Genomic DNA, 56485 nt, shown 5'->3' on the forward strand with positions numbered 1-56485 from the left:
CGAAGACGCGGCTGTGAAGCGGCTGGCTGCGGCGACAGAACTTTCGGCCGATGACCGCAAAGCCGTCTCGGCCCGTGCCGCGGATCTGGTGCGCGCGGTGCGCGGCTCGTCCGACCCGCGGCTGATGGAGGTTTTTCTCTCGGCCTACGGCCTCTCCACCAAGGAAGGAGTGGCGCTCATGTGCCTGGCCGAGGCACTGCTGCGCGTGCCTGACACCGAGACCATGGACGACCTGATCGCCGACAAGATCGCACCGCATGACTGGTCGGCGCATTCGGGCGGTTCGAGCTCGATCTTCGTCAACGCCTCGACCTGGGCGCTGATGCTGACCGGCCGTGTGCTCGACGAAGGCGAGGGCGGCATTGAAGGCACGCTGCGCTCGATGGTTCGCCGGCTGGGCGAACCGGTGATCCGCAAGGCGGTCGCCGCCGCCATGCGCGAAATGGGCGAGCAGTTCGTGCTCGGCCGCACCATTGCGGAAGCCGTCAAGCGCGGCAAGTCGATGATCCAGAAAGGTTATCTCTATTCCTTCGACATGCTGGGCGAGGCCGCCCGCACCGAGGCCGATGCGCTGCGCTACCTCAAGGCCTATGCCGACGCGATCTCCTCGCTGGATTCAGGCTCCAACGGTCCCGATATCCGCCAGAACCACGGCATCTCGGTCAAACTGTCGGCGCTGCATCCGCGCTATGAAGAGGCACAGAAGGAAAAGATGCTGCCGGTGATGGCCGAGCGGCTGCTGTCGCTGGCGCTGGCCGCACGCCATTCGCGCATGGGCCTCAACATCGACGCCGAGGAGGCCGACCGGCTCGACCTGTCGCTCGATGTCATCGAGCGCGTGCTGGCTGAGCCGGAGCTTGCCGGCTGGAACGGCTTTGGCGTCGTCGTCCAGGCCTACGGCCCGCGCGCGGCCTTCACAATCGACTGGCTCTATGCGCTGGCGAAAAAGTACGACCGCAACATCATGGTGCGGCTGGTCAAGGGCGCCTATTGGGACACCGAGATCAAGCGGGCGCAGACGCTGGGGCTTTCCGGCTACCCCGTCTTCACCCGCAAGGCCAACACCGATGTTTCCTATATGGCCTGCGCTAGGAAGCTGCTTGGCATGACCGACCGTATCTATCCGCAATTCGCCACGCACAATGCCCATACCGTCGCCGCCATCCTGTCGATGGCTGACAACCGTGACGCTTTCGAATTCCAGCGCCTGCACGGCATGGGCGAAGCGCTGCATGAGACGGTGCGCCGGGCCGAAGGCACGCGCTGCCGCATCTATGCGCCGGTCGGCGCGCACTCCGACCTCTTGGCCTATCTGGTTCGCCGCCTGCTGGAGAATGGCGCCAACTCCTCCTTCGTCCATCAGCTCACCGACGAGGACGTCGAGCCGGAGGATATTGCGCGCGATCCGCTCGAGACGGTCGAGAGCCAGGGCCCCGCCGCCAATCCGGCAATCGCTCGTCCTGCGACGATCTTCGGCGCTGGTCGGCGCAACTCGAAGGGGTTCGACATCACCGATCCGGTGACGCTGGCGGCGATCGACAAGGCCAAGGCGGCCTTTGCCGGGCCCGAGCGCTGGCATGCCAAGCCGATGACGCGCGCCGCCGGCTACGGCAAGCAGCGCCCGGTGGTCAATCCGGCAAAGCCTGCCGAGATCGTCGGCACGGTCGCCGAAGCCGCTGCCAAGCAGGTCGCGACCGCGGTGCGCTTTGCTGTGGAAGCGCAGCCGTCCTGGGCGAAGCGTCCCGTTGCCGAGCGCGCCGCCATCCTCAACCGCGCCGCCGACCTCTATGAGGCCAATGCGGTCGAGTTTTTCGCGCTGGCTACAAGGGAAGCCGGCAAGTCGCTGGCCGACGGCGTGGCTGAAGTGCGCGAAGCCGTCGACTTCCTGCGCTACTACGCTGCCGAAGCGGCCAACAACGAAGCGGGCACCGAGGCGCGCGGCGCGATCGTGTGCATTTCGCCGTGGAATTTCCCGCTCGCCATCTTCACCGGCCAGATCGCGGCAGCGCTCGTCACCGGCAATTCGGTCATCGCCAAGCCAGCCGAACAGACCCCGCTGATCGCCTTCCGCGCCGTCGAGCTGCTGCGCGAGGCCGGCGTGCCGGAAGATGTCATCCAGCTTCTGCCGGGCGACGGTCCGTCGGTCGGCGGACCGCTAACTGCGGATCCGCGCATTGCCGGCGTATGCTTCACCGGCTCGACCGAGGTTGCAAAGCTGATCGAGAAGCAACTGGCCGAGACAGCCGCGCCCGACGCCATGCTGATCGCGGAGACCGGCGGTCTCAATGCCATGATCGTCGATTCCACAGCACTGCCCGAACAGGCGGTGCGCGACATTCTGGCATCCGCCTTCCAGAGTGCGGGTCAGCGCTGTTCGGCGCTGCGCGTGCTCTACGTGCAGAAGGATGTCGAGAAGAAGATGCTGGAGATGCTGAAGGGCGCCATGGAAGCGCTCACCATCGGCGATCCCTGGCAGATTTCGACCGATGTCGGGCCGGTCATCGATGACGAGGCGCAGGAATCGATCCGCGAGTATTGCACCAAGATGGGGCTGCAGGGCCGGTTGATTGCCAAACTCGAAGCACCGAAGGACGGCCGCTTCGTTGCGCCGCATGTGTTCCGGGTCAAAGGCATCGAGGAGATGGAGCGCGAAGTGTTCGGCCCGGTGCTGCATGTCGCCAGCTTCGACGCCGACGGGATCGACGCCGTCATCGCCGCCATCAACCGCAAGGGCTATGGCCTGACCTTCGGCCTGCACACCCGCATAGAAGGCCGCGCCCAGCATTTCGTCGACGGCATCCATGCCGGCAACATCTATGTCAACCGCAACCAGATCGGCGCCGTCGTCGGTTCGCAGCCCTTTGGCGGCGAGGGGCTTTCGGGCACCGGGCCGAAGGCCGGCGGGCCGCATTATCTCCGGCGGTTCCGCAAAGGGCCGGAGGCGGGCACGGAGATTGCCGAGGGCCACAAGGTGACTGCGACCGAACTCGCCGACAATCTGCCCGATCCGACGCTTGGCGGCTGGTCGACGCGGCCGGATCGCATCGCCATCTTGAGAAAGCATTTGCGTGGCAAGGGCGCTGCAGCCATCGGCGCTGCAGCCGCCATCGATTTCGGCCAGGTCGACCTGCCCGGACCGACCGGCGAGGCCAACACGCTGTCGCTGTCGCCGCGCGGCCGGGTGCTGTGCCTCGGTCCGGACGCCGAAACGCTGCTTGCCCAGACGATCCAGGCGCTGGCCGCCGGCAATGCGGTGCTGGCCGTGGCGCCGGGCGCGCCGGCAGCACTGTCGGCGCTGACCGGCAAGGGGTTGCCGCTGGCGGCCATAGACGGTCGGCCAGACCCAGTCGAAGCGCGTTCGCTGCGCGTCGATGTCGTCGCCTTCTCGGGCAGGCCCGAGGCGGCGCGGATCGTGCGCAAGGTCATTGCCGACCGCAGCGGGCCGATCGTGCCGCTGGTCAGCGAGGTGCTCAACCCGGCGGCCTATGCGCATGAACGCGCTGTCTGCGTCGACACCACGGCTGCCGGCGGCAATGCCAGCCTGCTCGCGGCGGCCTAGGGGGCTTTTCGCGGCTCGCTTGCCTGCGTCGGGTTGCAAGGGTATGCGCAAGGGACAGAGAGCAACTCGAGCGGGGCAGCCGAACAGATGGAAGACACGTCCCGACCGTTTGAGCTGCCGCGCGTGGCGGTGGTCATCACTTGCTTCAACTATCGGCCGTACGTCGAACAGGCGATCCGCTCGGTGCTTGCGCAGACCTACCGGAATTGGGAATGCGTCATCGTCGACGATGCCTCGACGGACGGCTCGGCCGACCATGTCCGACAGCTTCTAAGGGATATAGACGATCCGCGCCTGCGCCTGTTGGCGCGCACGGAGAATGGCGGCCAGACCGCGGGATTCCGCGGCGGCTTTGCCGCAACCGACGCGCCCTTCGTCGCGTTTCTCGACGCCGATGACGTGTGGCTGCCAGATTTTCTCCTCGCGCATCTGTCCGCCCATCTCAACACGACGCATTCGGCCGCTCTCTCGAGTTCCGATGTGTTCCTTGTCGATGGCGACGGCACGTTGCTGGGCGGCACCTTCCTTGCCTTGCGCAAACCGCGCTCCGGAGCGGATCGCAGCGGCGTCGCCATCGCGCCCGGTGGCTGGCTTGCCGGCATGGCGCCTGGGATCGCCTACGCATCGGAGCATCCGGTAACCTATTTCGCACCTGCGGTGACGGGCTGGCTGTGGTCGCAATGCTCGGCGATCATGTACCGGCGTGGCGCGCTGGAACCGGTATTGTCCTTCCCGTTCAAGGCCAAGGTCGGGACGGATTATCTGACGGCGACACTCGCGCACCAGGCCGGCGGCAGCCTCATCCTGTCAGAAGGTCTCGGGCTCTATCGCCTGCATGGCTCCAACCTGTCCACCGGAACTGCCTTTGCTGGCGGCAATGTGCGGCAAACGCCTGCATACAGGAGCTACAGGAGCGTGTTGGCGGCGGATGCCGCAGACTATTTGCTGGCGAATTCTGCCTGGCTCAGCGATCTCAACGGGCGCAATTTCATACCTGCATTCCTGACGCAGCATGTGAGCCAGTTCCCGGAGTTGGCCGGTGATCCGCGGTTGGCGCGCTACCTGACACGCGGACAGCCCTGGCGGCGGCTGCGCCTGCACATTGCCCAGTGGCTTCGGCGACTGGGCGGCCGGAATTCAACCGGAACCTGACGGCATCTGCCCGTCGTCAGATCTCGTCGACGGGTGAAATCTCAATCAGGCCCCTTCGACGACCGAAAAGCCTTCGAACTGCGGATGGCCGAGATAATGCACCTTCGAGGTGCCGGTGTTGCGATGGGCGGCGCGAAAATTCTCGGATTTGGTCCAGGCGACGAAATCCTCATGGCTTGCCCACACCGTGTGCGAGGCAAACAGCGTGTAACCCTCGGCCTCGTTGACCGGGCCGCGCAGCAAGTGGAATTCCCTGAAGCCTTTCATCTCCGAGAGGCTCGAATCGCGGTTCTTCCAGACATCCTCGAAGGCGGTCTCCGAGCCATTCTGGACCTTGAAGCGGTTCATGGCGATGTACATTGGCTTCCTCTCGAATTGGTGGACGATGCCATTTGGCGAAGGTCTACAAGCTGTTTAAAACGGACCGATCCGCGCCCTGAACACCCAACTTGATAATCCGGTCTCGGGTGGAATGGGCGGGAACGGGGCTTGCTGGCGCACCAGTTTCAAAGCGAATTGGTCTAGCTCGGCAGACCCTGAACTTTCGACAAGCTGCAAGTCGCTGACGCTGCCGTCGGCCATGACGACGAAATAGACCCTGGCATTGTTGCGAGCCTTGGCTTGAACCGCCTTCGAAACGTGGCGGTTGGCGCGGACAAGCTTGTTCTGAACTTCAACGCTGTAGCCGGATTCCATCGAATTGCCCGCCGCGCTCTGTTTTCCGCCTTTGCTGGCAACCGCCGTTGCCTCGCGCTCCTCGCCATCTGCCGTGCCGCCAGTCTCTCCCGATATTGGTGCGCCCGATATTGATGTACTTGGCCTCGGGCTTGGGACTGGTGGCCTCGCGGCAGGCAATTCAACGGCAGGCTGATTGGCGGGAGATGCCTCCGAACTCTGCGTTTGAACCGGTGACGGTGCAGGCGTCTCAGCCTCTGGGGCGACACTTTGATCATCCGGGATGGCGGCCGTTGGTGCATCGGGAGCGACGGTTGCCTGGTTGGCAGATTCCGGCGCAGATTTGGGCGCCGCCGGCTCCTCTACGGCTTGAGGCGCCTCGGTTTGCGGCGTGGGTTGGACGGGCTTGGCCGGCTGCGGATCGGTTACCAGGGTAACATCCACCGCGTCGGGTACCGGGTTTTGCAAAGCGGTGCCGAGGACGTCTGCGCCTGATCGATCGGCGCCTTCGGCCTGTATTGCCTTCCCGGTATCAAATGTCCCGGCGGGTGCGACCATGAACGCCGCTGCGGCAGCGGCATGGAGCAGGCAGGACGCGACGATCGCCACAGTCCATTTGCGGTCCGCGGCCGCCGGCTGTACGAGCTCGTCCATTGTTATCGCCGGTTCGTTGCCGGCGTCGGGGAGGGGGGTGATGTCCTGCATGGTTCGCGGCGAGACCTGCCGCGAGCGCGGCGGGATTGTCAAATCAAGATCGGTTGCCGGCCATAACGGCGGAGCTGCGACGGGTCGTGTCGCATTGTCGTGCAGGAAGGCGGGATGCAGACCCACCTCAAACGCCGAATGCGATACCGGTCTTGGTCTGCGTCTTCAGGCCGCGCATGCAGGCGCCCGGTTCGACGCCGGCGCATTCGGTGGCGCTGTTGATCAGCACGCGGCTGAGTTTGGTGCAGTCGGTGCCGGCGAGGTCGAAGCGGATCACCTTGGTCTTGCCGGCCGGCAGGTCCTTGAAGTCGAGCACGCTCAGGCGGTCGACAATGCCGGCCTCGTTGAACAGCGCGATCTCGAATGCCGCCTTGGAAAGATCGGCGCCGAGCGCATTGTTGACGACGAAGGTCAGGCGGCAACCCTTTTCGGAGGGCTGCGCGGCATTGAGCTCGAGGCTGAGTTGCGGAGCCGGCGCGGACTGAGCCCACGCCGGCATCAAGCCAAGCGACATCGCCAGCGTCGAGGTCAGGAGCCGAAGCGATGCCGTCAAACTTGTCATGGGTGTCAGCCTCCAAAGCGCATGGTTGCGGCCAGCTTCAGCGTGATGCCGGGTTCATAGATGACGGCGGTGGTGCCGCCGTTCAGCGGGTTGGTGTATTTGACGTCGAACAAATTGTCGGCGCGGAAGTCCACCTTCAGATTGTCGGTGGCCTGGTAACTGGCGAAGGCGTTGACCAGAGTATAATCCTTGGCCACGGGGTTGCCCTTCGGCTTGCCGTTGTACTGCACCTCGCCGCCGACGGTCAGCTTGTCCTGAAGGAAGCGGAAGCCGAGCTGCCCGGTGACCTGCGAGGACGGGATGGTGGCAAGGTCGGCGCGCTCACCTTCATCGGAGATGGTGTGGCCGTTGGTGATCGAGGCGGAGAGCCCGGCATAACCCCAGGCGGCATCGTAGACGCTTTCCAGTTCGAAGCCGTTTATCTTGGCCTGGGCGACGTTCTGGTACTGGAAGCAGATCGGAATGCCGGGGCCGAACGGGCAGCCGCTGGTCGGGTCGAATGCCGACAGCGTGACGCCTTCGATGTAGTCGTCGACATCGTTGTGGAAGTAGGCGGCCTTGAGCCGGAACGCGTCGCCGGCCTCGATAAGGTCGTCCAGCTTGTAGTTGACGCCGAACTCGGTGGTCTTGCCGGTTTCAGGCCGCAGGTTTGGGTTGGGCAGGAACGGGAAGGTGACGCCTGCCGGATGGTTGCCGCTGATCAGCGTTTCGGTCAGCGACGGCGAGCGGTAGCCTTCCGCGTAGGTGCCATAGAACTGCAGGCCCGCCAGGCTGGCGCTTTCGAAGGGCGTGACACCAACGGTGATGCGCGGCGACAGCCTGGCGCCTGAGGTTTCGTTGTCCGAATCCTTCAGGCTGTAATTGTCGTAACGCAGACCGGTGATGACCTCGAGCCAGTCCCAGCTCAGCCTGTCCTGGATATAGGCGCCCGAAACGTTGCGCTTGCCCGACGGCGTATAAAAACTGTCGCCGCCCGACGTGCCGCCGGTCTCGACATCGTCGCCGACCCAGTCGCCGCCATAAGTCAGCTCATGCGAGATGCCGGCGGTCTCGAAGCGCGACGTGTTCCAGATGTCGATGCCGGTCGTGCCGACACCGAAGGTCGACGTTGAGCCTGCCGGAAGCACGACGGGAAGACCGGTTACCGGATCGAAGCGGTTTTGCGAAACAAGCGTGGTGAGGTCGAGATTGGTCTTGTTGTAGGAGGCGTTGATGTGGAGATCGAGCCAGCTCCTGGCGTCGTCAGTGATGTTGTAGCGGGCGGTGAAGGTGTTCGACTTCAGGTCGACGTCGTTGGCCGGCACGCCGCCGCTGGTTTCCGTCCAGCCGTCGCTCGAGCCGACCCAGCCGAGCTTCAATTCGCTGTTCTCGCTCGGGCGGATTGTGGTCTTGAGCAGGCCGCTCAGCAGGTCGAAGCCGGTGCCGTCGACGGTGTCGCCGCTGCCATTCTTGTAGTCGCCGTAGTCGCGGTAGACGATGTTGCCCAGCACATCCAAATCGTCGTTGAATTTGTAGGCGCCGCTGGCACTGGCGGTCCAGCCCTTGCCGTTGCTTTCATAGCGCCCGGTGACGGAGCCGGCCCAGGTTTCGCCCGGTCTGAGGAAATCCACCGCATCCTTGGTGTCGAAGAAGACGACGCCGCCAATGGCGCCGGAGCCGTAGGTGTTGGCGGTCGGTCCGCGAATGACGTCAACGGATTTGATGAGCTCGGGATCGACATAGAAGGTCGACTGCGTGCCGTGGTCTGAGCGCTGGAAATTCTGCCTGGCACCGTCGATGATGACGGCGACGCGACCGAAATCCTGCAGGCCGCGGATGTTGATGCTGGAGCTGACGCGTCGCGCATCGGCCTGCACGGCGACACCAGGCACACCGAGCAGCATTTCGTTCGGCGTCGTCGCCATGCGGCGGTCGAGCTGTTCCTGGTCGACATGGCTGGCTGAGGCCAGCGATTCGATTGCCGTCTTGCCGGTGCGGCTGATGACGAGGATCTTGTCCAGCAGGGTCGCGCCGGCGGGCGCCGGCTTGGTGTCCTCGGTTTTCCTGGTCTGGTCGGCCTGGTCAGCGGCCGGCTGAGCGCTGGCCGGCGATGTCAGCAGCGCGATCGTCGCTGCCCCCGCAAGCAAGGCTGCCATTGCCTTTGCCATAGGCCGATGCACCGGATCGGCGTTCGCCAGACCCAGTCGTCCACAATTTCCCAAGCCCATGCCCCAACTCCAAAATTCCAGGTTCGATGCTGGCTGGCTTGGTGCTCGCTGGCATTTTTCATTCTGTCCGGCGTCTTAAATGTTGACACATTTGGTCCGGTATTGCACTGACTAATAAACATGATGATTAAAGTCAAGAAATGAATCGGCATTTGCAACGCCTAGCCAGTTGCCCGGCACAGGAAAGGGATCGAAAGAGATGAACACCCACAATCCCAACGACTTCCGTTACCGCGTCCGCCGTTCCGAGGAGACGCCGACCCGCTTCGACCGGGTGCCGCTGGCGGTGCGGACGCTGTCCTCCAACACGCTGTTCCAGGGCGAGCACGAGATTGGCATCGAGCACCATGGCGCGCTCTATCGGCTGAAGATCACCCGCCAGGGCAAGCTCATCCTCAACAAGTGATGAAACAGCCAGGCAGGCCAAAACGCCAGGCAGGACAGGTAAGCAGGACATGGACCAGCGCGTAAAACCCGCACCGCATGAAATCCGGCGAGCGCGGGCAGACAATCCGAAAGCGCGCGAGCGCGATCTTGCCGCCGAGCTCGGTATTTCCGAAGCCGAACTGGTCGCCGCGCATTGCGGCGACGGTGTCGTGCGCGTCGAGCCCAGGGTCAACGATCTGCTGACCGGCCTCGATGCCGTTGGCGAAGTGATGGCACTGACCCGCAACGAAAGCGCGGTGCACGAGAAGATCGGGGTCTACGACAAGGTTGTCACAGGTGCGCACAATGCCATGGTACTGGGCGAAAACATCGACCTGCGTATCTTTCCAAAGGTCTGGGCGCATGGCTTTGCCGTCGAGAAGCGCGACGGCGGCGACATCCGCCGCAGCCTGCAATTCTTCGACGCGGCCGGCGATGCGGTGCACAAGGTGCATCTGCGGCCGGCGTCCAATCTCTATGCCTACCAGAAGCTCGTGGCCGCACTCGAATCGCCGAACCAGGAGGCGACTGTGTCTATCGCAGGCCTGGCCGACGACGACGCGGAGACGTCGGGCGTTGCCGCAGACACCGACGATCTGCGTGACCGCTGGAGCCGGCTGACCGACGTCCACCAGTTCTTTGGCATGTTGAAAACGCTGAAGCTCACCCGCCACCAGGCCGTGCGCATGGTCGGCCAGGACTATGCCTGGCTGCTCGACAATAACGCCATCGGCGCCATGTTCCACCATGCCGCCGCCGACGGCATGCCGATCATGTGTTTTGTCGGAAACCGAGGCTGCATCCAGATCCATTCCGGTCCCGTCAAGTCGATCAAGCCGATGGGGCCGTGGATCAACGTCATGGACGAGACGTTCCACCTGCATCTGCGCACCGACCACATCCAGGAGGTGTGGGCGGTGCGCAAACCGACCAAGGACGGTCATGTTACCTCGCTCGAAGCCTATGGCGCCGACGGCAAGATGATCATCCAGTTCTTCGGCAAGCGCCATGAAGGCGAGGGCGAGCGCGACGACTGGCGGTTCCTTGCCGAGAACCTGCCGCGCATTCCAAGCCCGACCGCAGCCTGAGGAAACGACGATGATTTCACTGTTCAGGACGCTTGCCGCGGCCATGGGCCTGTCGCTGTTTATTGCCGCCCCAGTGCCGGCCAGCGAGAACGTGGCCGTGTTTGCCGACACGTCGCGGATCGTGGCGATCGGCGGTTCGATCACCGAGATCGTCTACGCGCTTGGCGAGGAAGGTCATCTCGTCGCCCGCGATTCGACCAGCCGCTACCCCGCCGCCGCGGTCGCGCTGCCCGACGTCGGCTATATGCGCCAGCTGTCGCCGGAAGGCGTGTTGTCGGTCAATCCTTCGGGCATTCTGGCGCTGCATGGCAGTGGGCCGAAGGAAGCGGTCGATGTGCTGAAAAAGTCGAGCGTTCCGTTCATCGACGTGCCCGAGCATTACAGCCATGACGGCATCCTGGAAAAGATCCGCATCGTCGGCAAGGCGCTTGGCGTCGACGCCAAGGCCGAGACGCTGGTGGCTGAGACCGACGCCAAGCTGAAGGCGGCCGAGAAGCAGACGGCGTCGATCAAGCAGCGCAAGCGCATCCTGTTCGTGCTGTCGATCCAGGGCGGCAAGATCCTGGCCGCCGGCACCGACACCGCCGGTGATGGCATCATCAAGCTCGCCGGTGCGGTCAACGCCGTCGAAGGTTTTTCCGGCTACAAGCAGATGTCCGACGAGGCCATCGTAACCGCCAGGCCGGACGTGATCCTGGCGATGAAAAATGCCGGACCGCCGATTGCGGAGGCCGAGCTTTTCGCCATCCCGTCGATCACCTCGACGCCGGCGGGTGAAGGCCGCAAACTGATCCTGATGGATGGCAGCTATCTGCTCGGCTTCGGGCCGCGCACGGCCGATGCCATCCACCATCTCGCAGTCTCGCTCTATTGCAGCCAGGTCACGGACTGAGCCGATGGTGGATCAGTCGGTCGCCGGCGCGGCGCGCAAGATGGCCGAGGGCGATCGTTCCGGGCGCGCGCGCCTGGTTATTTTGCTCCTGTGCGTGGCCCTTGCCCTTTCGCTGTTCCTGTCTCTGAGGTCGGGCGCTTCCGATGCATCGGCCGTCGGTGTCATTCGTGACTGGCTAACCGGCGCCGTGCCGGCCGACGCCGCGCTTGGCGCCCGCGACCGGCTGATCGTCTACGACATCCGCATGCCGCGCGTGCTGCTCGGCGTGGTGATCGGTGCGGCGCTGGCCGTATCGGGCGCGGTCATGCAGGGCCTGTTTCGCAATCCGCTCGCCGATCCCGGCCTGATCGGCGTTTCAGCCGGTTCCAGCCTCGGCGCCGTCGCCGTCATCGTGCTCGGCACAACATGGCTGGCGCCGCTCACTTTGGCGCTCGGCGGCATGGCCTTGCCGCTCGCCGCTTTCTGCGGCGGCCTTGCGGTCACGCTGGTGCTCTACCGCGTCGCCACGCGGCAGGGGCGCACCTCGGTCGCCACCATGCTGCTTGCCGGCATTGCGCTCGCAGCCCTTGCCATGGCGCTGACCGGTATCCTGATTTTCATGGCCGACGACCGGCAGTTGCGCGACCTGACCTTCTGGCAGCTGGGCTCGCTTGGCGGCGCGACCTGGCCGAAGATCGCTTCCGTCGGGCCGATCATCGTGCTGGCGCTTGCGGCAATGCCGTTCCTGGCCAAAGGCCTCAACGCCCTGGCGCTCGGCGAGGCGACGGCCGGACATCTCGGCATCCCGGTACAGCGGCTGAAATACACCGCGATCGTCGGCGTCTCGGCAGCGGTCGGCGCCTCTGTCGCAGTCAGCGGAGGCATCGGTTTTGTCGGCATCGTCGTGCCGCATCTCTTGCGGCTGCTGATCGGTCCGGACAATCGCTATCTCTTGCCGGCATCGGCGCTGCTCGGCGCCTCGATGCTGCTTCTTGCCGACGCAGTTGCCCGCGTCATCGTGGCGCCGGCCGAATTGCCAATCGGCATCGTCACGGCGATCGCCGGCGCGCCGTTCTTCCTCTGGATCCTGCTGCGCAAGCGCGGCGTAATCGACTTGTGAGGCGGCATGATCGAAGCACGCGATGTCTCGGTAGCGATCGGCGGCAAACGCATCGTCGCTAATGTCGATTTTGTCGCACGGCCGGGCGAGATCGCCGCCATCGTCGGACCGAACGGCTCGGGCAAGACGACTTTCTTGAAGGCGTTGTCGGGCGATCTGGCGTTTGCGGGGACAGTGGCTGTCAACGGGCGCGATCTCACGGCGATGAAGCCGGTGGAGGCCGCCACCGTGCGTGCCGTGCTGCCGCAGGCCGCGACGCTGTCCTTTCCCTTCACCGTGCACGAAGTGGTCAGGCTCGGCCTTATCGGCGGCCGTTCCGGCGTTCTGCCGGGCGAAGATGATCGTCTGCCCGAGCGGGCGCTGGCGCGGGTCGACCTCGACGGCTTTGCCGGCCGGTTCTATCAGGAGCTTTCGGGCGGCGAACAACAGCGTGTGCAGCTGGCGCGCGTGCTGTGCCAGGTCTGGGCGCCGGTGCTGGACGGCAAGCCGCGCTATCTCTATCTCGACGAGCCGGTCTCCAGCCTCGATATCAAGCACCAGCTGATCATCATGAACATCGCCCGCGATTTCGCCCGGCGCGGCGGCGGTGTGATCGCCATCCTGCACGACCTCAATCTGACGGCCATGTATGCCGACCGGATTTTCGTGATGCATCGCGGCCGGCTCGCCGCCGACGGTTCACCGCAGGAGGTGCTGAGCGACGATCTGATCGAAAAGGTGTTCGATTGTCGGCTAAGGGTCGGTGTGTTGCCGGCGGCGAACATGCCGTTCGTCTTGCCGCAGTCAGCCGCCTAAAAGCGCGTCGCGTTTGAACGGACTCAGGCGACGCGCTTTAGGTCTTTGTCTTTATGCATGTCGTTGTCTCAAAACCGGGGCCACTTTTGAGCGACATGCACTAGAAACTCAGGCGGCCGGAGCTCGCTGGACCAGCATGTCGATGCCGAGCAAATGACGCACATTCGGGCGCGCCGCCACCATATCGGCGATAGTGTAACGGGAAAGCACGGCAAAGAAGGCGTTGAGCGCCTCGCGCAGCGCCGAATTCAGCTGGCAGCTGTCGACCAGCGGGCATTCGGCGGCGTCGTTTTCGAAGCACTCGGCCATGGCGAAGCTCTCTTCGGTCACCCGTACGACGTCGAACAGGCTGATCTGCTCGGCGGGGCGGCCGATCCTCACGCCGCCATTCCTGCCGCGCACCGTCTCGACCAGGCCATGCTCGACCAGCGGCTGCAGGATCTTGAACAGGAAAAGCTCCGACACCGAATAGGCGGCCGCAATCTCGGGGATGCGGCTCAGGCGATCGTTGTTGGCGGCGCAATACATCAGGATGCGCATGGCGTAGTTGGTCTGGCGCGTCAGCCGCATTTCATTCCTCACCCGAGTGCTGGCGCGCTGGAATTGCACCAGATTTTAGATTGTGCTGGTGCGGCTTTCTCACCCGGAGTTTCGGATTCGCCCACACTGGCCTGATCGGAATATGGCCTATACCTTGGAACAATTCCAGACTGGGATTGCATGATAGATGAATATTCTTGTCAACTTTGCGTGCGAAACCGGCAATTCCCGGACGAAATCGGCCCATCCGATCATGCTACGGGCCCAAACACCCCCTAAATAGCCCATGCCAGATAGCCAAGAGATCGATGAGGAGCGGCGTATCATGTCCCAATCGGCTTCGTCCCTGGCGCCTGGCGGTTTTGATGCCGAGACGGGCGCCAAGCTTTTCGCGTTGCGGCGGACAAAGTTCCTCGCCACGGCTGCGCTGGTGCTTTGCGTCGTGGTTTTTGCCGTGGCCAAATCGTCCGAGGCCAAGTATCCGTGGCTGGGCTTCGTGGCGGCCTTCGCCGAGGCGGCGACCATTGGCGGCCTGGCCGACTGGTACGCGGTGGTGGCGCTGTTCAAGCGGCCGCTGGGCCTGCCGATCCCGCACACCGCCATCATCCCAGCGAACCAGAACCGCATCGCCGATAATCTGGGCCGCTTCATCGAGGTCAATTTTCTGGCGCCGGAGCCGGTGCGGGAAAAGCTGGCCGAGGTTGATTTTGCAGCACTCGTCGCCGACTGGCTGACTGACGCCGAACGCTCTGCCGGCCTGTCACGCTTCGTCGTACGGCTGGTCCCGCAGACGCTTGCGGCGATCGAGCAATCCGGCCTGCGCGGCTTCGTCACCAGCCGCATGCTGGAGCAGATCGACAAGGTGCCGCTGGCGCCGCTCGCGGCCGAATTGCTGTCGGCACTGACCGACGACCGCCGCCACCAGAAACTCTTCGACGAATTCACCAGGGTGATCGGCCGGTTCCTGAACGATGAAGAGGCGCTGGCGACCATGCGCGAGAAAATCCGCGAGGAATTGCCGTCGCTGTTCAACCTGTTCAGAGCCGACGCCTATCTGCTGAAGAAGATCGTCGCTTCCGCCGGTTCGCTGCTTGACGAGGTGCGGGCCGACCCCGACCATCCGATGCGCGCCGAATTCGACCGTTTCGCGCACAGCTTCATCGAGCGGCTCAGAACCTCGAAGCAATACGCCAAACGGGCCGAGAAGCTGAAACGCGATTTCCTGGCGCGGCCGGAAGTGAAGTCGCTCGCCGGCGACATGTGGCAGAGCCTCAGCCTGTTCATCGAACAGGACGCCAAGGCGGAGAATTCGATTGTTCGCGCGCATCTCGCCAACATGTTCGTCGAGGTCGGCCGTCATCTCTCAGGCGATCCGCAGATCAGGGCCGACATGAACCAGGGCTTTGTCGTGGCGCTGTCGTCGTTCGTCGAGAGCCAGAAGAGCGGTGTGTCGACATTCATCGCCGACCAGGTCAAGCGCTGGGACCTTGCCCAACTGACGAGGCTGATCGAGATGAACATCGGCAAGGACCTGCAATATATCCGCTTCAACGGCATGATTATCGGCGGCCTGGCGGGTATCGTGCTCTACACGGCGGAGAGGCTGTTTCTCGCTGGCTGATGCTGCATTTGCCGCTGAATTGCTTGGGCGTCCGAATGGACACACGGCGCGCGAGTGCTATTGTCCAGAACAGGGTTCAGCATTTGCGACACTGGGGAGCACGAGCAATGGCCAAACAACCCGACTCCGATTCGTTCCTTGACATGTTCAGCCGGTTCGGCCGTGACCTGAAGGTGCCGAATGTCGAGGCGATCCTCGCGCATCATCGCAAGAACCTCGAGGCCCTGGAAAGATCGGCGCGGGCGGGAGCTGCCGGCGCGACCTCATTGTTGTCCAGACAGCGCGAGATGCTGCAGGACACGCTGCGTGAAGTCAGCGACATGGCGCAGAGCTACAAGGCGCCGGGCAATCCCCAGGAACTGATGACAAAACAGGCGGAGTTCGCCAGGAAATCCTTCGAAGCCGCCCTGAAAAATGCCGGCGAAGTGGCCGAGCTGGTCAAGAAATCCGGCACCGAATCGGTCGAAATCCTGCGCAGCCGCATCAAGGAAGCGATGGAGGAAATCCGCTCGGGCTATGACAAGAAGTGACTCTCAACGCAACCATGAGAGGAGTGGGCCGGTTGCGGCGCATGAGCATGGACGAGGGACGCTGTTTGGCGGAAAATGGCGGAACGGAATCGCAACGGGCGAATTGACAGGAGCCGTCCGTTCGTGGTCCGAGGCACTGGGAGCCATCGGGAAAGCAGGAATGACGGAACTACGGCCGAAAACGCCGCCGACCTTCGAGCAGTTAAGGGCGATGGCCGGGCAGGAGCTCGGCGTGTCGGAATGGACGACCGTCGACCAGAACCGCATCAACCAGTTTGCCGAATGCACAGGCGACCATCAGTGGATCCACGTCGATCCGGAGCTGGCGAAGCGGCAGAGCCCATTTCGCACCACGATCGCGCATGGCTATCTGACGCTGTCGATCATCGGCGCGCTGGCGCTGGGCATGGGCATCGTCCCCGAAAACACGCAAGCCGCCTTCAATTACGGCTTCGACAAGGTGCGGTTCTTGGCGCCTGTCAGGGTCGGCGCACGCATCCGGCTGCGCACGACGCTGTTGTCGGTGGAGGACAAGGGGCCGGGCCAGTATCTGATGAAGGCCGCCAACACTGTCGAGATCGAGGGCGAACAGAGGCCGGCTCTGACCGCCGAAACGCTGGTCATGCTTTATGAGCGGCGCAAGCGGGCGGGAGCGTAAGCTCCCCATCTTCGGTCATGATGGCTGTTGCCGCACCGACAGCCTTGCCGCCGGCGCGGGTCGAGAGCAGTGCCAGCAACAGCGCAGCCACCGCCAGGACCGTTGCCGTCTGAAAGGTAACCTGCATCCCGTGGGCGGCTGCCGCTGAGGTCAGCATGTCCTGGCTTTGCCGTTCTCCCGTCGAGGCAGCCGCAAAAATGGCGCCCATAAGCGATGCGCCGGTGATCAGGCCGAGATTGCGCAACAGATTGAGCAGGCCGGACACCACGCCGCGCTCGCCGGCAGCGACACCGCTCATGACGGCGGCATTGTTGGATGTCTGGAACAGGGCGTACCCGAAGCAGGTGACGGCGATCGGCACGATATAGCTGGCAATGCCGAGTTTTGTTGCGGCGAGCGACAACAATGAGGTTCCGACGGCAAGACTGAACAGTCCGACGACCATCATCCTGTGCGCGCCGAAGCGATCGGTGAGGCGGCCGGCGACGAGCGCCGAGAGCGCGGAGACCAGCGGACCTGTCGACAGGACCACGCCGACCATCGCAGCACTGAGCCCCAGCGCTCGCGACAGATAGAATGGAGCGACCACCAGGGTCGCCATCATCACTGTGGCGACAACGAGGTTCGTGGCGAGGCTGGCGCTGAGCCGGATGTCGTACAACCGGGCAAGCCGGATCAAGGGATTCTTCGCCCTCTTCTGCGCGACGCCGAACAGAACGACGCCGATGCCGGCGGCAACCAGCAGGCCGGTGTTGAGGGCGCCGAAATGGCCGTGGCCGAGCGTCATGGCCAGTGCATAGGCGGCGAGCGTCAGGCCTAGCAAGACCGTCCCGATCGCGTCGAACCCGCCTTGAACGCCCGCAGCCTTGCCGCGGGCAGGCAGGGCCAGCCAGGCGAGGGCAAAGGTCAGGAGGCCGAGCGGCACATTGACGAGGAAGATCGCCCGCCAGCCAAAGCCGGCGATCAGCAAGCCGCCGAGCGAGGGTCCGAGCGTCGTGCCGATCGCCGACATGGCGCCGAGCAGGCCCATGGCGCTGCCGGTTCTCTCCTTGGTCACGGTCTCCGCGACAAAGGCCAGCGTCAACGCCATCATCAGCGCGGCACCCAGCCCTTGCACGGCGCGCGCCGCGACCAGCAGCCAGAGCGTGGGCGCCAGGCCGCAGAGCACCGAAGCCAGCGTGAACAGCGCGATGCCGCCGAGCAGCAACGGCCGGCGGCCGACCATATCGGCCAGTCGGCCAGCGCTGACGATCAGGGCCGTGATGGCGAGCAGATAGGCGAGAACCACCCATTGCACGGACTGGAACGACGCACCGAACGCCTGCATCAGGGTAGGCAGTCCGACGCTGGCAATGCTGGTTCCAAGCGACGACAGCAGCGTGGCGAACGACAGGCTGGCCAATGCCAAGACAGGAGAGTGGGCCAGGCCTGCGGACCGGGTTTTCTGCGGCGCCGATGCGCACTCGTTCTGCTCGGCAGTTGCCATGGCGATTTCCTCCTTGTCAGTCCCGCAACCGAGATCTAGTCGTCGGGGTGGAATGGCGGAAGGCGCAGCATTTGCATCTTATTCGTGCGCCAAACGCCATGGCATGTGCTACAATCCGCCAATGGCATCGCCCGATCTCAATCTGCTGTTCGCGCTCGACGTTTTGCTCGCCGAAGGCAGCGTGGCGCGCGCCGCCAGCCGGCTACGGCTCAGCCCGTCGGCGATGAGCCGCACGCTGGCGCGGCTGCGGGAAGCGACCGGTGATCCGCTGCTGGTCCGCGCCGGCCGCGGCCTGGTCCCGACGCCGCGCGCGGAGGCATTGCGGCAGCAGGCCGGCCGTGTTGTCCAGGAAGCGGAAATGCTGCTGCGCCCTGCCAGGCCTCTCGATCTCGCGAAGCTGGAACAGATCTTCACGCTGCGCACCAATGAAGGGTTCGTCGAGGAATTCGGGCCGCGTCTTGTCGCCCGCATCCAGGCCGAGGCGCCGGGCGTGCGGCTGCGCTTTGCGCCGAAAGCCGACAAGGATGTCGCCTCATTGCGCGACGCCGACATCGACCTCGAAATCGGCGTTGCCGGCGAGGCCGGACCTGAAGTGCTGATACAGGCGCTGTTTCGCGACCGCTTCGTCGGTGCTGTGCGAGCCGGCCACCCTTTGAGTGAAGGCGCGGTAACGCCTGAACGCTACGCGGCCGGCCGCCACATCAGCGTTTCACGGCGGGGTCGGGAAAGAGGGCCGATCGATCAGACTTTGGCGCTGCTCGGCCTGCAGCGAACCGTGGCGTGCATGGTCTCCGGCTTTTCGGCTGCACTCTCCATGGCGCGCGCTTCGGACCTTATTGCCAGCGTGCCCGAACGGCACACGCAAGGCGCACGCGCCGGCATGGTCAGCTTTCTGCTGCCGGTCGCCACGGTGGAGGTCACCATCTCGATGCTCTGGCATCCACGGCTCGATGCCGATCCGGCGCAACGCTGGCTGCGAGATTGCGTTCGGGAGGTCTGCGCGGCCTCCCGCTGAGCCCTCAGCGCGCCATTGCCCCCTTGAGCACCCTGAAAATCCGCTCGTCCTGGCACTGGGCAACGTTGAAGCGCAGGAAGCGGCTGGCGGTTCCCGACAGGCTGAATGCGTTGCCGGGCGCCAATACGATGTTGTCGGCCAGCGCGCGGCGGGCGATTTCGGCTGCGTCCACGCCATCGGGCAGGCCGCACCACAGGAACAGTCCGGCGGGCTGGTCGATCCAGGGCGCGATGCCGATCGCCTTCAGGCGCGCGCTCGTCTCGCCCATGGCGCGGGAAAGGCGCGCGCGCAGCAGATCCATGTGCTTGCGGTAGCTGCCATCCCTAAGCAGCGTCAGCACCAGTTCGGCCGCCAGCCTGCCCCCGCCGAAGGTGGTGGCGATCTTGAGGTCGGTGAGCTGTTCGATCCAGTCGCGGGGTGCGGCGATAAAGCCGCAGCGCACCGAGGCCGACAGCGTCTTGGAGAAGCTGCCGATATGGACGACGCGGTTGAGGCCGTCGAACGCCGCCAGCCGAGGCGCTGGGCTGTGCTCGAAATCGGCGAAGATATCGTCCTCGATGATGGTCAGGTCCGACTGGTCGGCGAGTTTCAGCAGCCGGTGCGCAGTGACCGGCGACAGGATCGCGCCGGTCGGGTTGTGGATGGCGGAATTGGTGATGTAGAGGCGCGGCCTGTGCTCGGCGAGCGCCTGCGCGAACATCTCGATGTCCGGCCCCGATGGCGTGTAGGGCACGCTGACGACCTTGGCGCGGTGGGCGCGCAGCAGTGCGTGGAAATTGAAATAGCAGGGGTCGTCGACCAGCACGGTATCGCCGGGTTCGATCAGGAAGCGGCACAGAAGATCGATGGCCTGCGTGCCCGATTCGGTCAGCATGATCTGTTCGGGCGAGACCTCGATGCCGTGGCCGGCCATGCGCCGCGCGAGCAATTGCCTGAGCGGCGGCAGGCCGAGCGGCGTGCCGTAATCGGCTAGGTCGACATCGTCGGCGCGCGCCACGGTGCGCAGCGCCCGGCGCAAGGCCGATTGCGGCATCCACGAGGCCGGCATCCAGCCGCAGCCTGGTTTCAGCATCTCGTCGCCGGCTTCCAGCGACTGGCGCGAGACCCACAGCGGATCGATGGCGCGATCGAGCCGGGGTCCAATCTCGGCCAGCGACAGTGGCGCCAGCGATCCGGCGGCATAAAAACCCGAACCCGGCCGGGAGCGAATCGCGCCTTCGGCGGCAAGCCGTTCATAAGCTTCGACGACGGTGGATTTCGACACCTGCATGGCCTTGGCGAAGGCGCGGATCGAGGGCAGCCGCGCGCCCGGCGTCAGGCTGCGCGCCGATATCCGCTGGCGGATGGTCGCCATCACAGTTTCGACCAGAGTGGTCGCGAGAACGGTGGGCGCGCCGTCCGCTTCCAAAGCGAGTTCCTTCATCCGTACTGCTCGACCTGCCATTACAGTTTTGCGGAATTGTACTGCATTGTCTCTGGCTGCACCATAGGCACTTGCCCGATAGAGGTCGAAAGCAATGGAGCCTGGAATGGACAAGACCGCGAGCGGCTGGCTGAACGGATTCGTCGGCGTGCTGATCTTCTCAGGCTCGCTGCCGGCGACGCGCGGCGCCGTGGCGGAGTTCGATCCGACGTTCCTGACCTCGGCCCGCGCCGCGATTGCCGGGCTGCTTGGTCTCGCGATGCTCGTCCTGTTCCAGCAGAAGCGCCCGGCGCGCAGCGATTTTCTGTCGCTGGTGATCGTCGCCCTTGGGGTGGTTGTCGGCTTTCCCTTGCTCACCGCTCTGGCGCTCAAGCACGTCACCTCTGCCCACTCCATCATCTTCGTCGGCCTGCTGCCGCTGGCCACCGCGATCTTCGGCGTGCTGCGCGGTGGCGAGCGTCCGCGCCCGGCCTTCTGGCTGTTTTCCTGCATCGGCAGCGCGCTGGTCGCCGGTTTTGCCCTGATGCAAGGCGTGACGGCCTCACCTGTCGGCGACGGCCTGATGCTGGCCGCCATCATCGTCTGCGGCCTGGGCTATGCCGAGGGGGCGGCATTGTCGCGCAGGCTGGGCGGCTGGCAGGTGATCTGCTGGGCGCTGGCGATCTCGCTGCCGATCATGCTGGTTCTGACGTTCGCGACGCTGCCGTCGTCCTTCGCCGGCGTCGGCTCCGGCGCCTGGATGGGTCTCGCCTATGTCTCGCTGTTCAGCATGCTGATCGGCTTCGTGTTCTGGTACCGCGGCCTCGCCCAAGGCGGCATCGCTGCCGTCGGGCAGTTGCAGCTACTGCAGCCCTTTTTCGGCCTGGCGCTGGCAGCGTCGCTGCTGCACGAGCAGGTCAGTCCGCTGATGATTGTTGTCACGCTCGGCGTGGTGGCCTGCGTGTTCGGGGCGAAGAAATTTGCACGCTAGGGAGTTTGGTGGTGGAGGGCGACTCCGCCCTAGAACTTCGTCACCACCCCAATGCCAATCCCCTCGAACCCGCCCATCGCCATCAGCGCCGCAGGCGCCTCATCAAGGCTGATCTTCTTGCCGACCAGCAGTTCGGGCTTGACTTTGCCGGTGCGGATCATCTCCATCATGGCGGGGTAGCGGTAGGCCTGCATGCCGTGGCTGCCGAGGATTTCGAGCTCGAAGGCGATCACCTTGTCCATCGGCACTTGCGGGCGGGCATGTTCGCCCAGCATCAGGCCGACCTGCACGTGGCGGCCGCGCCGGCGCAGATTGGCAATCGAGTTGAACGATGTCGTGGGGTGGCCGAGCGCGTCCATCGACATATGCGCGCCGCCATTGGTGATCTGCTTGACCGCCTTGACCACGTTCGGCGTGGTCGCGGCGTTGATGGTCGCCACGGCGCCGATCTTTTTGGCGAAGTCCAGTTTCTCGTCGGTGAGGTCAATGGCGATGACATTGGCGCCCATGGAACTGGCGATCATGATCGCCGACAGGCCGACGCCGCCGCAGCCATGCACCGCCACCCATTCCCCCGGCGTCACCCGGCCCTGGTCGACAATGGCGCGAAACGAGGTGACGAAGCGGCAGCCGAGGCTGGCGGCGGTGGCGAACTCCATCTCCTCGGGCAGGCGTACGAGATTGGTGTCGGCATGCTCGATAGCGACATATTCGGCAAACGATCCCCAGGCGGTGAATCCCGGCTGCGTCTGGTGTTCGCAGACCTGATGATTGCCCGAATTGCATTCGAAGCAGCGGCCGCAGCCGACGCAGAACGGCACGGTGACGCGCTCGCCGGCCTTCCAGCGGGTGACCTGCTTGCCGACGGCGACGACGATGCCGGCCAGTTCATGGCCCGGCACATGCGGCAGTGTGATGCCATCGTCATGGCCCATCCAGCCATGCCAGTCGCTGCGGCAGAGCCCGGTCGCCTCGACCTTGATGACGACGCCGTCGGCGGCCGGTTTAGGATCCGGCACGGTCTGGATTCTCGGCGCTTCGCCGAATTTTTCGAAGACGACGGCTTTCATCGGCAACTCTCCGTGCTCTGCTCCGGCATTGTGAGCCTATTCGGCATCTATCTGATTCTCCGGCGCTGCCTTCTGAAAGGCCGGCAGCGCCATGCAGGCGGCGTGGATGCGCGAGATCTCGGGGTAGGGTGTCAGGTCGACTCCGAAGCGGGCGTTGCTGGCGATCTGGGCGACCAGGCAGATGTCGGCGAGGCCCGGTGCGTCGCCATGGCAAAATGTGCCGGTCTCATCCGATGAAGCCAGAATCTTTTCAAGCGGCTGGAACCCTTCGTTCACCCAGTGGCGAAACCAGTGGATGACATCCTGGTCGCCGGCGCCGAACAAAGTGCGCAGCGAGGTCAGCACGCGCAGATTGTTCACCGGGTGGATGTCGCAGGCGATCATCTGCGCCAGCATTCGCACGCGCGCCCGGCCGAGCGCGTCCTTCGGCAACAGCGGCGGTTCGGGATGGGTCTCGTCGAGATATTCGATGATCGCCAGCGACTGCGTCAAAAGCGTGCCGTCGCCCAGGATCAGCGCCGGCACCAGCCCCTGCGGATTGACCGCCAGGTAAGCCGGCTCCAGATGGTCGCCATGACGCAGATGATGCGGCACGTAATCGTAGGTCAGGCCCTTCATCTCGAGCGCAATGCGTGCGCGATAGGAGGTGGAGGAGCGGTAGTAGTTATGGAGGACCAGATCGCTCATCGGATCACGGCTTATCGGTGGAATTTTGGCCGATCGAATCTTGGCCGACAGTGATCTCGATGGTGCCGATGCCGTCGACACCGCCGGTCATCGTCTGACCCGGCGCTACCGCGCCGACGCCGGCCGGCGTGCCGGTGAAGATCAGGTCGCCCGGTTGTAGTACAACCGCACTGCTGCAGATCGAAACGATATCGGCGATCGGCCAGATCAGTTCGGCGAGGTCGCCCTCCTGTTTCACCGCGCCGTCAACGGCGAGCCAGATGCGGCCCTTTTGCGGATGGCCGGATTTGGCGGCCGGCACCAGCGGACCGCAGGGCGCCGAGCGGTCGAAGGCCTTCGACCAATCCCAGGGCCGCGCTGCTTTCTTGGCTTCGTCCTGCAGGTCGCGGCGGGTGAGGTCGATGCCGACGCCGTAGCCCCAGACATGGTCGAGCGCCTCAGCGCGCGGAATGCGGAAGCCGGCCTTGCCGATCGCCGCCACCAGCTCGATCTCATGGTGCAGGTTTTTGGTCAAAGGCGGGTAGGGGACCGTGGTGCCGGAATCGACCATCGCATCGGCCGGCTTGGTGAAGAAGAAGGGCGGGTCGCGCTCGTCATTGCCGAGTTCGCGGGCATGCGCAGCGTAGTTGCGGCCGACGCAGAAAATGCGGCGCACCGCAAAGCGCTCGGCCGAACCTTCTATGGCGACCGATGGGGTTGCGGGCAAGGGAAAGACGAATTCTGTCATGCGCGGGTCTCTGCTTCAACTGGGGCACATTTGACCGATTTGAACCGCCGGGCAAGGCAGGAGCCTCCGCAAAAGCATCGGCTGCGCCTTGATTGTCGGATAAAGTCGGCTTCGCCTCCGGGGGTTAAGATGGCGATAGACTATTTGCCAATAAGCTGGCCATACCAGCGGGAGTATCGTGCCCACGGAGAACTGAAACGAACACCATGACCGCAATCAACGATCGCGCCCGGTTTCTGATCATCGACGACCATCCGCTGTTTCGCGAGGCGCTGCACAGCGCCGTGCAGATGGCGTACCCGGAAGTCGACACGGTGGAGGCGCGCTCGATCGCCGAAGCGCTCGATCTCCTGGGTGGGATAAAACCGTTCGATCTGGCGCTGCTCGATCTCAACATGCCCGATGTGCATGGCTTTGACGGGTTGCTGCAGCTGAGGACCCGCCATCCGCGGCTGCCGGTGGTCGTCGTCTCGGGCTATGAGGAGCCGAAGATCATCTCCGAGGCGTTGTCCTATGGCGCTGCCGGCTTCATCCCGAAATCGGCGCGCAAGAGCGATCTTGCGGCCGCAATCCGCTCGGTGATGGAGGGCGCGATCTATGTGCCGGAGACCTATGAGGGACAGCCGCCCGACGCCGACAGCGCCGACCGCGCCGACATGGTGCAGCGGCTGGCCAAACTGACGCCGCAGCAGCTGCGCGTGCTGCAGATGCTGCGCCAAGGCCTGCTGAACAAGCAGATCGCCTACGAGCTGCAGGTCGGCGAGACCACGGTCAAGGCGCATGTCTCGGAGATCCTGCGCAAGCTCAACGTCTACAGCCGCACGCAAGCGGTGATTGAGGTGTCGAAGCTGGACAATGCGGAGCTGTTTCGCGATCAGGCCGGGTTTTGATCTTTACCCTCCCCCTTGTGGGGAGGGTCGATCCGCGAAGCGGAGCGGGGTGGGGGAGCTTGGCGCTGCACCCCGCCCCGGCGCTGCGCGCCGACCCTCCCCATCGAGGGGAGGGTATGGGGCTCAAGCCAGCAGATGCGCCAGCAGCGCCCTTAGCTGCGCCGGCTTTAGCGGCTTCCGCATCAGCTCTATGCCTGCGGCGCGGGCTGCCTTGGCGACGGCCTCCGATCCGTCGGCGGTGACGATCAGCGCCGGCACGGCGCGGCCGAGATAATCGCGGACTTCGGCGATGGTGGCGGTGCCGAGGTCGCCGTCGTCGAGATGCTGGTCGGCAATGACGATGTCGGGCACCCAGTCGGTGTCGCCAAGCAGGCTGATCGCAGCCTCGGTCGAGGTCGCGGCGCGCACCAGGCACTGCCAGCGCTCGAGCAGGAAAGTCATCGCCTGCAGCACGTCGGCGTCGTTTTCGACCAGCAGCACCTTGGTGCCGAACAGGCCGTAGCCGCGCGGCCGCTCCATCTCGGCAAGGCTGGCGATGGCGTCGGCGCTGGCGCCGATGCCGACCGGCACGTCGATGTGGAAGATGGTGCCGCGCCCAACCCTCGAGGAGAACGTCACGGGATGACCGAGCGCGGCGGCCATGCGCCGCACGATGGCAAGGCCCAGGCCCAGCCCGCCGCCGGAGATCCCGGTATCGGCTGGAATGGCGGAGCCGCGATGGAACTCCTCGAACACCGCCTCGCGCTGATCCTCGGGAATGCCGCAGCCGGTGTCGGCGACATCGATGCGGATGGTGTCGCCGCGATGCCTGGTGCCGACCAGCACGCCGCCGAAGCGGGTGTAGCGCAGAGCGTTGGACAGGATATTCTGCAGGATGCGGCGCAAGAGCGTGCGGTCCGAACGCACCACGGCGCTGACCGGGCGGAACTTCAGCGCCAGCCCCTTCATCTCGGCCACGGGCAGGAAATCCGACCGCAGCGAGGAAAACAGCGTCTCCAGATTGACATCGCCGATGTCGGGCTGGACCACGCCGGCATCGAGCTTGGAAATGTCGAGCAGCGTGCGCAACAGGTCTTCCATGGTCTCCAGCGAGCGCTCGACCTGGCGGACCAGCTTCTTGCCCTCGTCGCTGGTCTGCACTTCGGCCAGCGCCGAGACGGAGAGGTGGGCGGCGTTCAGCGGCTGCAGCACGTCATGGCTGGCGGCGGCCAGGAACCTGGTCTTGGACAGGTTTGCCAGTTCGGCGTTTTCCTTGGCGGCGCTGAGGTCGATGTTCGACTGTTCCAGCCGACGCAAGGTCGAGTGCAGTTCCTCGGTGCGCATACGCACGCGGTTTTCCAGTGAAATCGCGGTCTGGAATAGCGAGAAGGCATTGCCCTGCTGGTCCATCGAGCGCTCGACGCGGCTGACCAGAGCGGCGTTGATCTTCTTCAGCCTGTCGACGTCGTCGATATCCCTGAGCGGCATGCGCTATTCCGCCGCCTGACGTTCGCCGAAGGCGATGCCGGTGAAGGTCTGGTTCAGATGCATCGAACGGTACTGTTCGCCATAGGTGCCGAAGCCGATGACATTGTTGACCCGGTAGAGCTCCGAAATATCGCGGAACACCTGGCGGTTGCGCGCATCGAGCCGGCGCAGCACGCAATCGAAGCCGAGGATCATGTCGATGCCGCCGAGCCGTTGCTCGACGTCGCGCAGTGCGGCGCGCGTGGATTCCACCATGTCCTTGGGCTGGGCGATGGACAGCACGACGCCGTCGTCTATGGCGCAGAAGAAAGACAGCGAGCCGTCGGCATGCATCTTCTGGATCGAGCGGCAGTAATATTCGCCGCCCACTTTCACCACCACCGGGTGCGAGGCGAAGCTCATCGGCGTCAGGTTCTGCGCAACGATGCCGACGGAGGCTGCATACTCCTCAGCCGCATTGGTGGCGTTGAATTCGCGCACGGTGCGGTGGTCCGGATCGGATGCCGTCACCACCAGCTTCTCGTCGGTTGGGATGAAATTGTCGGTCTTGAAGACATGGAACGGGATCTCGGTGGCGATCAGCACAATGATGGCGCTGTCTGACGCTACCTTGCCGTTCGAAATCAGCCTGGTGGTTTCGAATTTCAAATCGTCGCCCGCCGAACCGCCGATCAGCGGGATGTCGTCCAGCCCCCAATGGATGGCCGAGGTCACCGCTTCCTCTGCAAAGGACAGGCCGTCGATGAAGCAGAGCGCGAAGGTGCTTTTGGCATGGCAACTGCCGGTGCGTCCGCGCAGCAGGCGCCGCAAGCCCTCGACTTCATCAGTGATCCTGTCCATGCCCGACGAGGAGAGATTGTCGACCATGGTGCTGACCGCCGAAAACGACGCGGAGGGAAAGAGCAGCGCCAGCACATGGCCTTCCTCCAGGCCCTGGGGGGTAATCTCGCCGGCGGTCGAGCAGGCGGCGTAGGCCAGCGTCGGCGCGTGGGTCTTCAGCCCTTGCGAAAGGACGCTCGCGTCAAACAGGCTCTGGGAGAAGAACAGCAGGGCAAAGCCGGCATCGATGGCTGCGGCCTCGACGGCGACCGCCAGGGCGAATGCATCGGCGTCGGGCTCGTCGGTGGTGAGCGCCGACAGACCGGATGCATAGCTCGTCCGTGAACTGGCCAGAGGCTTCCTCCCGATATCCTCCGACGCTTCCTGCGCGCGCCCGTTTTATGTCTCTCGGCGCGCTGGCGTCGAGGGCATTGTTGCCCCCTATTCGCTCTTTGGCAATGGGGCGGACAGGCCCATGATTTTCGTTTTCTCCATGACCGAAAGTACAATGAGCGCCGTGTGTTTTTTGCGCTTTGTGCAGTGTACCAATAGCGCATGGCCGAGCGCCAAAGCCGCATCGGCAGCATGACTACCAAGGTCATACCCAGGGAGGATGCATGTCGGACGTTTCGTTTGTCGTGAACGGAAAACGGATCAGCGGCGCTGCCGAGGACCGAACGCTTCTGGTTCATTTCCTGCGCGAAAATCTTGGTCTCACCGGAACGCATGTCGGTTGTGACACCTCTCAATGCGGCGCCTGCGTCGTGCATGTCGACGGCAAGGCGGTGAAGTCCTGTTCGATGCTGGCCGTGCAGGCCTCCGGGTCGACCGTGGTGACGATCGAAGGGCTTGCCAATGGCGGCGACCTGCATCCGATGCAGGCCGCGTTCAAGGAACATCATGGGCTGCAATGCGGCTTCTGCACGCCGGGCATGATCATGACGGCGACCGACATGATCGCGCGCCATCCCGAAGGCCTTGACGAGGCGACGGTGCGCGCCGAGCTCGAAGGCAACATCTGCCGCTGCACCGGCTACCACAACATCGTCAAGGCGATCCTCGCCGCATCGCAGACGATGGCGAAGGTGCCGAAGGGCAGGGCGAAACAGGCAGCGTAAGAAAGAAGCGAGTAGTGAATAGTGAATAGTGAGTAGTCGGTTTAGCCGAACCGCTCCGAGCACAATTCCCTACTCACTGTTCATTATTCGCTACTCACTATTCGCTATTCCGGAGGAATTCCTATGGGCATTGAAGGCATCGGCGCTCGGGTCGTGCGCAAGGAAGACAAACGGTTCATCACCGGCGCCGGCCGCTATGTCGACGACATGGTGGTTCCCGGCATGAAGCATGCCGCTTTCGTGCGCAGCCCGCACGCGCATGCTCAGATCAAGAAGATCGACGTCAGACGAGCGCAGGCGATGCCCGGCGTCATCGGCGTCTTGACCGGCAAGGAGCTCAAGGCCGACGGCATCGGCAACCTGATCTGCGGCTGGATGATCCATTCCAAGGACGGCTCGCCGATGAAGATGGGCGCGTGGTCGCCGCTGGCCGTCGACAAGGTGCGCTATGTCGGCGACGCGGTCGTCATCGTGGTGGCGGAAACCAAGGGCCAGGCCCGCGACGCGGCCGAAGCGGTCGAGATCACCTACAAGGAATTGAAGGCGGTGGTCGATGCCACCAAGGCGCTGCAAAAAGGTGCGCCGCAGGTCCATGCCGAAGCCGAGGACAATCTTATCTTCGACTGGGAGATCGGCGATGCCAAGGCGACCGACGCGGCGATCCAGGCGGCGGCCCATGTCACCCGCATGAAGATCGTCAACAACCGGCTGGTTCCCAACGCCATGGAGCCGCGCGCGGCCCTTGGCCATTACGACAAGGCCGAGGACCATTTTACCTGCTGGACGACGTCGCAGAACCCGCATGTCGCGCGGCTGGTGATGAGCGCCTTCTACAATGTCGCACCGGAAAACAAACTGCGCGTCATTGCGCCCGATGTCGGCGGCGGCTTCGGCTCGAAGATCTACATCTATCCCGAAGAGATCGTCTGCCTTTGGGCGTCGAAGAAGACCGGCGTGCCGGTCAAATGGGTCGCCGACCGCACCGAAAGCTTCCTCACCGACGCACATGGCCGCGACCATGTCTCGACGGTCGAAATGGCGTTCGACAAGAACAACAAGATCACCGGCTTCAAAGTCGACACCATCGCCAATCTCGGCGCCTACATGTCGCTGTTCTCGTCTTGCGTGCCGACCTATCTCTACGCGACGCTGCTGTCGGGCCAGTACAACATCCCGACGATCCACGCCAATGTGCGCACCGTCTACACCAACACGGCACCCGTCGATGCCTATCGTGGGGCAGGGCGGCCGGAAGCGACCTATTTGCTCGAACGCACAATGGAGACCGCCGCACGCGAACTCGGCGTGTCTCCGGCGGAGCTTCGGCGCGCCAATTTCATCACCGAGTTTCCGCATCAGACGCCGGTCATCATGAACTATGACGCCGGCGACTATGGAGCTTCACTCGATGCGGCGACACAGGCGTCCGACTATGCCGGCTTTGCCAAGCGCAAAGCGGCGGCCGCCAGCCAGGGCAGGCTGCGCGGCATCGGCATGAGCTGCTATATCGAGGCCTGCGGCATCGCGCCGTCGGCGGCGGTCGGTTCGCTCGGCGCCGGCGTCGGTCTGTGGGAATCGGCCGAGGTGCGGGTCAATGCCGTCGGCACGATCGAGGTGCTGACCGGCTCGCACAGCCACGGCCAGGGCCATGAGACGACCTTCGCGCAACTGGTCACCCAGCGCTTCGGCGTGCCGCTCGACTCGGTGTCGATCGTCCATGGCGACACCGACAAGGTGCAGATGGGCATGGGCACCTACGGCTCGCGCTCGGGCGCGGTCGGCATGTCGGCAATTGCCAAGGCGCTCGACAAGGTCGAGGCCAAGGCCAAGAAAATCGCCGCCCATCTGCTCGAGGCCGACGAGGGCGACATCGTCATCGAGAATGGCGAGGTCAAGGTTGCCGGCACCGACAAGAGCCTGCCCTGGTTCCAGGTGGCGCTTGCCGCCTACACCGCCCACAATCTGCCGGCAGGCATGGAGCCGGGACTGAAGGAAACCGCCTTCTACGATCCGGCGAACTTCACTTTCCCAGCCGGCTGCTACATCTGCGAGGTCGAGATCGATCCGGAAACCGGCACGACCGAGATCGTCCAGTTCGTCGCCGCGGACGATTTCGGCAACATCATCAACCCGATGATCGTCGAGGGCCAGGTGCATGGCGGCATCGCCCAGGGCATCGGCCAGGCGCTGCTGGAAGGCGCTCACTACGACGATAGCGGGCAGCTGCTGACGGCGAGCTACATGGATTACACCATGCCGCGCGCGGACGACCTGCCGTCATTCAAGGTGTCGACCTCGAACACGCCGTGTCCGAGCAATCCGCTCGGCATCAAGGGCTGTGGCGAGGCTGGCGCCATCGGCTCGCCGCCAGCGGTCATGAACGCCATCACCGACGCTTTGGGGATTGTGGACATCGCCATGCCGGCCTCGCCGTTGACGGTGTGGGCGGCGATTAGGGCGGCGAAGCATTGAACAGAGTGAGTAGTGAGTAGTGAGTAGTGATTAGTGATTAGCGAAGAGCTTCATCGCCAACGGCAGCTGAGCATTCACTACTGACTACTCACTACTGCCTAACCACTTCAGGGGAGGATCCCATGTACGCAGTCAACTACCACCGCGCCGCCTCGGTCGCCGACGCCGCCAAGCTGGTGAAGAGCGGCGACGCCAGGCTTTTGTCAGGCGGCATGACGCTGATCCCGGCGATGAAGACGCGGCTCGCCGCACCCTCCGACCTGATCGACCTGTCGCGGATCAAGGAACTGCAAGGCGTCAAGGTGTCGGGCAAGACCGTCACCATCGGCGCCGCCACAACCCATTACGACGTCGCCAATGACGAGAAGCTGCGGAAGGCCTGTCCGGCGCTTGCGCACCTTGCGTCGCTGATTGGCGATCCGGCGGTGCGCCACAAGGGCACGATCGGCGGCTCGGTCGCCAACAACGACCCAGCCGCCGATTATCCGGCGGCGCTCTTGGCGCTGGGCGCCACCATCGTCACCAACAAGCGCGAGATTTCAGCCGCGAAATTCTTCACCGGCCTGTTCGAAACGGCGCTGAAAGAAGGCGAGATCATCACCGCGGTGAGTTTTACCGCGCCGGCCAAGGCTGCTTACGAAAAATTCCGCAACCCGGCCTCGCGCTATGCGATCGTCGGCGTGTTCGTGGCAAAGGGCAAGGACGGGGTCAGCGTTGCCATTACCGGCGCCGGCGATGACGGTGTGTTCCGCTCGAAGGAGATCGAAACAGCACTGGCGAAGAATTTTGCCGCATCGGCGCTCGACGGCGTGAAAGTGCCGGCGAAGAATTTGATGACCGACCTCCACGCTTCGGCCGAATACCGCGCCAATTTGATCGCCGTGATGGCCAAGCGCGCGGTGAACGCCGCCAACGGTTGAACAGTGCCAATTCGAGACGGGAAGGGGCCATTGCGGCCCCTTTTCTTTTTTGCGATCACAAACGTTGGCGCCAACACGCGCCAATCTCAAAGCTTCGCACTTGCACAAAGTTATCCCGCACTGCAATATAAACCGGGCGGGAATACGAGGCGAATCCGTGGCGCAGCGATGCGCGCTGCATCGGTTCTTGAGTGCGAAGGACGGGCATGGCCGACATCTCCGCAGCGTCTGTTGCCCTGCCGCGGGCCACAGCCGACAAAGCAGCTAGAGCAAGACTGGCCTATCTCGATGGCTGGCGCGGGCTTTCGATCGCACTGGTGCTGATCGGCCATTTCTTCCCCGTTCCCGGGATCAATCTCGGCGTGCTCGGCGTCGAGTTCTTCTTCGTGCTCTCAGGCCGGCTGATGGGCGAGATCCTGTTCATCGAACGCTTCCCGCTGAAAAAATTCTTCAAGCGCCGCTTTTCGCGCATCTATCCCGCGCTTTTGGTGTTCGTGATATCAGCCATGATCGGGCTCTCCGGCACCTTTATCGCCTTCAAATGGAAGGCGGCGCTGACGGCGCTGACATTCACCTACAACTATGCCGGAATTCTCATCACCCGCGCCGGCGCGCTCGACCACATCTGGTCGCTATGCGTGGAAGAGCATGCCTACATCATCCTGGCGCTGATCAGCGTGGTGGTGACCGGGCGGGGTAATGTCGTTCGGCTGCTGGTGACGCTGTCGCTGCTGGCGATGGCCAATGGCGCCATTTCGTACTGGGTACTCGGCATGGATTACGAGCACAGCTATTGGCGCACCGATGTGCATATCGCCTCGATCCTGCTGTCGGCATCGATCTGCCTGCTCAAGCACGATGATCGGCTGCCGGCATTCCTGAAGAGCCCCTATGTCAGCCTCGTGTCGGCGGCGGCGGCTATATTGCTGTTCCTCGATCCGGTGCCGACGCCGATCCATTACCTACTGTCGGTGCCGTTGCTGGCGCTTGCCGTCAATACGCTGGACACCAGCAACTGGCATCTTACCGGCCTGCTTTCATCCAGGCCGATGGTGATGATCGGGCTATGGTCGTACTCGCTCTATCTCTGGCAACAGCCCTTCTACAAATTCGTCGCCGAGCAGGGCAGTGCACCGATCCCGATGCTGGCGGCTGTCTTCGCCTGTGCATTATGCAGCTACTATCTGGTCGAGAAGCCCGCGCGGGCCTGGCTGAACCGGAATTGGTGAGGGCTACGGACTCCTAATCTTATGCTGCCGTGGCGATCTGCTTGCCGATCATCAGCCAGCGATGCGTCAGCCCGCAATCTGCCTGAGGTAGTAGCGCACCGCCTTCTTGCCGCCATGGATCACCGCGTCGCCGACCTCGGCGAAGCCAAGCGCGGCATGGAAGGCGTCCGAAGCCGGATTGGGCGGTTCGGCATTCACCTCGCAGGTGACGATGCTGTGGCCCGCGCGGGTGACTTCCCCGAACAGATCCTCGTAGAGCTGGCGGGCATGGCCGCGGCCGCGCGCTTGCGCCGCGACGACGACGCGGTCGACATAGACGAAGCGTGGATAGCGCTCGCGGAACCAGAGGAAATTCGGGCTGTCGTAGGACGCATTCTGGTCGAAGGTCATGATGAAGGCTTCGAGCGTGCCGATGCGCCTGATGTAAAACGCTTCGCCAAGCAGGAAGGACAGCCGTTCGGGCTCGAGCCATGACAGTTCGGTGGCGTGCTCGTTGTTGAGTGCGAGAATGGCCGCTTCGTCCTGAGGCGAGACACGGCTGATCGGCGACGGCCCAGTCACGGCTTCGCTCATCATGCTCTGGCCGCCGCAATCGTCGCGGCAACCAGCGCCCCATCGGTGACTGTGGTGCGGTATTCGCGGTCGAGATCGCCGCCGCCCATGCCGACATCAGGGTTGCGGTAGGCCATGGCGCTCGGTACGTCCTTGAGCGCGGCGAAATGCAGTTCCGTCAGCCCGGTTGATGCCAGCACCCCGGCGATGTTTTCGGGGTCCAGCGCGCCGCAGCCGAGGATGATGATGCGGCCGTCGGCCTGGCGGACGAGATCCGCCAACAGGCCGGCGCCTTCCACCGCGGTGTCCCTCTGGCCGCTGGTCAGCACGCGGCCGACCTTGCAGCGGATCAGCGCTTTCAGCGCCTCGGCCGGGTCGCGCGTCATGTCGAAGGCGCGGTGGCAGGTAACGGCGAGCGGACCGGCGGCATCGACCAGCGCGCCCATGCGCGTTTCATCGATGGTGCCGTCGGCATTGAGGCAACCGACGACGACACCGGCGACGCCGAGGTCACGAAGCGCTGCGACATCGGCGAGCATCGAGCTGTATTCGGCCTCGCTGTAGAGGAAATCGCCGCCGCGCGGGCGCACGATGACATGGAAGGGAATGGTCGCGCTCTCGAGTGCGGCGCGCACCGTGCCGAGGCTGGGCGTGATGCCGCCTTCGACCAGGCTGGCGCAGAGCTCGACCCGGTCGGCGCCGGCGGCCTGCGCGGCAAGCAGCCCATCGATGCCTTCGACGCAGATTTCGATCAGGGGGCGAGCATTTCCGGCCAAGGGGCGATCCTTCATGATTGCATGACGGCCAGCCCTAGCATCGGCTCGGTTGGTGGGGAAGCCGGAACAGCCAGTCGCTGCTTGGGCCAGCCCGGCAACCCGGCCGATCCGCAATTACTGGCGCAGCACCGTGTTCTTGGCGCCTTGTTCGACCTGGTCGATGACCAGCAGCTTGACCGGACCGTCGCCGATGTTGGTGGCCTGGTGCCATTGGCCGATCATCTCGATGATGAAATCGCCCGTCTTGTAGGTGTTGCTGTTGCCGGTCTCGACATTCGTCACTTTGAGTGTCCCGGCCTCGACATAGGCGTAGCGGGCAAACGGGTGCTGGTGCACCGGCAGAGTGGCACCGACCGCAATGTCATAGGTTGAAACCAGCACCTGGACATTTTTCTGCGGCAGCACGATCGGCTGGCCGGACGCCGTCTGGCTGCGATCGGCAAGCGGTGTGACGACAACCGGCGGGATGGTACTGTCCAGCGCCCGAGCGGGGTTTGCAGATAGCGCTGCCGCGAACAGCAGCATCGATGCCAGAATCTTTCGCATGGTTCCTCCAGGTTTACCGCCACCGCGCGGCGCGACGCCAAAGTTCTAACTCTCGTCAGTTACTGGAGACACAACGTCATCCGCCGGTGCCGTCGTCCATCATCGTATTCGTGAGCGCTTCATAGATGTTGCTGCATACCTGAGACCGCGGACAGTGTTTTACGATGAATGCCGGCACGACAGTCAGTGCGGAGGCGATCAGGATTTGCAGGAAGAGAGGAGCAGGCTCGAAGCGTTTGCCAAGCAAGGCTCGGCAAGCGAAGTAGAGACTTTGAGCCAGGCATGCCCAGACAAGGACATGCAACAGCGTGCTCGTTGCTCGGGCATAGGGCGTTATGTATCCGTCGGGAAAGCCGACCATGCCAAGGTCGACGAGCCACTGCAGAGCCAGAACGCAGGACAGGCATGCCCACAGAAAGAGCGCCACGCGGGTAACCAAAACTCTGCTGCGATCCACGCTCATATGCAATCGAAGCACAACTGCGCTCGGCCTTCCAGAGCGGCTGCTGCGTGGCTTGGAGTGTCGCTATTTCAGAGTGCGCAGCGTGATCGAATAGCGGTGCCCGGCGACCGGCGGAATGCTGTGCTCCCACTCGTGGCGCGCCGGACCGTCCATGAGATAGAGGGACCTCGGTTCGACCTCGATCGTCTCGCGATCCCATTTCGAGCCGTTTTTGCGGCGCAGCCGAAAGCTGCAGGGCGCCAGCAGCGAGACGCCGGCGACGAGATCGAAATGCGGCTTGTCGCGATGCCAACCTATGCCCGCGCCCGGCCGATACTCGTTGATGAGCACTTGCGCGAATTCCGTGGCCTGCCTGCCGGCAAAATCCGCGACCTTGTCGCGAAGCGGCAGCAGGAATTTCGGGATGGGCGGCGCTTCGACGACCTGTCGCCGGTCGTAGTCGTAGCGCCAGCCGAAGCCGGCGACCAGCCGGTTGGCAATATGGCCATGGAAATCGAACGGCTTGAAGGACAGTTCATTGAGGTGACGGACCAGTTCCGCCTCTTCGTCCGTTGTGATCAGGCTGGGCCGGTAAGAAAATCCTTCCGGCAGCGTGTCGGCCGCGCCGAAGAGATCGCCCTGGCTGGCATACGCTGTTGTACTGGATTTCGTCTGTGACATCTGACGGAGAGATAGGAAGCCTCGCGGCCCGGGCAAGATTTTCGGCGTTGTGGTGCGCCTCCCTGACGGAACCTCCGCATCGTTGCGGCATTACGCATGCTCGAAGCAGGATTTGGGGCGAAAGATTTGGGGACGAAGCAGGATTTTCGACATGCCGTCCACTGCCATTCGCAACACCCACTACGACCCGTCGACGAAAATCCTCTCGGTCTGGTTCGTCCCGAGCGGAGCCCGCTACGACTATGAAGAGGTCGAGCCCGAGACCTATGCGGCGTTCCGGGCCGCCTTCTCGAAAGGGCAATTTTTCAACGAGTTCGTGCGCGACCGCTACCGGTTTCACCTGGTTGAAGAAGGGCGTCCGCGAGCAACCGGGTTCTGAAGGTGCGGTGATCCGTATAAGGTCGCGAACCCCAATTGCTTTTCGAATTGACTTGTTTCAACCTGCTTTGTGGGGAGGACAATGCCGTGGTCGAGATGGCCATAACATTGGGGGAGGCAGCTTTTGAAATGCATATTGAGTATACTCGGCGTGGTAGGTGTCCTGTCTTCCGCTGCGTCTGCAAAAGATAATCGACAACACATCGACCCTGCCTATCAAAAAAACATCAACTATCTGGCCGGGCTGTCCGACGCCCAGTTGAAATTGGTCGTAACATGGTCAGCTAACGTCATCGCCGTTACGACGCGATGCCCGGCGCTGCAGCTGACTCCAGACGGAAAATCCAAAATAACGGCGATATACATCTTGTACGATGTGCAAGATAAACACCTGATGCCCAATCCCCCCAAATTCAAGAGAGCCATCAGGCTTTATGAAGGCGCTTTCCGCACGGCGGCGCAACGCACGGACAGCTGTCGGGCGGAGAAAGCCAAGGACCCGGGAAGCTACCGGTAAATAATTGTCGGCATGATCGACTAGAAGTGATTTGGCTCGCCGGAACCCCGGCGAAGCGCTCTCTATAGCCCTTCGCCAAATCGCCGCGAGAACTCACGGCCCGAAAACGCGACCGGACCGCGCGGACGCGCTTCGCCTTGCTGGTGGCCCCCCACCGTCACCTCGCGACCGAGCCCCCGCAAAAATGGACCTGGAGGCTTCTAACGCGGGCATCGAACGTCTGGAAAGGCAACGGCGCTCTGGCTTGGTTGAATTCTCGGCCGCCACCGCGGAAATCGTGCGGACGGAATCCAAACGGGCGCCCGTATAGCCGCTCATCAAAGCCCTGTTCAACTCCTCAATTCGTGGTAAGGTGATTATACCAGTTAATAACATGACGATCGGCGCGGCCGTCGTTTAATGCGGGAGTAGGGATAGATGACGACGATTGCGCTGTTCGGTGCCGGCGGCAAAATGGGTTACCGCCTGTCGACCAATTTTCGCGGATCGCCCTACACGGTACGCCATGTCGAGGTCAGCGAGGCCGGCCGCGAGCGGCTGAAGACCGGACTGGGCTTCGACGCGGTCAGTGCCGGTGCGGCGCTCGCCGGGGCGGATATCGTCATCCTGGCCGTTCCCGACACGCATATCGGCAAGGTGGCGGCTGATATCGAGAGCAAGCTCGCGCCTGGCACGATGGTGATAGTGCTCGACGCGGCCGCACCCTTCGCCGGCCATCTGCCCAACCGGCCGGACCTGACCTATTTCGTCACCCATCCCTGTCATCCGCCGATCTTCAACGACGAGACCGACATGGCGGCCAAGAAGGATTATTTTGGCGGCGTCAAGGCCAAGCAGCATATGGTCAGCGCGCTGATGCAGGGGCCGGAAGCGGACTACGCCAAGGGCGAGGCGGTCGCAAAAATCATCTGGGCGCCGGTCATGCGCTCGCACCGTGTCACCGTCGAACAGATGGCGCTGCTGGAGCCCGGTCTATCGGAGACGGTGTGCGCATCACTGCTTGTCGTCATGAAGGAAGCCGTCGACGAGGTCGTCGCGCGTGGCGTCGACCAACAGGCGGCGCTCGATTTCCTGCTCGGCCACATGAACGTGCTCGGCGCCGTCATTTTCGGCGAGACCAAGGGTGTGTTTTCCGACGCTTGCAACAAGGCGATCGAGTTCGGCAAGCCGGTGCTGATGCGCGACGACTGGAAGCGGGTGTTCGAGCCGGAAGAGATCGCCGCGAGCATTCGGCGCATTACTTGAGACAGAGCGAGTCGGGCGCTTGCCGGAGCGCCTCGATGGCTCGACACACCCGCCATGCCCAGATGCTTTCGCTCAGTTGGCACATGTCACCTCAATTAGTGATTGACTCATCATACCAGTTGGCTTAGCTGTTGATGGCTTGGGCAAGGATTCGCGAGAAGTACGAAGCCTGGGCGAGTGGAGGGACGGCGGGGGAGCAGCGATCGTTTGGGAAGCCGGCAACGGCATTTCAGCCCGAACCGATCAGCGGCCCGCGCTGCGCGACGAATTCGAATGCAGGGGCCTTGATTGATCAAGGCAATTTTTCAAACGGGAGGACATCATGAAACTCACACGCAGAATGACACTTGCGGCGTTCGCCGGCATGCTGGCGCTTGGCACGGCGGCGCCCGCCTATGCGGCCGACCTCATTGCCATCATCACGCCCTCGCATGACAATCCGTTCTTCAAGGCGGAAGCCGTCGGCGCCGAAGCCAAGGCCAAGGAACTCGGCTACGAAGCGCTTGTGCTCGTCCATGACGACGACGCCAACAAGCAATCCGAATTGATCGATACGGCGATCGGTCGCGGCGCCAAGGCGATCATCCTCGACAATGCCGGCGCCGACGCCACCGTCGCTGCCGTGCAGAAGGCCAAGGACGCAGGCGTGCCGTCGTTCCTGATCGATCGCGAGATCAACGCCACCGGCGTCGCCGTGGCTCAGATCGTCTCCAACAACTACCAGGGCGCCCAGCTCGGCGCGCAGGAGTTCGTCAAGCTGATGGGCGAGAAGGGCAATTTCGTCGAGCTGGTCGGCAAGGAATCCGATACCAATGCCGGCATTCGCTCGAAGGGCTATCATGACGTCATCGACGACTATCCGGACCTGAAGATGGTCGCCCAGCAATCGGCCAACTGGAGCCAGACGGAAGCCTATTCCAAGATGGAATCGATCCTGCAGGCCAACCCGGATATCAAGGGCGTCATCTCCGGCAACGACACGATGGCCATGGGCGCGTATGCGGCGCTGGTTGCGGCGAACCGCAAGGACGTCATCGTCGTCGGTTTCGACGGATCCAACGACGTGCGCGATTCGATCACCGCGGGCGGCATCAAGGCAACCGTGCTGCAGCCGGCCTATGCGCAGGCGCAGATGGCGGTCGAGCAGGCCAACGACTTCATCAAGAACAAGAAGTCGCCCGAGAAGGAAAAGCAGCTGATGGACTGCGTGTTGGTCAATGGCGACAATGCTTCCAAGCTGGAAACTTTTGCGCTTACCAACTGAGCCGGCGTGACATGAATAGCGAGGGGCGATCAAGGTCGTCCCTCGCCGCCATTTTCCGTGGGTGCCAATCACCATGCTCAACAGGCCATCATGCTGAACAACAAGCCGATCTGGCCGATGCTTGTCGTTGCAGTCGGCATCAGCCTGACCGCCTGCAAGATTTTGCCGACTCCCTCGGGGGATAGCGGCAGCGCTGCCGCCTTCAATCCGGACAAGATGGTCGAGGAGATCTGGGCCGCGAAGGTCGTGCCTTACCTCCAGCAGAAAGCCGGGCCGTTTGCCGAAGTCCACGCTCTGGCGAAAACCGATCCTGCTTCCGCCGGCGCCAAATATGGCAATCCGAAGAAGCAGGCGAATTCGCCATGGACCTTCGCGGTTCGCGTCGAGGGCAAGATCATCGCCGCCAACACGCAGTCGCGGGCAGCGACCATGGATGTCGATGTCGACGGCGACGGCAAGGCCGATGCGCGGGTACAGATCGGACCGGCGATGCGCGGAACCGCGCTGCGCGACAGCCTCGATTTCATCCAGTTCAACGATTTTACCAACCAGATCGACTTCGCCCAGTTCGGCAAGGCGTTCAACGCCTATGCCGTCAAGGCCGTGCTTGCCAAACTGCCGCGTGACGCCTTGGAGGGCCGGACCGCCAAGGTCCTCGGCGCCTATACGCTCGAAAACGGCCAGGACCTGCCGCTGGTGACGCCGGCGGAGGCAGAAATCGGGCCGAAGCCATGAGCGCTGCGGTTGCTCACGATGTCATCCTGAAACTGGAGGACGTCTCCAAGGTCTATTCCGGCACCGTCGCGGTCAAGCGCGCGAATTTCGAGGTGCGCAAGGGCGCCGTCAATGTGCTGGTCGGCGAAAACGGCGCCGGCAAATCGACGCTGATGAAGATTATCGCCGGCGTCGAACAGCCGACGCTCGGCCGGATCCTCCTGGAAGGGGAGGAGGTCTCCTTCTCGTCATCGGGCGACGCGGTGAACCGCGGCATCGGCATGGTGTTCCAGGAGCTGAACCTGTTTGGCAATATGACCGTCGCCGAGAACATCTTCGCCACGCGCGAGATCACCAACCGGTTCCGCAAGATCGACCGCAAGGAGCAGGAGCGTCGCGCGGCGCAATTTCTCGAACGCCTGCAGGCCGGGATAAGGCCCGACATGCTGGTCGAGGATCTGCGCATCGGCCAGCAGCAGCTGGTCGAGATCGCCAAGGCGGTTTCGCTCGATGCGCGCATCCTGATCATGGACGAGCCGACCTCGGCGCTCAGTGCGGCGGAAGTCGAGATCCTGTTCAAGGTGATCGCCGACCTCAAGGCGCGCGGCGTGGCGATCGTCTACATCTCGCACCGGCTGGAAGAACTGATCCGCATCGGCGACTACATCACCGTGCTGCGCGATGGGCACATCACCGGCCAGGAGGAGATGAAAAACGTCGACACCCGGTGGATCGTGCGGCAGATGATCGGCTCCGACGCCAAGGATTTCGCCAAGGCCGACGGCCATGTTCCCGGCGAAGAGATATTCCGCGCCGAGGACATCTGCCTGCCGCGCGCGACCGGCGGACTGGCGGTCGATCACGTTTCGCTGTCGCTGCGCGCCGGCGAGATCCTCGGCATATACGGCCTGATGGGCGCTGGGCGCAGCGAGCTGTTCGACTGCATCATGGGCCGCCATGGCCAGGCTACCGGCGCGATCTTCATCGCCGGCAAAAAGGTCAAGGAGCGCGACACGACGCGGCGCATCCGGCGCGGGCTGGCGCTGATCCCCGAAGACCGCCAACGCGAAGGGCTGGTGTCGATCCTGTCCGTCGCCAGCAATCTGACACTGGCCAGCCTGTCGCGGTTTGTCCGCCTGTTCCACATTCGCGGCGGCCAGGAGAAGCAGGCGGTGACGCAGATGGTGCGGGAACTGGCGATCAAAGTCGCCGACCCGGCGCAGGAGGTCTCATCGCTGTCGGGCGGCAACCAGCAAAAGGTGGTGATCGGCAAGGCGCTGCTCACCGGGCCTAAGGTGCTGCTGATGGACGAGCCCAGCCGCGGTATCGATGTCGGCGCCAAGGCCGACGTCTTCGGCACCATGCGCAAGCTGTCGCGCGACGGGCTCGGCATTCTGTTCGCCACCTCGGATCTCGATGAGGTGATGGCGCTGTCCGACCGCATCGCGGTGATGAGCAATGGAAAACTGACGGGCATGTTCGATCGCGCCGAGGCGACGGAGGCAGCCCTTGTCGCCGCCTCGGCACTTGGCCACGGACCGGCCCCGCACACGGAGAACCCATGACTGACATCCCGGCCAAGGCGGCTGTCTCCTCCGTTTCGAGCGGCTCGCTGCTGCTGACGCTGATGAAGGCGAGGACCTTCATCGCGCTGATCGCCGTCTTGATCTTCTTCTCGATCGCGGCGCCGAATTTCCTGTCGACCGCCAACCTGATCCTGATGTCGAAACATGTGGCGCTGAACGCCTTCCTCGCCATGGGCATGACCTTCGTCATCATCACCGGCGGCATCGACCTGTCGGTCGGCTCGATCGTCGGCCTGTGCGGAATGGTCGCCGGCTACCTCGTGCTGAACGGCATCGACCTGCAATTCGGCTACACTATCTATTTCAACGTCGTCGACATCGCGCTGATCACGCTGGCGGTCGGCATATTGATCGGCGCCGTCAACGGATTGCTGATCACCAGGCTGAACGTCGCGCCGTTCATCGCCACACTCGGCGTGCTCTATGTCGCGCGCGGCCTTGCATTGCTGTCGTCGGACGGCCGCACCTTCCCGAACCTCGTCGGCAAGCCGGAGCTTGGCACCACCGGGTTTGGTTTCCTCGGCGCCGGGCGGCTGCTCGGCCTGCCGGTGGCGATCTGGATCCTGATCGTCGTCGCGCTGGCTGCGGCCTATCTCGCCAAATACACGCCGCTCGGCCGCCACATCTTCGCCGTCGGCGGCAATGAACGGGCATCGCGAATTTCGGGCGTCCGTGTCAATATGGTGAAAATGTTCGTCTACATGTTCTCCGGTTTCTGCGCGGCGATCGTCGGCCTGATCATCTCGTCGGAACTGATGGCCTCGCACCCGGCAACGGGCGAAAGTTTCGAGCTCAACGCCATCGCGGCGGCAGTGCTCGGCGGCACCTCGATGTCGGGTGGGCGAGGCACGATCGGCGGCACCATTGTCGGCGCCTTCGTCATCGGCATTCTTTCGGACGGGTTGGTGATGATGGGCGTGAGTTCGTTCTGGCAGATGGTGATTAAGGGCCTCGTCATCATCGTCGCCGTCGTCGTCGACCAGGCGCAGCGCCGGCTGCAGAGCCGGGTGACGCTGATGCAGATGGCAAAAGCAGGCTGAACATGGCGGAGTTGCGGGGAGGGCTCATCGGCTGCGGCTTCTTTGCCGTCAACCAGATGCATGCCTGGCGCGACATAGAGGGCGCCGCGATCGTCGCCATCTGCGACCGCGACCCCGAGCGGCTGCGCATCATCGGCGACCAGTTCGGCATCGGACAGCGCTACATCGACGCGGCGGAGATGTTTGCAAGCGAGAAGCTCGACTTCGTCGATATCGCCACCACCGCGCCCAGCCATCGTCCGCTGGTCGAGATGGCGGCGCTGCACCGTGTGCCGGCGATTTGCCAAAAGCCGTTCGCGCCGACGCTTGCGGACGCCGTGGCGATGGTGAAGGCATGCGCCGATGCCGGCGTGAAGCTGATGGTGCATGAGAATTTTCGCTGGCAGTCGGCGATCCAGGCGGTGCGCGCCGTGCTCGACAGCGGTGAGATCGGTACGCCGTTCTTCGGACGCATCTCCTTCCGCTCCGCCTATGACGTGTTTTCAGGCCAGCCCTATCTCGCCAAGGGAAAGCGCTTCATCATCGAGGACCTCGGTATCCACATCCTGGACATAGCCCGTTTTCTACTGGGCGACGTGTCGACGATCACGACGCGAACCGCGCGCATCAACCCCGGCATCGCGGGCGAAGATGTCGCGACGATGCTGATGGACCACAAGAGCGGGGCGACGTCAGTGGTCGACTGTAGCTACGCGACGAAGCTCGCCACCGAACCGTTTCCCGAAACGCTGATCGAGATCGACGGCAGCGACGGCACGATCCGCTTGGCGCAGGGATATCGGCTCACCGTCACCGGCAAGAGCGGAACAGTGGTCAGCGATGTCTCGCCGCCGCTGCTGCCCTGGGCATCGCGACCCTGGCACAACATCCAGGAGAGCGTCGTCGCCATCCAGCAACACTGGGTCGACTGCCTGGCAGAGGGAACCGAGCCCGCGACCTCGGGCGCCGACAATCTCAGGACATTCGCGCTGGTCGAGGCGGCCTATCTGGGCGCCGCGAGCCACGAACCTGTCCACCTGGACGCCTTGCTGACATGACAGCCGACGCCTTCCTCCTCTATGGCACGCATGCTGTCGAGGCGGAGCCCGTCAGGCTGAGTGCGGGCCTGCTCAGCACCGACTTTGTCAACGGCAATCTGCGCACCATCCGTTACGGCGGCATCGAAGTGCTGCGCGCCATCGCCTACATCGTGCGCGACCGCGACTGGGGCACTTACGAGCCTGAGCTGACCGACCTTGTCATCAAAGAGGGAGCCGACACTTTCTCGGTCAGCTACACGGCAAAGTGCACCGGGCCGGGCGATAGCCGGCTCGGCTTCCACGCCATGATCAAAGGCTCAGCCGACGGTCGTCTTGTCTTCGACGTAGCTGCTCTGCCCGAAAGCGATTTCGAGACCAACCGCTGCGGCTTCTGCATCCTGCATCCGATCGCCGGCCTCGCCGGCAGTGCGGTGACGGTCGAGCATACCGACGGCAGCGTGGTGGCGACGAACCTGCCACTGCTGATCGATCCATGGCAGCCTTTCAAGGATTTGCGCGCGATCACTCATGAGGTCCGGCCGGGCATCACTGCCGAATGCCGGATGGAGGGCGACACTTTCGAGATGGAGGACCAGCGCAACTGGTCGGACGCGTCCTACAAGACCTATGTGCGGCCACTGGCGCTGCCTTGGCCCTATGTGCTGCCGGCCGGCCAAACTGTAAGCCAGACGGTCAGCCTGCGCATCACCGGCGAGGGGAGAATGTCGGCCGCAGCATCTGCCGCCGAACCGGTCCGCGTCGAGGTCGGTGAGGCCGGGCAGAGGCTGCCGGATATCGGCGTGATCATCTACCCGGATGAGGTCGAAGCAGCGCTCGCAAATCTTTCGACATTGACTGAGCTCGGCCCGCAGCAACTTGTCTTCCACTACGATCCGACGCGCGGCCACGGTCTCGAAGCATTGCGGTCTTATGCAAGGCTCACTGCTGCCTATCCAGTCGGCACCACACTCGAATGCATCGTTGCCTGCGCGGGCGATCTCGACGCTGAACTTTCAGCCGTCGCGAACCTGGTGCGTCAAGCCGGGTTGAAGCTTTCGGCCATTGCCGTCTCGCCTTCGGTTGACCGGCAGTCGACACCGCCGGGCAGTGCGTGGCCGGACTGTCCGCCGCTCGAAGACGTCTATGACGCGGCGCGGCGCGCCTTTCCCGATATCCGGCTTGGTGGCGGCATGTTCAGCTATTTCACCGAGCTCAACCGCAAGCGCGTGCCGGGGGGCCTGCTCGATTTCGTCACTCACTGCACGTGCCCGATCGTGCACGCCGCCGACGATCTCAGCGTCATGCAGTCGCTGGAGGCGCTGCCCTCCATAACCGCGTCGGCGCGGGCGATCTTTGGGGAAAAGCCTTACCGCATCGGTCCATCGACGATCGCCATGCGCCAGAACCCCTATGGCGGCGCGACCAAGGGCAATCCCGGGGGACAGCGCATCGCCATGGCCGATCGCGACCCTCGTCATGCCGGCCTGTTCGCAGCCGCATGGGCGATCGGCTATGCCGCGCGTGTCGCGCCGGCTGGGCTGGAACTGCTCACGCTGTCCGGCTTCGCCGGGCCCTTCGGCGTGCTCGCAGCATCCGGCGAACCCGTCGCGGAAGGATCGCCTCGGCCGATCTTCGATGCCATCAAGGGGCTTTGCGAACTGGCCGGCCTTGCGCATGTGGCGGCAAGGACGAGCGATGAGACCAAGGTGCTGGCATTGGCCGGCCGCCCCGCTTCGGGCAAGACCATCGTGTGGCTGGCGAACCTGACAGCGGACGATGTACCGGTCCACATCTCAGCGTTTGGCCGAGGCCAACTCGCGATGACACCCTACGCGATCACGCGGATCGGCTGAAATCAGTTGCCGGAGTTCATCACATACAGCGCGCGCGAGCGCTCGAGATGCTTGATCATCGCCTTCTCGGCGCCGTCGGCATCCTTCTTCTCGATGCGGCCAATGATCTCTTCATGCTCGGTCAGCGTGAACTGTTCCTTGCCGGTCCAGATCAGCATTTCGGTGTGATATTCCTTCAGCCAACCGAGCATCGCTTCGCTCACGGCGACATAGATCGGGTTGCCGGAGATCGCCGCGATCTGGGTATGAAACTTCATGTCGGCGGAGATAAAGGCCTCGGAATCGCCGCGAAAACCGCGCTGTTCGGCAACGGTGGCGCGTAGCCGCTGAACGTCCTCGGCGGTGGCGTTTTCGGCGGCTTCCCTGACCATGCCGCGCTCGAAGAAGATGCGCGCGGTTTTCAGGTGTTCCAGCGTGTCCTTCGAGGACGACAGGATGATCTTGGCGGCGCCGTCGACCTGCTTGATGATCGACTTCGCGGTCAGTTGCAGCACCTTGGCGCGTTCCCCATGCGAGATCGCGACGAGGCCCATATTGCTCAGCGCCTGCATCGCCTCGCGGATCGCGGGACGGCCGACCTCGAAGCGCTCCATCAACTCGCGCTCCGACGGCATGTCGTCGCCCGGCGTCAATTCTCCGCTGGTGATCAGGCGCTTCAGCCGCAAAAACACTTCGTCGGAAAGTTTGCGCCGGACGATCGGCTCCGAACGGTTCATCGTCGCGAATCACTCCCTTGACCTGTCTCTATCTAGCATTGCCACAGCCATTCCCGGAATGGCCGTCGCCCCCATCGACCATAGCCGCAAGACAGGATATCACTTGCAAAGCTTATGTACTCATTATACCAGATTTCGACGACCAAGGAACTCTTTTCGAACCCCCTGCGGCCTTAGACAACGAACCATGATCACGCTCACCTACCGCATCGAGACATCAGGCAGCATCGAGACGCTGGCAGCCAAGATCGCCAGCGACCAGTCGACTGGAACCTTCGTCGCGCTGCCCGGCGAGACCGAGGAACTGAAAGCCCGGGTGGCCGCGCGTGTCCTGGCCATTCGGCACCTGCCGGACGCACTTCGCCCTTCCATTCCCGAGGCCGGTAACGGGCCGTTCAAGCGCGCGGATGTCGACATCGCCTTTCCATTCGATGCCATCGGCCACGACCTGTCGGCTCTGATGACCATTGCCATCGGCGGCGCCTATTCGATCAAGGGCCTGTCCGGCATTCGCGTTGTCGACATGAAGCTGCCGGAGCAATTCCGCGGCGCGCATCCAGGTCCGCAATTCGGCGTCGCCGGCAGCCGCAGGCTGACAGGTGTCACGGATCGGCCGATCATCGGCACCATCGTCAAGCCGGCGCTGGGGCTGCGGCCCCCCGAGACCGCCGCGATGGTGGGCGAGCTGATCGCCGCCGGTGTCGATTTCATCAAGGACGATGAGAAGCTGATGAGCCCAGCCTATTCGCCGCTGGCGGAGCGGGTAAAGGCAATCATGCCGCTGATCCTCGACCACGAGCAGAGGACCGGCAAGAAGGTGATGTATGCCTTCGGCATCTCGCATGCCGACCCGGACGAGATGATGCGCAATCACGATCTGGTGGCCAAGGCCGGCGGTAATTGCGCGGTGGTCAACATCAACTCCGTCGGTTTCGGTGGCCTGGCCTTCTTGAGAAAACGCTCCAGCCTGGTGCTTCACGCTCATCGCAACGGCTGGGACATCCTCACCCGCCATCCCGGCCTCGGTATGAACTTCAAGGTCTGGCAACAGTTCTGGCGGCTGCTCGGCGTCGACCAGTTCCAGATCAACGGCATCCAATCGAAATACTGGGAGCCGGACGCGTCTTTCGTCGAGTCCTTCAAGGCGGTGACGACGTCGATTTTTGCGCCTGAGGATTGCGCCTTGCCTGTGGCGGGCTCCGGCCAATGGGGCGGGCAAGCGCCCGAGACCTATGAACGGACCGGCCGGACGGTCGATCTGCTCTATCTGTGCGGCGGCGGCATCGTCAGCCATCCGGATGGACCGGGCGCCGGGGTGCGTGCCGTGCAGCAGGCCTGGCAAGCTGCGGTCGACGGCATTCCGCTGGCGGAGTTCGCCTTGAGCCATCCCGAACTGGCGCGGTCGATCGAAAAGTTCGGCGACGGCAAAGCGGCCTGAAGCGATGCAAGATCTGCTTCTCAGCTATTATGGCGATGACCTCACCGGTTCGACCGACGTCATGGAAGCGCTCGAACTCGGCGGCGTGCCGACCGTGCTGTTCATGCGCCAGCCGGACGCGGCCATGCTTGCGCAGTTCGCACATTGCCGAGCCGTTGGCCTGGCCGGCACCAGCCGCAGCGAGACGCCACAATGGATGGACACGCATCTGAGCGATGCCTTCGCTTGGCTGAAGACGCTGAATGCCGCGATCTGTCACTACAAGGTCTGCTCGACCTTCGATTCCAGTCCGACGATCGGCAGCATCGGTCGCGCCATCGAGATCGGCCGCTCGGTTTTCGCTCAGGACAGCGTGCCGCTGCTGGTTGGGGCGCCGCAGCTCAAGCGTTACACCGCCTTTGGACATTTGTTCGCGGCCTATCGTGAAAAGTATTTCCGCATCGACCGCCATCCGGTGATGAGCCGCCACCCGACGACGCCGATGGATGAATCCGACCTGCTGATCCATCTGTCGCGGCAGACGGAGCTCACATCGGGGCTGGTCGATCTCGCGACGTTGCAGTCGGTGTCGCGCTCGGAAGCCTTCGACCGCTTGCTCGCTGAGGGCACCGACATCGTACTTGTCGATGTCGACAGCCTCGAGACGCAGGCGCTTGCCGGCAAGGAGATATGGCGCGCCCGCAAGCCGGGCGGTTCGTTCGTCGTCGGCTCGTCCGGGATCGAATATGCGCTGCTGGCCGAATGGGTGTCGAACGGGACGGTCAGAGCTGAACCAAAATTTTCACCGCCGGGTGCTGCCGACCGGATCGCGGTCGTCTCGGGCAGTTGTTCGCCGACGACAGAACGACAGATCCGTCACGCTTTGACTGACGGCTTCGACGGCATCGAGGTCGATCCCGTCGAACTGGTCTCCGAAGCTTCCGGAGATGCGATCGCACGCGCAGCAGCAGCCGGTCGCGCCAGCCTGGAAGGCGGACGCAGCGTCGTTCTCTACACGGCCCTTGGACCCGCGGCCGATAGGGGGGGCGACATCGACCGCCAGGAAGGCGCCCGCCACAAGCTCGGGCGGGGCCTCGGCGAACTGCTTCGCGCGCTGACCATCGAGCAGAAGTTGCAGCGCGTGGTCGTTGCCGGCGGCGATACGTCGAGCCACGCGCTCGGCCAGATGGGTGTCGATGCGCTGACCGTGCGGATGCCGTTGCCGGCGTCGCCGGGCTCGCCGCTTTGCGTCGCTCACTCGCGCGTCAAGGCGATCGATGGGCTGGAGGTGGCACTCAAGGGCGGGCAGGTTGGAACCGACCGCTATTTCAGCGCCATCCGTGACGGCCTTAGCAGCTGATTACGCGTCGCCTGGCAACCGCGAGATCCATCCGTGGCTCCCTGGCGCCGAAGCCTTTTTGTCGCGTATGTTGACGTTAAATTCACATAAAGATATGAGTTCTTTGTTGCGGCGAGGTGCTTTTGCCGTTTGTCCCCCTTGCTCAATCGGGGTTGTCGCCATGTGTTTCGCCCTTGCATCAGACTGCAGGATCGCCCTGTAGCAATCGCCAGTTGCTGAAAGAGGCGGTGATCATGCCCAGCCTGCTCGGAATCGATAACGGCCTCACGGTCACCAAGGCGGTCATCTTCGATGCCGACGGCACGCAATTGTCCGTGGCCCGTCGCCGGGTGCCGCAATCGATGCCCCACGCGCGCTGGGTGGAGCGCGACATGTCAGGCCTGTGGCAAGCAACAGCCGACGCCATCAAGGAGGCGATCGCGCTCTCCGGCAGGCCGGCGGAAGACATCAAGGCGGTGGCGGCGACCGCGCATGGCGATGGTCTCTATCTGCTCGATCATGATCGTCAGCCTTTGGGACCAGGCATCCTGTCGCTCGACAGCCGCGCCGGCGACATTGTCGAAAGGTGGTCCGCCGGTACCGTTTTCACCGATGCACTGGCGACGACAGGCCAGACGCCGCATGTTTCGGCGCCGTCGGCGCTGCTGGCGTGGCTTAAGCAGAACGATCCTGATCGCTATGGCCGCATCGGCCATGTGCTGGCCTGCAAGGACTGGCTGCGCTTTTGCCTGACCGGCACGATCGGGACCGACCGCACGGAGGCCAGCACTTCATTCACGGATTTTCGCACGCAAGCCTATGCGCCTGAAGCGCTGCGCATCTTCGGGTTGGAGGATCTGTTCAACGCGCTGCCGCCGGTGGCGCATTCCGCTGACATCGCCGGTCAAGTCACAGCCGATGCCGCCGAAAGGACCGGCCTTCGCAGGGGAACACCGGTCGCCTGCGGCCTGCACGACGTGGCCGCCTCGGCGCTTGGCATGGGCGGCCATGAAGACGGCGTGCTCGCCATCGTCGCCGGCACGTATTCCATCAACGAAGTCGTCTCTTCGCAACCGCGCGTCGACCGACGTTGGTTCTGCCGCAACGCCATCGATGCGGGGCGTTGGAACAACATGTCGATCTCGCCGGCCTCGACCGCGAACTACGACTGGTTTCTCGACACTTTCTGTCGCTTGGAGCAAGACAGGACAAACGCGGATGGCGGCTCGCTCCACGAATTGCTGGCGGGAGAGATCGACGCGGCGTTGAAGAAGCCTTCGACCATCCTGTTTCATCCCTATCTGTTCGGCTCTCCCTATGGCGATTTGGCCAGCGGCAGCTTTGTCGGCCTGCATGGCTGGCACAATCGCGGCGACATGCTGAAGGCGGTTCTGGAAGGCATCGCCTTCAATCACCGCACCCATGTCGAGGCTTTGCGCGACGGCTTTGCCGTCAGCGAGATCCGCCTGACCGGCGGCGGTTCGCGCAATCCTGCTTTCGTCCAGATGTTTGCCAACGTGCTGAACGCCCCGGTCACCGTCACCTCGACGGATGAGACCGCGGCCCTCGGTGCCGCGCTTTGCGCAGGTGCTGCGGTCGGCTTGTTCAAGACGCCGCAAGAGGGCGCCAGGCAGGTCGGCATGACGGAGCGGACGTACCAAACCGTGCCCGCCTCCAGTGCTGTGTTCAATGAGCGGTTTTCGCTCTACTGCCGCATAGCCGAGCAGCTGAAGTCGCATTGGCCTGATATCGAAAGGCTGGCGGGGGTAAACGCATGATCAAGGCCGACGAACGACGCGAAGAGATCGCCGATTATGTGATCAAGCTCGGCCAGGTGCGCATCGATGATCTGGTCGAGCATTTCGGCGTGTCGCGCATGACCATCCACCGGCATATCGACCGGCTGGCGCAGCAGGGCGTGCTGCGCAAGCTGCACGGTGCGGTGACGGTCCAGCCTTCCGGCCTCTACGAGAGCGCTTTCCGCTACCGGGTGACCGTCAATCGAGCCGAGAAGGATGCACTGGCGCGGGCGGCACTGGATTATATCGAGGCCGGCCAGGTGGTGATGCTGGACGATTCATCGACGGCAAACGCGGTCGCGACGCTGCTGCTCGACGTCAAGCCGCTGACCGTCATTTCCAACAGCGTCTCGACGGCGGGCCAATTGATCAATGTGGACGATATCGATTTCATCTGCCTCGGCGGCCAGTATCACGGCACCTACAATGCCTATATCGGCATCGTCTGCGAGAACGCCGTGGCGCAGTTGCGCGCCAATGTGCTGATCTGTTCGGCTTCGGCCGTCACCGGAACCACGGCTTTCATCCAGGATCCGAATGTCGTGCGGGTCAAGCAGGCGATGATGACCGCCTCCGTGAAGCGCATCCTTTTGGTCGACCACGCAAAATTCGACCGGATCGCGCTGCATGTCTTCGACGATCTGACCAGTTTCGACGCCGTGCTGGTGACCGAGGGCCTGGGCGATGCGCAGGCGCAGAGCCTCGAACGGGCGGGGGTGAAGTTGCGCATCGTCAAGACGAAGGCGCCATGAACCCAGCAGATGGAGCCGGGGCGGACAATCCCGCCGGGCGTCTCGCCGCGATGGCCGGGACCGGCGAAGTCGACGTCGTCATTCTTGGCGCCGGCATCAACGGGGCTGGGCTGTTTCGCGATCTGTGCGCGCAAGGTGTCAGCTGCCTGATCGTCGAAAAGGCGGATTTCGGCTCGGGCACCAGTGCCGCGCCGTCGAGGCTCATCCACGGCGGCTTGAAATATCTCGAGACCGGCGAGTTCGGGCTGGTGGCGCAGTCGACGCTCGAACGCAATCTGCTTCTTCAAAACGCGCCGCACTATGTCAGCCCGCTGCCGACCGTCATCCCGATCTTCTCGTGGAGCAAGGGCATGCTCGCGGCGTTGCGAACGCTGTTCGGCTCGACCAGCGCGCCGCGCAGCCGCGGCGCCATACTGATCAAGATCGGCTTGATGATCTACGATTTCTACGGTTCACGAAACCAGGTCATGCCGCGCCACCGCATGGTCGGGCGGCGGCAGGCGCTTGTTGAGATGCCGGCGCTCAATCCGGCGATCGTCGCCACCGGCACCTACTACGACGCCAAGATAAGTCACCCGGAAAGGCTGGTGCTGGAACTGATCCTCGACGGCTTGCAGGCTCACGCGGCGTCTGCCGGTGCCAACTACACGACACTGGCGGCTTCAGCCAATGGCGTGCTCACATTCCAGCCGGAAAACGGCGCGGCCTTTTCGGTGCGGCCGAAGCTGGTGGTGAACGCCGCCGGTCCGTGGATCGACGACGTCAACGCGCTGCTTGGTGCTCCATCGAAGATGATCGGCGGCACCAAGGGCTCGCATATCCTGTTAAGGCATGACGAACTGGTCAAAAGCCTCGCCGGGCGCATGCTCTATTTCGAGGCCGATGACGGCCGCATCTGCCTGGTCTACGACTATCTCGGCCTGGCGCTGGTCGGCTCGACCGACATCAAGGCCGACAATCCGGACGCGGTCCGCTGCGAACCCGAAGAAGTCGACTATCTGCTCGACAGCGTGCGAACGCTGCTGCCGGGCATGGCGTTCGAGCGCGACCAGATCGTCTACGCCTATAGCGGCATCCGGCCGCTGCCGACGTCCGAGGCGTCGACACCAGGGCTGATCAGCCGCGATCATTCAGCGCCGGTCGCCGAGCCGGACGGCAACAGGCCCTTTGCAGTCATTTCGCTGGTCGGCGGCAAATGGACGACGTTCCGCGGCTTTGCCGAGGAAGTCGCTGACACGGTACTCAAGCGCCTGCAGCGCAGCCGCAAGGTGACGACGCGAGCCATGCCGATCGGCGGCGGGAGGAATTTTCCGGCCAATGCCGCCGCGCGCGCGGACTGGCTGGCTAAGGCACAGCAGGCAACAGGCGCCGGGGAAAGGCGCCTTGACCAATTGCTGTCGCGCTACGGGACCAGAGCCGTTGAGATCGCCAGGCACGGGTCGGATGATGAGGGTCGTCGTCTGCCGGACTCGGACGGCTACGGCAAGGCGGAAATCGACTACATCGTGCGCAACGAATTCGTCGAACATCTGGCCGATGTCGTTATGCGCCGCAGCACGTTGGCGATAGGCGGCTCGCTGACGAGCCGCGACCTGCAGGAGATTGCCGCGATCGCGGGGCGGGCGTTGGGGTGGAGCACCGAGCGCCTCACGCGGGAGGTCGAATCCGCTGTTGTCGAGCTCGAGGGCAGGAATCTGATGCGGCTGGACTGATCGCTTGATCGCCGACGCCTAGCTTTTCCTGAGGCAATCCGATCGATTTGCCCTTGTTGCGCCGTGTGCATCACCTTCCCATTTTGCACCCGGATTGGGATTTGCCGGCGCCTACGGGCTCATGCTGTCACTGGATACGGTAACACAAATTGACGTTAAATTAACACTACCGTATGGTCATATTATATGCTTACCTTCTAATAGGCTCGCGTTGGCTGCGGAACGTCGGCTGAGGCAACCATCTGCGGAGGGATTGACAGCGGTGCAAAGGTATGAAAATTTTTGCACACAAAGATAATATTATCACCCTGGGGAGGGGATGGCTTGAATTCCGGCGGAAGCGCAAACCGCGACCATGAATCCAGCCTCGCCACGCGCGCGGCCTGGCTGCACTATGCCGGTGGTCTGACCCAGGCCCAGGTGGCCAAGCGGCTTGGCCTGACCAGCCTCAAGGCGCATAGGCTGATCACCAAGGCCAACCAGGAAGGTCTGGTCAGGGTCTTCATCGACGGCGACGTCGCCGAATGCGTCGACCTGGAACAGCGCCTGATCGCCGCCTTTGGGCTCCACTATTGCGAGGTGGTTCCCGATCTCGATCAGGACGAACTGCCGCTGAAGGGGCTGGGCATTGCAGGCGCCCAGTTCCTGAAGCGCGAAATCGATCGCGGCGAAGACATGCTGATCGGCGTCGGCCATGGCCGCACGCTTGCCGCCAGCGTCGAATATCTGACGCGCGCAACTGCTGCTCACATCCGTTTCGTCTCGCTGCTTGGCGGCGTGACGCGCAAATTCGCCGCCAACCCGCACGACGTCATGCATCGCCTGGCAGAGCGGACAGGCGCGCAGGCCTTTGTGATGCCGGTGCCTTTTGTCGCCAATACCGCCGAGGACCGTGAAGTGCTGCTTGGCCAACGCGGCATCAGCGATGTGTTCGCTCTCGCCAGCCGGTCCGACCTGATGTTCGTCGGAATAGGCACGGCCGAGCGGGAGGCGTCGCTGGTCGCCACCGGCATGATCGAGCCTTCCGAAATCGATGAGGTCAAGCGGGACGGCGGCGTTGGTGAATTGCTGGCGCATTTCTTCGACGACAAGGGTGGTCCGGTCGAAACGGCGCTGTCGGAAAGAATACTGGCGCTTCCGCGGGATCAGTTGAAGGGCCGCAGGATCGTTGCCGTCGCCGGCGGCAAGGTGAAGGTGCGCGCCATCAAGGCAGTACTCGAAAGCCGTTATCTCAGCGGCCTGATCACCGACGAATGCACGGCCCGCGCGCTGGTCGAGCTCGACGATGCAGCCGGGACCGCGAAGCGCCGCGTGAACGGAGGAACTTCGAATGCGTGACAACGGAAAATCGCTGGTGGTTGCATCATGAGCGCGAAGGCTGCCACCGCCCGGCAAGCTTCGCCCCGCTTGCGCCGGGTGCTTGCCGGCGCCGCGGTTGTGGTTCTGCTCGGCGCCATGGCGCTCGACACCAAGGTGATCAAGATCGGCTCTGCCGGCGATGTCCGCAACGCCGTGTTTTCGGCGGCCGACTACGGCAAATCTGAATTCCCCAAGGTGCAAGCCGATGTCGAAGCGCGTGCCGCCGACGCCGCGACGGTGGCGACGGCGATCGCCAAGGACAGGGCGACGGCCGAAAAGGAATATGGCGTGCCGGCGGGAGTCGGACCGGTCATCTCGGTCAAGTTCACCGGCGTCGTCGGCGAGGGAAAATCGGGCATCTACAAGGTCGCCGTCGACGGTTTGCCGGACACGTTGACCGTCCGCGTACAGACTGGGCCGGCGATCAACGGCACCGAGCTTCGCGACGCCACCGGCAAGATCACCTTTGGTCAGTTCACCAACCAGATCGAGTATCAGGACGCCGGCTCGGCGCTGAACAACGAGATGAAGAAGGAGGTGCTGGCGAAAGTCGACACCAGCGCCTTGACCGGCAAGACAATAGCGGTGGTCGGCGTCTTCAAGCTGGTCAATCCGAAGAGCTGGCTGGTCACACCGGTGAGGCTGGACGTCAAATGACAATGGCTGCCGGCACAGAACCCGCGACTGGCGATGCCGTGCTTTCGGCGCGCAATGTCGTCATGTCGTATGGCGGCGTCCACGCGCTCAAGGGCGTCAATTTCGACATCCATCGCGGCAAGGTCACCACCCTGTTCGGAGAGAATGGCGCCGGCAAATCGACGCTGATGAAGATCCTGTCCGGCGTGGTGACGCCGACATCCGGCGACATCGTACTCGACGGCAATCTCGTCAGCTTTGCCTCGTCTTCAGACGCGCGCGATCGCGGCATTTCGATCATCCACCAGGAGCTCAGCCTGGCGCCGAACCTCAGCGTTCGCGACAACATCTTCATGGGCCGCGAACTGCGCACCAGAACCGGCCTCGACTTCGCCGAGGAGTCGCGCCAGGCGCGGGCGCTGATGGCCGACCTCGAAGAAGACATCGATCCGATGACCCTGGTCGAGGACCTGCGCCTGGGGCAGCAGCAGATCGTCGAGATCGCACGCGCGCTGTCGGTCGATTCCCGCATCCTGATCATGGACGAGCCGACCTCCGCGCTGAGCGCCACGGAGGTCGAAGTGCTGTTCAAGGTGATCCGCGACCTGACCAGCCGCGGCGTCTCCATCGTCTACATCTCGCATCACCTCGAAGAGGCGCTGCAGATCACCGACTACGCCGTCGTGCTGCGTGACGGGGCGATCACGGCGACGGCCGAGGCCAAGGACATCGACCTCGAATGGATCGTCCGCAACATGGTGGGCGAGAATTTCGATCTCGGCTCGCCGCCGACCGGCCACGAGTTCGGCGCGGTGGCGCTGTCGATCGAGGATGTCAGCGTCACCGACGCTTCGGGTTCAGGCTACGTCGTCGATCATCTGTCGCTGGATGTCAAAGCGGGCGAGATCGTCTGCATCTATGGGCTGATGGGCGCGGGCCGCACGGAATTGCTGGAGGCCGTCGCCGGCCGTGTGCCCATGGCGGGCGGGCGGGCGCTGCTGGAGGGTGAGGACGTTTCGGGACTGACCATTGCCCAGCGCATCGCCCGAGGTCTGGTTCTGGTCCCCGAGGATCGCCAGCGCGATGGCCTGGTTCAGACCATGACCGTCGGCCGCAACCTGTCGCTTGCCAGCATCGAGGCATTCGCCAAGGGGCTCTTCCTCTCCCGGCAGAGGGAGCGCGCACTGATCGACGATTCGATCCGCAAGGTGACCATCAAGACCGCGGGCGGCAACGCCATGATCGGATCGCTGTCGGGCGGCAACCAGCAGAAGGTCGTCATAGGCAAGATGCTAACGACAGATCCCAAGGTCATCCTTCTCGACGAGCCGAGCCGCGGC

Annotated in this window: 52 protein-coding genes (2 of these 52 running past the window's edge); 34 read left to right on the forward strand and 18 right to left on the reverse strand. The window is 63.6% G+C overall.

The genetic code is table 11. The annotated features are described in order from the left end of the window. Positions 1-3559: the 3' portion of a bifunctional proline dehydrogenase/L-glutamate gamma-semialdehyde dehydrogenase PutA gene (gene putA / locus NKH22_RS00515; RefSeq protein ID WP_023815476.1), read on the forward strand. It extends 50 nt beyond the left edge of the window; the window shows 3559 of its 3609 coding nt (coding positions 51-3609); the start codon falls outside the window, past its left edge; it ends in the stop codon at positions 3557-3559. An 87-nt stretch (positions 3560-3646) separates the two neighbouring features. Further along, positions 3647-4711, forward strand: coding sequence for a glycosyltransferase (locus tag NKH22_RS00520; protein WP_352908667.1), 1065 nt, complete (start codon positions 3647-3649; stop codon positions 4709-4711). Between the two features lie 45 nt (positions 4712-4756). Here NKH22_RS00520 and hmuQ read toward each other — a convergent pair whose 3' ends face one another. The 4 genes from hmuQ to NKH22_RS00540 all read right to left on the reverse strand — a co-directional run bounded on the left by hmuQ (position 4757) and on the right by NKH22_RS00540 (position 8788). Beyond that, the gene (gene hmuQ / locus NKH22_RS00525) at positions 4757-5071 is read right to left on the reverse strand and encodes a heme-degrading protein HmuQ (protein ID WP_023681734.1); all 315 of its coding nucleotides are present in this window, start codon (positions 5069-5071) and stop codon (positions 4757-4759) included. 54 nt (positions 5072-5125) lie between these two features. Continuing rightward, a complete protein-coding gene (locus NKH22_RS00530) occupies positions 5126-6040 on the reverse strand; it encodes an energy transducer TonB family protein (protein ID WP_352595510.1) in 915 nt (304 codons plus the stop codon). Between the two features lie 178 nt (positions 6041-6218). Beyond that, positions 6219-6653: a hypothetical protein gene (locus tag NKH22_RS00535; RefSeq protein WP_023710743.1), complete on the reverse strand. Its 435-nt coding sequence runs from the start codon at positions 6651-6653 to the stop codon at positions 6219-6221. Between the two features lie 5 nt (positions 6654-6658). Next, a complete protein-coding gene (locus tag NKH22_RS00540; protein ID WP_033001122.1) occupies positions 6659-8788 on the reverse strand; it encodes a TonB-dependent hemoglobin/transferrin/lactoferrin family receptor in 2130 nt (709 codons plus the stop codon). Between the two features lie 271 nt (positions 8789-9059). Between NKH22_RS00540 and hemP the strand changes: the two genes are divergently transcribed. The 5 genes from hemP to NKH22_RS00565 are packed head-to-tail and all read left to right on the forward strand — an operon-like array spanning position 9060 to position 13160. After that, complete coding sequence (gene hemP / locus NKH22_RS00545) at positions 9060-9266, forward strand: hemin uptake protein HemP (protein ID WP_023673860.1); 207 nt, start codon at positions 9060-9062, stop codon at positions 9264-9266. Positions 9267-9315: 49 nt separating this feature from the next. Next, a complete protein-coding gene (locus NKH22_RS00550) occupies positions 9316-10374 on the forward strand; it encodes a hemin-degrading factor (RefSeq protein ID WP_027050318.1) in 1059 nt (352 codons plus the stop codon). Positions 10375-10384: 10 nt separating this feature from the next. Then, on the forward strand, positions 10385-11266 hold the full coding sequence (locus NKH22_RS00555) for a heme/hemin ABC transporter substrate-binding protein (protein WP_027050319.1): 882 nt from the start codon (positions 10385-10387) through the stop codon (positions 11264-11266). Between the two features lie 4 nt (positions 11267-11270). Then, positions 11271-12365: a FecCD family ABC transporter permease gene (locus NKH22_RS00560; protein WP_027050320.1), complete on the forward strand. Its 1095-nt coding sequence runs from the start codon at positions 11271-11273 to the stop codon at positions 12363-12365. 6 nt (positions 12366-12371) lie between these two features. Then, the gene (locus tag NKH22_RS00565) at positions 12372-13160 is read left to right on the forward strand and encodes a heme ABC transporter ATP-binding protein (RefSeq protein ID WP_023825748.1); all 789 of its coding nucleotides are present in this window, start codon (positions 12372-12374) and stop codon (positions 13158-13160) included. Between the two features lie 108 nt (positions 13161-13268). Here NKH22_RS00565 and rirA read toward each other — a convergent pair whose 3' ends face one another. Further along, entirely contained in the window at positions 13269-13730 is a 462-nt protein-coding gene (gene rirA / locus NKH22_RS00570) for an iron-responsive transcriptional regulator RirA (protein WP_023672640.1), read from the reverse strand. A gap of 295 nt (positions 13731-14025) precedes the next feature. On the opposite strand from rirA, the gene NKH22_RS00575 reads away from it, so the two are divergent. From NKH22_RS00575 to NKH22_RS00585, 3 genes are all read left to right on the forward strand, one after another. Next, positions 14026-15321, forward strand: coding sequence for a DUF445 domain-containing protein (locus NKH22_RS00575; RefSeq protein WP_023691056.1), 1296 nt, complete (start codon positions 14026-14028; stop codon positions 15319-15321). Positions 15322-15428: 107 nt separating this feature from the next. After that, positions 15429-15851, forward strand: coding sequence for a phasin family protein (locus tag NKH22_RS00580; protein WP_023701714.1), 423 nt, complete (start codon positions 15429-15431; stop codon positions 15849-15851). Positions 15852-16011: 160 nt separating this feature from the next. Continuing rightward, entirely contained in the window at positions 16012-16509 is a 498-nt protein-coding gene (locus NKH22_RS00585) for a MaoC family dehydratase (protein ID WP_023821465.1), read from the forward strand. Here the strand turns inward: NKH22_RS00585 and NKH22_RS00590 are convergent. After that, positions 16472-17995: an MFS transporter gene (locus tag NKH22_RS00590; protein WP_023821464.1), complete on the reverse strand. Its 1524-nt coding sequence runs from the start codon at positions 17993-17995 to the stop codon at positions 16472-16474. The two genes, NKH22_RS00585 and NKH22_RS00590, sit on opposite strands and share 38 nt — an antisense overlap. Positions 17996-18116: 121 nt before the next feature. Here NKH22_RS00590 and NKH22_RS00595 point away from each other — a divergent pair, with 121 nt between their 5' ends. Further along, the gene (locus tag NKH22_RS00595) at positions 18117-19010 is read left to right on the forward strand and encodes a LysR family transcriptional regulator (protein ID WP_023821463.1); all 894 of its coding nucleotides are present in this window, start codon (positions 18117-18119) and stop codon (positions 19008-19010) included. Between the two features lie 4 nt (positions 19011-19014). Here the strand turns inward: NKH22_RS00595 and NKH22_RS00600 are convergent, their stop codons facing one another. Then, positions 19015-20433, reverse strand: coding sequence for an aminotransferase-like domain-containing protein (locus NKH22_RS00600; protein ID WP_023688169.1), 1419 nt, complete (start codon positions 20431-20433; stop codon positions 19015-19017). A gap of 106 nt (positions 20434-20539) precedes the next feature. On the opposite strand from NKH22_RS00600, the gene NKH22_RS00605 reads away from it, so the two are divergent. Further along, positions 20540-21403, forward strand: coding sequence for a DMT family transporter (locus tag NKH22_RS00605; protein ID WP_352908669.1), 864 nt, complete (start codon positions 20540-20542; stop codon positions 21401-21403). A gap of 29 nt (positions 21404-21432) precedes the next feature. Here the strand turns inward: NKH22_RS00605 and NKH22_RS00610 are convergent, their stop codons facing one another. The 3 genes from NKH22_RS00610 to NKH22_RS00620 are packed head-to-tail and all read right to left on the reverse strand — an operon-like array spanning position 21433 to position 23887. Next, a complete protein-coding gene (locus NKH22_RS00610; protein ID WP_352908671.1) occupies positions 21433-22473 on the reverse strand; it encodes a zinc-dependent alcohol dehydrogenase family protein in 1041 nt (346 codons plus the stop codon). 36 nt (positions 22474-22509) lie between these two features. Then, on the reverse strand, positions 22510-23160 hold the full coding sequence (maiA, locus tag NKH22_RS00615) for a maleylacetoacetate isomerase (protein ID WP_023688172.1): 651 nt from the start codon (positions 23158-23160) through the stop codon (positions 22510-22512). A gap of 4 nt (positions 23161-23164) precedes the next feature. Further along, positions 23165-23887 (reverse strand): fumarylacetoacetate hydrolase family protein, encoded by a 723-nt coding sequence (locus tag NKH22_RS00620; protein ID WP_023691063.1) that lies wholly within the window; start codon positions 23885-23887, stop codon positions 23165-23167. Between the two features lie 206 nt (positions 23888-24093). Between NKH22_RS00620 and NKH22_RS00625 the strand changes: the two genes are divergently transcribed. Then, the gene (locus NKH22_RS00625; RefSeq protein WP_023672627.1) at positions 24094-24777 is read left to right on the forward strand and encodes a response regulator; all 684 of its coding nucleotides are present in this window, start codon (positions 24094-24096) and stop codon (positions 24775-24777) included. Between the two features lie 123 nt (positions 24778-24900). On the opposite strand, the gene NKH22_RS00630 is transcribed toward NKH22_RS00625, so the two are convergent. Both NKH22_RS00630 and NKH22_RS00635 read right to left on the reverse strand, forming a co-directional pair. Further along, positions 24901-26244 (reverse strand): hybrid sensor histidine kinase/response regulator, encoded by a 1344-nt coding sequence (locus NKH22_RS00630; RefSeq protein WP_023805427.1) that lies wholly within the window; start codon positions 26242-26244, stop codon positions 24901-24903. A gap of 3 nt (positions 26245-26247) precedes the next feature. Continuing rightward, positions 26248-27432, reverse strand: coding sequence for an FIST N-terminal domain-containing protein (locus NKH22_RS00635; protein WP_348625835.1), 1185 nt, complete (start codon positions 27430-27432; stop codon positions 26248-26250). A 248-nt stretch (positions 27433-27680) separates the two neighbouring features. Between NKH22_RS00635 and NKH22_RS00640 the strand changes: the two genes are divergently transcribed. The 4 genes from NKH22_RS00640 (at position 27681) to NKH22_RS00655 (ending at position 32802) form a co-directional block, all read left to right on the forward strand. Next, positions 27681-28181, forward strand: coding sequence for a (2Fe-2S)-binding protein (locus NKH22_RS00640; RefSeq protein ID WP_023681712.1), 501 nt, complete (start codon positions 27681-27683; stop codon positions 28179-28181). A 123-nt stretch (positions 28182-28304) separates the two neighbouring features. Beyond that, a complete protein-coding gene (locus tag NKH22_RS00645) occupies positions 28305-30653 on the forward strand; it encodes a xanthine dehydrogenase family protein molybdopterin-binding subunit (RefSeq protein ID WP_352908673.1) in 2349 nt (782 codons plus the stop codon). 122 nt (positions 30654-30775) lie between these two features. Further along, positions 30776-31573, forward strand: a complete 798-nt coding sequence (locus NKH22_RS00650; protein ID WP_352908675.1) for an FAD binding domain-containing protein — start codon at positions 30776-30778, stop codon at positions 31571-31573. A 206-nt stretch (positions 31574-31779) separates the two neighbouring features. Next, on the forward strand, positions 31780-32802 hold the full coding sequence (locus NKH22_RS00655) for an acyltransferase family protein (protein WP_352908676.1): 1023 nt from the start codon (positions 31780-31782) through the stop codon (positions 32800-32802). Positions 32803-32868: 66 nt separating this feature from the next. Here the strand turns inward: NKH22_RS00655 and NKH22_RS00660 are convergent, their stop codons facing one another. The 5 genes from NKH22_RS00660 to NKH22_RS00680 all read right to left on the reverse strand — a co-directional run bounded on the left by NKH22_RS00660 (position 32869) and on the right by NKH22_RS00680 (position 35799). Then, positions 32869-33375, reverse strand: coding sequence for a GNAT family N-acetyltransferase (locus tag NKH22_RS00660; protein WP_352908975.1), 507 nt, complete (start codon positions 33373-33375; stop codon positions 32869-32871). Then, the gene (locus NKH22_RS00665; protein WP_502908559.1) at positions 33375-34145 is read right to left on the reverse strand and encodes a copper homeostasis protein CutC; all 771 of its coding nucleotides are present in this window, start codon (positions 34143-34145) and stop codon (positions 33375-33377) included. Before NKH22_RS00665 ends, NKH22_RS00660 begins: the two co-directional genes overlap by 1 nt. Before the next feature lie 99 nt (positions 34146-34244). Then, entirely contained in the window at positions 34245-34676 is a 432-nt protein-coding gene (locus NKH22_RS00670) for a cupin domain-containing protein (protein WP_352908680.1), read from the reverse strand. Between the two features lie 76 nt (positions 34677-34752). Beyond that, positions 34753-35139, reverse strand: coding sequence for a hypothetical protein (locus tag NKH22_RS00675; RefSeq protein WP_352908682.1), 387 nt, complete (start codon positions 35137-35139; stop codon positions 34753-34755). Positions 35140-35202: 63 nt separating this feature from the next. Continuing rightward, complete coding sequence (locus tag NKH22_RS00680) at positions 35203-35799, reverse strand: alpha-ketoglutarate-dependent dioxygenase AlkB (RefSeq protein ID WP_023833805.1); 597 nt, start codon at positions 35797-35799, stop codon at positions 35203-35205. A 151-nt stretch (positions 35800-35950) separates the two neighbouring features. On the opposite strand from NKH22_RS00680, the gene NKH22_RS00685 reads away from it, so the two are divergent. The 9 genes from NKH22_RS00685 to apnL all read left to right on the forward strand — a co-directional run bounded on the left by NKH22_RS00685 (position 35951) and on the right by apnL (position 45415). Beyond that, the gene (locus NKH22_RS00685) at positions 35951-36178 is read left to right on the forward strand and encodes a KTSC domain-containing protein (RefSeq protein WP_023691072.1); all 228 of its coding nucleotides are present in this window, start codon (positions 35951-35953) and stop codon (positions 36176-36178) included. Positions 36179-36313: 135 nt separating this feature from the next. After that, a complete protein-coding gene (locus tag NKH22_RS00690) occupies positions 36314-36694 on the forward strand; it encodes a hypothetical protein (RefSeq protein ID WP_352908683.1) in 381 nt (126 codons plus the stop codon). A 417-nt stretch (positions 36695-37111) separates the two neighbouring features. Then, on the forward strand, positions 37112-37939 hold the full coding sequence (locus tag NKH22_RS00695) for a phosphogluconate dehydrogenase C-terminal domain-containing protein (protein ID WP_352908685.1): 828 nt from the start codon (positions 37112-37114) through the stop codon (positions 37937-37939). 322 nt (positions 37940-38261) lie between these two features. Beyond that, positions 38262-39203: a D-ribose ABC transporter substrate-binding protein gene (locus tag NKH22_RS00700; RefSeq protein WP_023730740.1), complete on the forward strand. Its 942-nt coding sequence runs from the start codon at positions 38262-38264 to the stop codon at positions 39201-39203. Positions 39204-39293: 90 nt separating this feature from the next. Next, the gene (locus NKH22_RS00705; RefSeq protein ID WP_352908687.1) at positions 39294-39938 is read left to right on the forward strand and encodes a DUF2291 family protein; all 645 of its coding nucleotides are present in this window, start codon (positions 39294-39296) and stop codon (positions 39936-39938) included. Next, positions 39935-41482, forward strand: coding sequence for a sugar ABC transporter ATP-binding protein (locus NKH22_RS00710; RefSeq protein ID WP_023691075.1), 1548 nt, complete (start codon positions 39935-39937; stop codon positions 41480-41482). The genes NKH22_RS00705 and NKH22_RS00710 overlap by 4 nt, the downstream gene beginning before the upstream one ends. Next, on the forward strand, positions 41479-42543 hold the full coding sequence (locus NKH22_RS00715; protein ID WP_023691076.1) for an ABC transporter permease: 1065 nt from the start codon (positions 41479-41481) through the stop codon (positions 42541-42543). The genes NKH22_RS00710 and NKH22_RS00715 overlap by 4 nt, the downstream gene beginning before the upstream one ends. A gap of 2 nt (positions 42544-42545) precedes the next feature. Continuing rightward, positions 42546-43580, forward strand: a complete 1035-nt coding sequence (locus NKH22_RS00720; RefSeq protein WP_023691077.1) for a Gfo/Idh/MocA family protein — start codon at positions 42546-42548, stop codon at positions 43578-43580. Continuing rightward, positions 43577-45415, forward strand: coding sequence for a D-apionate lactonase (gene apnL / locus NKH22_RS00725; protein WP_023691078.1), 1839 nt, complete (start codon positions 43577-43579; stop codon positions 45413-45415). The genes NKH22_RS00720 and apnL overlap by 4 nt, the downstream gene beginning before the upstream one ends. A 2-nt stretch (positions 45416-45417) precedes the next feature. On the opposite strand, the gene NKH22_RS00730 is transcribed toward apnL, so the two are convergent. After that, positions 45418-46131, reverse strand: coding sequence for a transcriptional regulator NanR (locus NKH22_RS00730; protein ID WP_023691079.1), 714 nt, complete (start codon positions 46129-46131; stop codon positions 45418-45420). A 187-nt stretch (positions 46132-46318) separates the two neighbouring features. Between NKH22_RS00730 and oiaX the strand changes: the two genes are divergently transcribed. From oiaX to NKH22_RS00770, 8 genes are all read left to right on the forward strand, one after another. Next, positions 46319-47569 (forward strand): 3-oxo-isoapionate-4-phosphate decarboxylase OiaX, encoded by a 1251-nt coding sequence (oiaX, locus tag NKH22_RS00735; protein WP_023691080.1) that lies wholly within the window; start codon positions 46319-46321, stop codon positions 47567-47569. Positions 47570-47573: 4 nt separating this feature from the next. Then, complete coding sequence (locus NKH22_RS00740; protein ID WP_352908689.1) at positions 47574-48908, forward strand: four-carbon acid sugar kinase family protein; 1335 nt, start codon at positions 47574-47576, stop codon at positions 48906-48908. 233 nt (positions 48909-49141) lie between these two features. Then, entirely contained in the window at positions 49142-50665 is a 1524-nt protein-coding gene (locus tag NKH22_RS00745) for an FGGY-family carbohydrate kinase (RefSeq protein ID WP_023829897.1), read from the forward strand. Next, positions 50662-51438, forward strand: a complete 777-nt coding sequence (locus tag NKH22_RS00750; RefSeq protein ID WP_031194761.1) for a DeoR/GlpR family DNA-binding transcription regulator — start codon at positions 50662-50664, stop codon at positions 51436-51438. The genes NKH22_RS00745 and NKH22_RS00750 overlap by 4 nt, the downstream gene beginning before the upstream one ends. Then, positions 51435-53150, forward strand: a complete 1716-nt coding sequence (locus tag NKH22_RS00755) for a glycerol-3-phosphate dehydrogenase/oxidase (protein ID WP_023753379.1) — start codon at positions 51435-51437, stop codon at positions 53148-53150. Before NKH22_RS00750 ends, NKH22_RS00755 begins: the two co-directional genes overlap by 4 nt. Positions 53151-53474: 324 nt before the next feature. Beyond that, positions 53475-54488 carry a sugar-binding transcriptional regulator gene (locus NKH22_RS00760; protein ID WP_023701690.1) on the forward strand — a complete coding sequence of 338 codons (1014 nt, stop codon included), beginning with the start codon at positions 53475-53477 and terminating at the stop codon, positions 54486-54488. 27 nt (positions 54489-54515) lie between these two features. Then, positions 54516-55166, forward strand: a complete 651-nt coding sequence (locus tag NKH22_RS00765; RefSeq protein ID WP_023714401.1) for a DUF2291 family protein — start codon at positions 54516-54518, stop codon at positions 55164-55166. After that, positions 55163-56485, forward strand: partial view of a sugar ABC transporter ATP-binding protein gene (locus NKH22_RS00770; protein ID WP_352908690.1) — the 5' portion only. Its footprint extends 216 nt past the window's final position; 1323 of the gene's 1539 nt are visible here — the first part of the coding sequence; the start codon lies at positions 55163-55165; the stop codon falls past the right edge of the window. The genes NKH22_RS00765 and NKH22_RS00770 overlap by 4 nt, the downstream gene beginning before the upstream one ends.

The organism is Mesorhizobium sp. M1252, from assembly GCF_040318265.1.
Lineage (GTDB): Bacteria > Pseudomonadota > Alphaproteobacteria > Rhizobiales > Rhizobiaceae > Mesorhizobium.

Bases quoted from the DNA above. Each gene is read 5' to 3' on its own strand.
- NKH22_RS00695 (WP_352908685.1), top strand. From the start codon at position 37,112: ATGACGACGATTGCGCTGTTCGGTGCCGGCGGCAAAATGGGTTACCGC.
- NKH22_RS00720 (WP_023691077.1), top strand. From the start codon at position 42,546: ATGGCGGAGTTGCGGGGAGGGCTCATCGGCTGCGGCTTCTTTGCCGTC.
- NKH22_RS00680 (WP_023833805.1), bottom strand. From the start codon at position 35,799: ATGTCACAGACGAAATCCAGTACAACAGCGTATGCCAGCCAGGGCGAT.
- NKH22_RS00655 (WP_352908676.1), top strand. From the start codon at position 31,780: ATGGCCGACATCTCCGCAGCGTCTGTTGCCCTGCCGCGGGCCACAGCC.
- NKH22_RS00620 (WP_023691063.1), bottom strand. From the start codon at position 23,887: ATGACAGAATTCGTCTTTCCCTTGCCCGCAACCCCATCGGTCGCCATA.
- NKH22_RS00640 (WP_023681712.1), top strand. From the start codon at position 27,681: ATGTCGGACGTTTCGTTTGTCGTGAACGGAAAACGGATCAGCGGCGCT.
- NKH22_RS00660 (WP_352908975.1), bottom strand. From the start codon at position 33,375: ATGAGCGAAGCCGTGACTGGGCCGTCGCCGATCAGCCGTGTCTCGCCT.
- NKH22_RS00605 (WP_352908669.1), top strand. From the start codon at position 20,540: ATGGACAAGACCGCGAGCGGCTGGCTGAACGGATTCGTCGGCGTGCTG.
- NKH22_RS00645 (WP_352908673.1), top strand. From the start codon at position 28,305: ATGGGCATTGAAGGCATCGGCGCTCGGGTCGTGCGCAAGGAAGACAAA.
- hemP (WP_023673860.1), top strand. From the start codon at position 9,060: ATGAACACCCACAATCCCAACGACTTCCGTTACCGCGTCCGCCGTTCC.
- NKH22_RS00595 (WP_023821463.1), top strand. From the start codon at position 18,117: ATGGCATCGCCCGATCTCAATCTGCTGTTCGCGCTCGACGTTTTGCTC.
- oiaX (WP_023691080.1), top strand. From the start codon at position 46,319: ATGATCACGCTCACCTACCGCATCGAGACATCAGGCAGCATCGAGACG.
- NKH22_RS00675 (WP_352908682.1), bottom strand. From the start codon at position 35,139: ATGAGCGTGGATCGCAGCAGAGTTTTGGTTACCCGCGTGGCGCTCTTT.
- NKH22_RS00670 (WP_352908680.1), bottom strand. From the start codon at position 34,676: ATGCGAAAGATTCTGGCATCGATGCTGCTGTTCGCGGCAGCGCTATCT.
- NKH22_RS00585 (WP_023821465.1), top strand. From the start codon at position 16,012: ATGACGGAACTACGGCCGAAAACGCCGCCGACCTTCGAGCAGTTAAGG.
- NKH22_RS00540 (WP_033001122.1), bottom strand. From the start codon at position 8,788: ATGGCAGCCTTGCTTGCGGGGGCAGCGACGATCGCGCTGCTGACATCG.
- NKH22_RS00580 (WP_023701714.1), top strand. From the start codon at position 15,429: ATGGCCAAACAACCCGACTCCGATTCGTTCCTTGACATGTTCAGCCGG.
- NKH22_RS00745 (WP_023829897.1), top strand. From the start codon at position 49,142: ATGCCCAGCCTGCTCGGAATCGATAACGGCCTCACGGTCACCAAGGCG.
- NKH22_RS00730 (WP_023691079.1), bottom strand. From the start codon at position 46,131: ATGAACCGTTCGGAGCCGATCGTCCGGCGCAAACTTTCCGACGAAGTG.
- NKH22_RS00750 (WP_031194761.1), top strand. From the start codon at position 50,662: ATGATCAAGGCCGACGAACGACGCGAAGAGATCGCCGATTATGTGATC.
- NKH22_RS00665 (WP_502908559.1), bottom strand. From the start codon at position 34,145: ATGAAGGATCGCCCCTTGGCCGGAAATGCTCGCCCCCTGATCGAAATC.
- NKH22_RS00555 (WP_027050319.1), top strand. From the start codon at position 10,385: ATGATTTCACTGTTCAGGACGCTTGCCGCGGCCATGGGCCTGTCGCTG.
- NKH22_RS00530 (WP_352595510.1), bottom strand. From the start codon at position 6,040: ATGGACGAGCTCGTACAGCCGGCGGCCGCGGACCGCAAATGGACTGTG.
- NKH22_RS00700 (WP_023730740.1), top strand. From the start codon at position 38,262: ATGAAACTCACACGCAGAATGACACTTGCGGCGTTCGCCGGCATGCTG.
- NKH22_RS00715 (WP_023691076.1), top strand. From the start codon at position 41,479: ATGACTGACATCCCGGCCAAGGCGGCTGTCTCCTCCGTTTCGAGCGGC.
- NKH22_RS00550 (WP_027050318.1), top strand. From the start codon at position 9,316: ATGGACCAGCGCGTAAAACCCGCACCGCATGAAATCCGGCGAGCGCGG.
- NKH22_RS00535 (WP_023710743.1), bottom strand. From the start codon at position 6,653: ATGACAAGTTTGACGGCATCGCTTCGGCTCCTGACCTCGACGCTGGCG.
- NKH22_RS00575 (WP_023691056.1), top strand. From the start codon at position 14,026: ATGTCCCAATCGGCTTCGTCCCTGGCGCCTGGCGGTTTTGATGCCGAG.
- NKH22_RS00565 (WP_023825748.1), top strand. From the start codon at position 12,372: ATGATCGAAGCACGCGATGTCTCGGTAGCGATCGGCGGCAAACGCATC.
- NKH22_RS00590 (WP_023821464.1), bottom strand. From the start codon at position 17,995: ATGGCAACTGCCGAGCAGAACGAGTGCGCATCGGCGCCGCAGAAAACC.
- NKH22_RS00740 (WP_352908689.1), top strand. From the start codon at position 47,574: ATGCAAGATCTGCTTCTCAGCTATTATGGCGATGACCTCACCGGTTCG.
- NKH22_RS00560 (WP_027050320.1), top strand. From the start codon at position 11,271: ATGGTGGATCAGTCGGTCGCCGGCGCGGCGCGCAAGATGGCCGAGGGC.
- NKH22_RS00625 (WP_023672627.1), top strand. From the start codon at position 24,094: ATGACCGCAATCAACGATCGCGCCCGGTTTCTGATCATCGACGACCAT.
- NKH22_RS00650 (WP_352908675.1), top strand. From the start codon at position 30,776: ATGTACGCAGTCAACTACCACCGCGCCGCCTCGGTCGCCGACGCCGCC.
- NKH22_RS00610 (WP_352908671.1), bottom strand. From the start codon at position 22,473: ATGAAAGCCGTCGTCTTCGAAAAATTCGGCGAAGCGCCGAGAATCCAG.
- NKH22_RS00600 (WP_023688169.1), bottom strand. From the start codon at position 20,433: ATGAAGGAACTCGCTTTGGAAGCGGACGGCGCGCCCACCGTTCTCGCG.
- NKH22_RS00765 (WP_023714401.1), top strand. From the start codon at position 54,516: ATGAGCGCGAAGGCTGCCACCGCCCGGCAAGCTTCGCCCCGCTTGCGC.
- hmuQ (WP_023681734.1), bottom strand. From the start codon at position 5,071: ATGTACATCGCCATGAACCGCTTCAAGGTCCAGAATGGCTCGGAGACC.
- NKH22_RS00520 (WP_352908667.1), top strand. From the start codon at position 3,647: ATGGAAGACACGTCCCGACCGTTTGAGCTGCCGCGCGTGGCGGTGGTC.
- NKH22_RS00755 (WP_023753379.1), top strand. From the start codon at position 51,435: ATGAACCCAGCAGATGGAGCCGGGGCGGACAATCCCGCCGGGCGTCTC.
- NKH22_RS00630 (WP_023805427.1), bottom strand. From the start codon at position 26,244: ATGCCGCTCAGGGATATCGACGACGTCGACAGGCTGAAGAAGATCAAC.
- NKH22_RS00685 (WP_023691072.1), top strand. From the start codon at position 35,951: ATGCCGTCCACTGCCATTCGCAACACCCACTACGACCCGTCGACGAAA.
- maiA (WP_023688172.1), bottom strand. From the start codon at position 23,160: ATGAGCGATCTGGTCCTCCATAACTACTACCGCTCCTCCACCTCCTAT.
- rirA (WP_023672640.1), bottom strand. From the start codon at position 13,730: ATGCGGCTGACGCGCCAGACCAACTACGCCATGCGCATCCTGATGTAT.
- NKH22_RS00705 (WP_352908687.1), top strand. From the start codon at position 39,294: ATGCTGAACAACAAGCCGATCTGGCCGATGCTTGTCGTTGCAGTCGGC.
- NKH22_RS00710 (WP_023691075.1), top strand. From the start codon at position 39,935: ATGAGCGCTGCGGTTGCTCACGATGTCATCCTGAAACTGGAGGACGTC.
- apnL (WP_023691078.1), top strand. From the start codon at position 43,577: ATGACAGCCGACGCCTTCCTCCTCTATGGCACGCATGCTGTCGAGGCG.